The organism is Parabacteroides distasonis, assembly GCF_004793765.1.
Lineage (GTDB): Bacteria > Bacteroidota > Bacteroidia > Bacteroidales > Tannerellaceae > Parabacteroides > Parabacteroides distasonis_A.
Window position 1 is genome coordinate 1 of record NZ_SRYM01000032.1, and the last position, 44,746, is coordinate 44,746.

36 protein-coding genes and 1 pseudogene are annotated in these 44,746 nt (G+C 47.6%); 23 read left to right on the plus strand and 14 right to left on the minus strand.

Going from position 1 to position 44,746, the window contains the following annotated elements:
• Window positions 1–58: 58 nt before the first annotated feature.
• The 4 genes from E5342_RS11505 to E5342_RS11520 all read right to left on the minus strand — a co-directional run bounded on the left by E5342_RS11505 (window position 59) and on the right by E5342_RS11520 (window position 3,558).
• Complete coding sequence (locus tag E5342_RS11505) at window positions 59–520, minus strand: HU family DNA-binding protein (RefSeq protein WP_121735596.1); 462 nt, start codon at window positions 518–520, stop codon at window positions 59–61.
• A 259-nt stretch (window positions 521–779) separates the two neighbouring features.
• On the minus strand, window positions 780–986 hold the full coding sequence (locus E5342_RS11510; RefSeq protein ID WP_121735597.1) for a DUF4248 domain-containing protein: 207 nt from the start codon (window positions 984–986) through the stop codon (window positions 780–782).
• A gap of 69 nt (window positions 987–1,055) precedes the next feature.
• A complete protein-coding gene (locus E5342_RS11515; protein ID WP_135959409.1) occupies window positions 1,056–2,939 on the minus strand; it encodes a DUF3987 domain-containing protein in 1,884 nt (627 codons plus the stop codon).
• Between the two features lie 43 nt (window positions 2,940–2,982).
• On the minus strand, window positions 2,983–3,558 hold the full coding sequence (locus E5342_RS11520) for a BT4734/BF3469 family protein (protein WP_121735599.1): 576 nt from the start codon (window positions 3,556–3,558) through the stop codon (window positions 2,983–2,985).
• Window positions 3,559–3,752: 194 nt separating this feature from the next.
• On the opposite strand from E5342_RS11520, the gene E5342_RS11525 reads away from it, so the two are divergent.
• From E5342_RS11525 to E5342_RS11600, 16 genes and pseudogenes are all read left to right on the plus strand, one after another.
• Window positions 3,753–4,106, plus strand: coding sequence for a hypothetical protein (locus tag E5342_RS11525; RefSeq protein WP_121735600.1), 354 nt, complete (start codon window positions 3,753–3,755; stop codon window positions 4,104–4,106).
• 117 nt (window positions 4,107–4,223) lie between these two features.
• A complete protein-coding gene (locus E5342_RS11530) occupies window positions 4,224–5,723 on the plus strand; it encodes a hypothetical protein (RefSeq protein ID WP_121735601.1) in 1,500 nt (499 codons plus the stop codon).
• A complete protein-coding gene (locus E5342_RS11535; RefSeq protein ID WP_121735602.1) occupies window positions 5,710–6,582 on the plus strand; it encodes an N-acetylneuraminate synthase family protein in 873 nt (290 codons plus the stop codon). The genes E5342_RS11530 and E5342_RS11535 overlap by 14 nt, the downstream gene beginning before the upstream one ends.
• 7 nt (window positions 6,583–6,589) lie before the next feature.
• On the plus strand, window positions 6,590–7,753 hold the full coding sequence (locus E5342_RS11540) for an acylneuraminate cytidylyltransferase (RefSeq protein ID WP_135959410.1): 1,164 nt from the start codon (window positions 6,590–6,592) through the stop codon (window positions 7,751–7,753).
• Window positions 7,750–9,213 carry an O-antigen polysaccharide polymerase Wzy gene (gene wzy / locus E5342_RS11545; RefSeq protein ID WP_121735604.1) on the plus strand — a complete coding sequence of 488 codons (1,464 nt, stop codon included), beginning with the start codon at window positions 7,750–7,752 and terminating at the stop codon, window positions 9,211–9,213. Before E5342_RS11540 ends, wzy begins: the two co-directional genes overlap by 4 nt.
• On the plus strand, window positions 9,206–10,189 hold the full coding sequence (locus E5342_RS11550; RefSeq protein ID WP_135959411.1) for a glycosyltransferase family 2 protein: 984 nt from the start codon (window positions 9,206–9,208) through the stop codon (window positions 10,187–10,189). The genes wzy and E5342_RS11550 overlap by 8 nt, the downstream gene beginning before the upstream one ends.
• A complete protein-coding gene (locus tag E5342_RS11555) occupies window positions 10,186–11,154 on the plus strand; it encodes a glycosyltransferase family 52 (RefSeq protein ID WP_121735606.1) in 969 nt (322 codons plus the stop codon). Before E5342_RS11550 ends, E5342_RS11555 begins: the two co-directional genes overlap by 4 nt.
• A gap of 96 nt (window positions 11,155–11,250) precedes the next feature.
• The gene (locus E5342_RS11560) at window positions 11,251–12,360 is read left to right on the plus strand and encodes a glycosyltransferase (protein ID WP_121735607.1); all 1,110 of its coding nucleotides are present in this window, start codon (window positions 11,251–11,253) and stop codon (window positions 12,358–12,360) included.
• Entirely contained in the window at window positions 12,353–13,504 is a 1,152-nt protein-coding gene (locus tag E5342_RS11565; RefSeq protein WP_246867102.1) for a glycosyltransferase family 4 protein, read from the plus strand. The genes E5342_RS11560 and E5342_RS11565 overlap by 8 nt, the downstream gene beginning before the upstream one ends.
• A gap of 189 nt (window positions 13,505–13,693) precedes the next feature.
• A complete protein-coding gene (locus E5342_RS11570; RefSeq protein ID WP_121735608.1) occupies window positions 13,694–14,746 on the plus strand; it encodes an NAD-dependent epimerase in 1,053 nt (350 codons plus the stop codon).
• 15 nt (window positions 14,747–14,761) lie between these two features.
• Window positions 14,762–16,084, plus strand: a complete 1,323-nt coding sequence (locus tag E5342_RS11575; protein ID WP_135959412.1) for a UDP-glucose dehydrogenase family protein — start codon at window positions 14,762–14,764, stop codon at window positions 16,082–16,084.
• Window positions 16,066–16,179: pseudogene (locus E5342_RS20350) on the plus strand (mannose-1-phosphate guanylyltransferase); the annotation flags it as partial. The gene E5342_RS11575 and the pseudogene E5342_RS20350, both read left to right, overlap by 19 nt.
• Window positions 16,180–16,604: 425 nt before the next feature.
• On the plus strand, window positions 16,605–18,491 hold the full coding sequence (locus E5342_RS11585) for an amidophosphoribosyltransferase (protein ID WP_135959413.1): 1,887 nt from the start codon (window positions 16,605–16,607) through the stop codon (window positions 18,489–18,491).
• A 93-nt stretch (window positions 18,492–18,584) separates the two neighbouring features.
• Window positions 18,585–19,736: a glutamine-hydrolyzing carbamoyl-phosphate synthase small subunit gene (carA, locus tag E5342_RS11590; protein ID WP_135959414.1), complete on the plus strand. Its 1,152-nt coding sequence runs from the start codon at window positions 18,585–18,587 to the stop codon at window positions 19,734–19,736.
• A gap of 119 nt (window positions 19,737–19,855) precedes the next feature.
• Window positions 19,856–23,083: a carbamoyl-phosphate synthase (glutamine-hydrolyzing) large subunit gene (gene carB, locus E5342_RS11595; RefSeq protein ID WP_121735612.1), complete on the plus strand. Its 3,228-nt coding sequence runs from the start codon at window positions 19,856–19,858 to the stop codon at window positions 23,081–23,083.
• Window positions 23,084–23,155: 72 nt separating this feature from the next.
• Window positions 23,156–23,737: a Crp/Fnr family transcriptional regulator gene (locus E5342_RS11600; RefSeq protein WP_121735676.1), complete on the plus strand. Its 582-nt coding sequence runs from the start codon at window positions 23,156–23,158 to the stop codon at window positions 23,735–23,737.
• Window positions 23,738–23,919: 182 nt separating this feature from the next.
• Here the strand turns inward: E5342_RS11600 and trpA are convergent, their stop codons facing one another.
• The 7 genes from trpA to trpB all read right to left on the minus strand — a co-directional run bounded on the left by trpA (window position 23,920) and on the right by trpB (window position 30,552).
• The gene (gene trpA, locus E5342_RS11605; RefSeq protein WP_135959415.1) at window positions 23,920–24,693 is read right to left on the minus strand and encodes a tryptophan synthase subunit alpha; all 774 of its coding nucleotides are present in this window, start codon (window positions 24,691–24,693) and stop codon (window positions 23,920–23,922) included.
• Window positions 24,694–24,723: 30 nt separating this feature from the next.
• Complete coding sequence (locus E5342_RS11610) at window positions 24,724–25,392, minus strand: phosphoribosylanthranilate isomerase (protein WP_135959416.1); 669 nt, start codon at window positions 25,390–25,392, stop codon at window positions 24,724–24,726.
• A complete protein-coding gene (trpC, locus tag E5342_RS11615) occupies window positions 25,389–26,183 on the minus strand; it encodes an indole-3-glycerol phosphate synthase TrpC (protein ID WP_121735615.1) in 795 nt (264 codons plus the stop codon). Before trpC ends, E5342_RS11610 begins: the two co-directional genes overlap by 4 nt.
• Before the next feature lie 16 nt (window positions 26,184–26,199).
• Entirely contained in the window at window positions 26,200–27,195 is a 996-nt protein-coding gene (gene trpD, locus E5342_RS11620) for an anthranilate phosphoribosyltransferase (RefSeq protein WP_135959417.1), read from the minus strand.
• 125 nt (window positions 27,196–27,320) lie between these two features.
• Window positions 27,321–27,887 carry an anthranilate synthase component II gene (locus E5342_RS11625; RefSeq protein WP_135959418.1) on the minus strand — a complete coding sequence of 189 codons (567 nt, stop codon included), beginning with the start codon at window positions 27,885–27,887 and terminating at the stop codon, window positions 27,321–27,323.
• 56 nt (window positions 27,888–27,943) lie between these two features.
• Window positions 27,944–29,347: an anthranilate synthase component I family protein gene (locus E5342_RS11630; protein WP_135959419.1), complete on the minus strand. Its 1,404-nt coding sequence runs from the start codon at window positions 29,345–29,347 to the stop codon at window positions 27,944–27,946.
• 11 nt (window positions 29,348–29,358) lie between these two features.
• Window positions 29,359–30,552 carry a tryptophan synthase subunit beta gene (trpB, locus tag E5342_RS11635; RefSeq protein WP_121735619.1) on the minus strand — a complete coding sequence of 398 codons (1,194 nt, stop codon included), beginning with the start codon at window positions 30,550–30,552 and terminating at the stop codon, window positions 29,359–29,361.
• A gap of 451 nt (window positions 30,553–31,003) precedes the next feature.
• Between trpB and E5342_RS11645 the strand changes: the two genes are divergently transcribed.
• The 7 genes from E5342_RS11645 (at window position 31,004) to E5342_RS11675 (ending at window position 38,316) form a co-directional block, all read left to right on the plus strand.
• Window positions 31,004–32,437 carry an aspartate ammonia-lyase gene (locus E5342_RS11645; protein ID WP_135959420.1) on the plus strand — a complete coding sequence of 478 codons (1,434 nt, stop codon included), beginning with the start codon at window positions 31,004–31,006 and terminating at the stop codon, window positions 32,435–32,437.
• A 120-nt stretch (window positions 32,438–32,557) separates the two neighbouring features.
• Window positions 32,558–33,493 carry a sugar phosphate isomerase/epimerase family protein gene (locus E5342_RS11650; protein WP_121735621.1) on the plus strand — a complete coding sequence of 312 codons (936 nt, stop codon included), beginning with the start codon at window positions 32,558–32,560 and terminating at the stop codon, window positions 33,491–33,493.
• Window positions 33,494–33,692: 199 nt separating this feature from the next.
• A complete protein-coding gene (nikR, locus tag E5342_RS11655) occupies window positions 33,693–34,094 on the plus strand; it encodes a nickel-responsive transcriptional regulator NikR (protein ID WP_005857797.1) in 402 nt (133 codons plus the stop codon).
• 94 nt (window positions 34,095–34,188) lie between these two features.
• Entirely contained in the window at window positions 34,189–36,060 is a 1,872-nt protein-coding gene (locus E5342_RS11660; RefSeq protein WP_135959421.1) for a TonB-dependent receptor plug domain-containing protein, read from the plus strand.
• Window positions 36,061–36,191: 131 nt separating this feature from the next.
• On the plus strand, window positions 36,192–36,587 hold the full coding sequence (locus tag E5342_RS11665) for a response regulator (RefSeq protein WP_121735623.1): 396 nt from the start codon (window positions 36,192–36,194) through the stop codon (window positions 36,585–36,587).
• 211 nt (window positions 36,588–36,798) lie between these two features.
• Complete coding sequence (locus E5342_RS11670; protein ID WP_135959422.1) at window positions 36,799–37,341, plus strand: ferredoxin domain-containing protein; 543 nt, start codon at window positions 36,799–36,801, stop codon at window positions 37,339–37,341.
• A 6-nt stretch (window positions 37,342–37,347) separates the two neighbouring features.
• Window positions 37,348–38,316 (plus strand): hypothetical protein, encoded by a 969-nt coding sequence (locus E5342_RS11675; RefSeq protein WP_135959423.1) that lies wholly within the window; start codon window positions 37,348–37,350, stop codon window positions 38,314–38,316.
• A 150-nt stretch (window positions 38,317–38,466) separates the two neighbouring features.
• Here the strand turns inward: E5342_RS11675 and E5342_RS11680 are convergent, their stop codons facing one another.
• From E5342_RS11680 to E5342_RS11690, 3 genes are all read right to left on the minus strand, one after another.
• The gene (locus tag E5342_RS11680) at window positions 38,467–39,762 is read right to left on the minus strand and encodes a Na+/H+ antiporter NhaC family protein (RefSeq protein ID WP_121735626.1); all 1,296 of its coding nucleotides are present in this window, start codon (window positions 39,760–39,762) and stop codon (window positions 38,467–38,469) included.
• Between the two features lie 35 nt (window positions 39,763–39,797).
• On the minus strand, window positions 39,798–42,386 hold the full coding sequence (locus tag E5342_RS11685) for a DUF5686 and carboxypeptidase-like regulatory domain-containing protein (protein WP_135959424.1): 2,589 nt from the start codon (window positions 42,384–42,386) through the stop codon (window positions 39,798–39,800).
• 193 nt (window positions 42,387–42,579) lie between these two features.
• On the minus strand, window positions 42,580–44,481 hold the full coding sequence (locus E5342_RS11690) for an AMP-dependent synthetase/ligase (RefSeq protein ID WP_121735628.1): 1,902 nt from the start codon (window positions 44,479–44,481) through the stop codon (window positions 42,580–42,582).
• Between the last annotated feature and the right edge of the window lie 265 nt (window positions 44,482–44,746).

A 44,746-nucleotide genomic window follows, 5' to 3' on the forward strand; every position in this document is an offset into this window, starting at 1 on the left:
TACTTTTGGGTCAAGCCAAAAGTGACATACCGATTTGGGTCAAGCCAAAAGTAACGCGTCAGATCTCATCAGGCGACTCCGAATCCCCCCCTTCCTCCACCGGTGTCCCGAGTATCGTGACCTTCAGGAGCGAAGTCTTCTCGCCCAGCAGCGAGTAACGTCGTGCCCCGTTCAAGATGGTATAAGAGGGTGAGAATCCCGGTACGATGCTCCGGATCTGCGTGGCCTTGACCTCCTCGGCGGTCGCCACCCCCTTCTCGGTGACGAATCGGTTATAGACGGTCCCGAACCCCAGCAGCTCCACTTTGTAGCCTTTTTGCAGATTCTTGATGACATACCGCTGATAACGGTCGAGCACATTCAATACATCCCCCTTGGTGAGCGAGGACTCCTCGGCGATCTGGTCCGAGGCATCCCGTGTGGTGAGGGTTCCGAAATAATAAGGCACCGGTTTGTACACCTCCTGTTTGGGATCTGTCTTCGGTACGAAAAACTTTCTGGCTTGAAATGCTTGTGGCATGGTTTGATAATTAAAAATTGGTAATTGAAAATTAATTATATTGCTGATCAACGTTGCAAAGATAGGTTCCGCCGTAGGGGGCGGTGATGCCGAGTGACGCCCGGGGAGATGAATAATGAATAATTAACAATGAATAATGGGTGTGATCGGTGTCAGACCATGATGCCCATCGTAAGCTCCCTTGAATGGGCATCGTAAGTAGTTTACGATGGGTATTGTAAGAAGCTTATGATGGGCATTCGAAGAATTGCCAACTCGTTTACGGTTCTCCGAGGTAGCGGGCGATCAGCGCCACCTGCCGTGGCGTGAGGATCCGTTGCTCGGGGCGGTATCCCGTCTCCCGCAGCCTGTCGTGCAGCTCGGTGCATCGGATGATCCAGCGGCGCAGGCGGTTACAAGCTTGGTGTGAGGCAAGCTCTGGGAAGTAGAGTGCCGCCAGTTCGGACTTTTTTAATGGTAAGGACATTTTTATTTATGATTTATGATTAATGAATTTGGGATGACATGATCGTGAAACTTTCATTCTTTCAAACTTTCAACGATCCTTTTCTCTCACACACGTGCGCACGCGTGAAGCGAAGGAATATTCGCCCCGTCCGTTCTTGACGAGGATCCCTTTCTCCACCATCCTTCTGAGGTGGGTATCGAGGGTATTCTGCGGTATCCCGTTCTTCTCCGCCTCTTGTGCGGCTTGTTTCCGGCAGAACTTCAGGGGGAGGGCCTTGAGCAGGGAATCTAAGGGCGCGGCCTGTTGCGGGGCAAGCTCCACGGATGGAAGGTAGCCTAGGATATGGCAGGAATGGCGGTAAAGAGGCTCGACGAGCGACATCACGGACTCGAAGTCCTCATCGGTGACCTGCAGGTCGAGTTTCGGGACGATGCCGTCTCGGACGTTCTCCTCCGGGATTTCGTCCGAGGGGGAGAGACCGGGGGAATTGAAAATGGGAAATTGAGAATGGAGAGCGGCTTGTCGGGGAGGAAGGAGTTTCTCCACCGCCCGCATCAGGGCCACTACGCTCAGGATCCGGCAGGTGTTGATCGCTATGCGTGCCACGGTGCTCCGCATGGATCCTCCGCCTAAGCATCCGGCGTGGCTGAATATCTGGGCGAAATGCCGGTCGAAACGTTGTTCCTGCTCCTTCGAGAGTCTCAGCTGGATGAGGTTCACCTCTTTCGCGATCCGGTCCGCGACCTGTTTCCACTGGCGACCCCATTCGATGAAACGTTGGTCGTAATCCACCCCGTCCGCATGGAACTGGCTCGTCCATTCATTGATGGAAGGCATGAAATAGAATAACTGGCGTGAGAACAAGCCGTTCTCGGCCGATGGGATGAGGGGTTTGACTTGCGCGGGCGTTCCGCTCAGCAATACGCTCAGGTAGGAAGCGGCGCATTCCCGGTACTCCTTGTTCGTGCGTCGGTTGAAAGACAGACGCTCATGATCATGACATTTGCGCAAGGTATCGCTCCAATGGCCGTGGTCGGTGTCGATCGCCGCGCTCACGGTATCGGCCTCGGTCTCGCAGATCAACCCGATCCCCTCGGCCTCGATCAGGTTCTCCAGGATACCTGTGCCGGAGTTGTTTCCTGCGATGAGGAACATCCTCAAGGGCGGCTGTTTCGGTTCCGGCACCTCGGAGCGTCGCTTGCCCAGCGCGTCCCATTGGGTCTTTTCCGTGCGGAAGCGATCGTATCTCTCCCGGTAATCGGCCATCAGCTCATCGTGGAAGGGCTCGGCCAGCCGGCGTACCCAGGTGAGCGCTCCCTTTCCAGAGGCGGGGGGCGCCACGATGAAGGTTTGCAGGCAGGGATACTGGAACTTCCTTCCGTAAAGGATCCTCAGTCGCTTGTTGAGTGTCGCTCCCAGCACGGTGATCGCCCCCAGCAACAAGATGTCTCGTTGTGCGGGCGAGTTTCCGCAATCCAGCAGTCGCTCCAGGAAGGCGGGCCAGGGCCTGTCGGGGAAACAAGGGGGAAGCGTTTCCGGGTTCTTTATAACGTACGCTTCGTGCGCACGCTCGTGTGTGAAGGAATTATCGCCTGAAAGATTTGAAAGATTTGAAAGATTCCCGGCCTTTTTGTCGTTTTTGCGATCGTATCCGGCGGTATAGCCCCGTACGATATCAGTGAGCTGCTTGTCCGGTCTTACGCCGGCGATCTTGGCCCAGTGGAATACGGATCCCAGCCCGTTCCGTCCATTGCCCCCCTTGAGGGCGTGGTCGAAGAGCTTGTCCGCCTCGTCGGGCACGTACTTTTCCGACATGCGGCAGATGCGGTGGAAGAGCGACCGTCCCGCTTCCCCGCAATCATTGGCGATGGCGAAGGCGATCGGCATATACTCTTGATAGGTGGGGGCGATGTTCGCCCCTTGTCTCTCGATGGCGGCCACGAGCCGCTCTAAGTCTGATAAAGGATTCATGATGAATAATGAATGGTGAATAATGATTTATAACTGTCACTTGTCAACTATTAAGTCCGCTATTACGCAGTAACGCCGAGGGATCGTGGCAGAGGAAGCAGGCGCGGGCAAGGTCTGCGTTTGAGGCGTCGGCTTCCAGGCCGTATTTCCACTTGAGGTATTCCCAGGCGGATTTCCGTGCCTCGTCGAAAGCCCACTCGATCGTGGCGGTAACGGACAGGCGGTAGGGCACGATGAGTTTTACGCCCGTGGCGCTGGGGCTGATGAAGGCGAGGTCTGGGCGTAGCCGCTCGTCCTCGAACAGCGTATCTCGCCAACGGGTAGCCTCCTCGGGTGAGGGGAGGTGGTCGATGTCGATGACGAACTCGCCCGAGGGCACGAGCAGGTGGTCTTCCTTGCGGTAGGAGAAGACCCCGGCGGGGGTGACGTAGGGCAGCAGGCCGCGTTTCAGGGAGGCGAACCGCTTGGGGTCGTTTCCAGCGGCACGTACCCGGTCGGTACGCTCTCGCAGCCACTCGTTGGTGGTGATATAGGCGTGCATTTGGCTGATGCAAACAACCCCGTTCGGCACCTGGTTGGTGATGGGGGCGTTGAAGAAGGAAAAGATAGACTCTTTCATCGAATTGTTTTTGAGTTTGAATTTAAATATCGTTGATCGGAAACACCCGCTCCGGATCGGCGGTAAAGATAGAATCCCCGCATTTGGGAGTGGCTCACCCATGTATGAGCCAATTTCAGATTGTTATAACTTAATTTAGTATTTCTTCAAGGTTTTGACGTTTCACCATGGGGAGATTTCCCCGATGAGACGTTATGATCGAATCACGAGGCTCCGGTTCCAACCCTTGGATCCGTGTGGCCGCCATGGAAGTACATTTAATCCTGTATCACTGGGGGCTTTCCTCCATGCGCGAAGCCTCCGATCTCTTGGGTGTCAGCCGGAACACGTTGTCGAAGCTAGACCCGAGACATCCGGACGGCAGCCTCCGCTTGGAATCGCTGGACCGTATCTACGCCACGTTCTTTCGTCTGGTACCTTACCAGTTCCCGGAGCGGGAGTGGGAGATTGAGCGAGATGAATTGAGGCGTTCCAGGTGCCGGATATTGGAGCAAAGCTATCTGCTGCCGAGGAAGGTGCGGGAGAGGGTGGAGAGGGAGATACGCTAAATCGAGTGCTTATTGTTTTTAGTTCTAATCTACCATTAAATAGAGTATTAGCGTATGGTTTCGTCTCATTTAGGTAATAATCGGATAATAAAGAATACTATATTGCTTTATTTCCGTATGATATTGCTGATATTGGTGCAACTTTATATTGTACCTGTTATTTTAAGAAATCTTGGTGTAGCAGATTATGGTTTGTATAACGTTATAGCTGGGGTTGTTACGATGTTTTCTTTTCTTGGTGGATCCTTGTCGTCAGGAATACAGCGTTTTATGTCTTTTGCGATAGGAAAAAATGATAAAGAGCTTTTGAATACGACTTTTGGAGTGACTGCCTCTATATTCATTGTCTTTTCTTTTGTGACTTTTCTACTGTTGGAAAGTTTTGGATCGTGGTTCGTGAATTGTGGGATGAATATTCCTGCGGAACGAATTGTCGCGGCCAATTGGGTATTTCAATTCTCGGTACTGTCTTTTATTGTCAATCTAGTGACAATACCTTATAATTCTGCTATAATCGCTCATGAACGAATGAGTATCTATGCCTATGCCAGTATTTTTGATGGTGTGTTAAAATTTTTATTGGCCATATCCTTGTCCTTTTTTTCGTTTGATAAATTGATTTATTATGCAGGTTTTATAGTTGTTATCTCTGTCTCTATTTGTTTGTTTTATATTTATTATTGCAAAAGGAATTTTGAGGAATGCCGGGATATTAAACTGACCTGGAATCCGGAAATAGGGAGAAAACTCTTGTTTTACTCCGGTTGGAATGTCGTGGGTGTTTTGGCAAATATAGGCAGGGGGCAAGGTTTGAACATTGTTATGAACCTTTTCTTCGGTACATTGCTTAATGCGGCTCACGCTATTGCCTTGCAGATAAATGGAGTAGTTTCGCAATTCATAAGTAACATATATATGGCGACTCGTCCTCCGATTACGAAGTTATACGCTCAAGGTGATATCGGCGGTATGTGGAATTTGATTTTTAGGAGTGCGAAGATTACTTTTTATCTGCTGATGATTTTGAGTATTCCCGCTATTATAGAAATTGAGACAGTCCTCTCGTTATGGCTTCGCGATGTGCCGGAATATACGAGTAATATAGTTGTGTTAATGTTGATGATGACATTGATAGAGACATTGGTGAATCAGTTGATCTCAGCATTCCAAGCGGCTAATAGAATCAAACGATACCAGCAATATTCTAGCACTATAATTCTTTTATGCGTGCCTCTATCCTTTGTCGTATTAAAGTTTTGGAAAATGAATCCGATGATCCCATATGTTATATCCATAGCTCTTTCGTTTTTTTATGTATTATCTATAGTTGTGGTAGCTAAAATGGAATTGAATATGTCTATGAAAAAGTTCCTGCATTCTGTATTAATACGAAATGTTATTGTTTTTGTAATCGTATTTGTATTAGTACGAGTTCTAAGCGATTTATTGGATGCTTCTTTCGGTAGAGTTGTTGTCACGTTTTTGTTGACTTTATTGTCATCTGCTATCATGATTTGGATCGTAGGATTGGATGGCGTAGAGAAGGCGTATGTGTCAAATCAAATAAGTAAAGTAATAACGAATATAAAAAATAATCGTATTCATGAGAAATCCTAAAATTATAGCAGAGATTGGTTGTAATCACAAAGGTGATATGAGTATCGCAAAAGAGTTGATAATGACGGCAGCTACTTATTGTAAGGTGGATGTGATAAAATTTCAGAAGCGTTGTAATAAGGAATTATTGACTCTCGAGGAGTATAATGCGCCTCATCCTCATCCGGAAAATGCTTATGGCTCTACTTATGGGGCTCATCGCGAGTTTCTTGAGTTTACATTGGAGCAACATAATCAATTACAAAAATGGTGTGAGGAATTTGGGATAGAATATTCCACCTCGGTTTGGGATGTCACTTCTGCGAAGGAGATAACTTCTCTTCATCCGAAATTAATCAAGGTACCTTCTGCTTGTAATCTCAATAAACCCTTGTTGCAATATTTGTGTAGTAATTTTGAAGGGGAGATTCATTTGTCGTTCGGAATGACTACCAAGCAAGAGGAGGAAGAGATTGTTTGCTTTTTTGAGCGAAATGGACGGGCCAAGGACCTGGTTCTTTATGATTGCACGTCTGGTTACCCTGTACCCTTTGAGGATATTTGTTTACTAGAGCTTACTCGTATGCGTAAGGAGTATGCGGGTAGGGTGAAGGCTATAGGTTTTTCAGGGCATCATTTGGGTATTGCGGTGGATAGTGCGGCTGTAGCTTTAGGTGCGGAGTGGATAGAGCGTCATTATACGTTAGATAGGACGTGGAAAGGAACAGATCATGCGGCTAGCCTAGAGCCTGATGGCGTAAGGAAGTTGGTTCGCGATTGCCGTGCGGTAGCCCAGGCTCTTACCTATAAACAAAAGGACGTGCTTGATATTGAGATGGTACAACGTGATAAATTGAAAAAGAATCAGGTAAAATGGTAATTTAATAATGAAAACAATCGCATTTATACCGGTAAGGGGTGGAAGTAAATCAATTCCTCTTAAAAATATCAAACTTTTTTGTGGAAAGCCTTTGGTTTGTTGGAATATTGAGGCTTTGGTAAATTGTCCGGAAGTGGATGAGATAGTAGTGGCTACTGATTCTGACGAGATTTGGAATACGGTCTCTGCTTGTTGTTACCCCAGGACTATCTTGTATCGTCGTTTGGCGGAAAACGCGTGCGATACAGCCAGTACGGAAAGTGTTATGTTGGAATATATTGATAAGGCCCAGCTTGCGGAGGATAGTATTTTTATGTTAGTTCAGGCAACTTCGCCTCTGACGGAGACTCGCCATTTTTCGGAAGCTCTTCGCATGTATTTTAAAGGTGAATATGACAGTATATTGACTTGTGTGCGTAATTATCGCTTTTTATGGAATGAGAATGGTACGTCGATGAACTATGACTATATGAAGCGTCCTCGTCGGCAAAACTTCAAAGGGCTATTGATGGAGAATGGCGCTTTCTATATCAATACGGTAAGGAATATACAGGGTTGTGGAAATAGGCTTAGTGGTAAGATTGGCATTTATGAGATGCCGGAGTATACCGCCACGGAGATTGATGAGCCGGATGATTGGATTGTATTGGAGAATTTAATGCGTAAATACGTGTTGCCACAAAACGTTATGAGGAAAGAGATAAAACTTTTCTTGTGTGACGTGGATGGGACTCTAACGGATGGAGGTATGTATTATACGGAAAGTGGTGATGAGTTGAAAAAATTCAATGCTCGTGATGGTATGGGGTTCCAATTACTCCGAGAGGCTGGGATAAAAACAGGGATCATAACTTCTGAGAATACAAAAATTGTAGAGAATCGTGCCAAGAAATTGAAAGTGGACTTTTTATATCAGGGAAAGCGAGATGGAGGGAAACTTGCTGTAGCTAAAGAGATTTGTGATATGTTGAAAATCGATTTTGGGGAAGTGGCATATATTGGGGATGATGTTAATTGTGTGGATTTACTATCTGCGGTTGGATTTGCCGCATGTCCTGCTGATGCGGTAATAGAAGTAAAAAAGATCCCTCATATAAAGTTATTGGAGAAAAGGGGCGGCGAAGGTTGCGTGAGGGAGTTTATTTCTTTATTCTTAAATAAGAATCGATGATTTATAGAGATAAGAAGTTCTTTGTGAAAGCAACCATGTCGCAATTATTAATATTATTATTTGCGCTGATTTGCTATTGTAGTATGGATCTCGAATCCTTTTATACGAAGACGGTATTTGAGATTTCTTATTTGCTTGTAATGATACAAGCTTTTTATGTACAGAGACGCTTACATGAAGATTGGAAAAATATCTCGAATTTATTCTTATTCTTTTTTTTCTTCTTTTTAGGTAATAGGTTCCTGTTTGATCTGGTATCAGATGAATATAATGTTTGTTATTTCGAATTTTTTCTAAATAGGATGGTCAATGTTGCAGTTGTCAATAGGGCTTTGTTTAATTTGATCATTGCGGTGTGTAGCTATACAATAGGAACAATATGGTGGATTAGTCGTAAACAGGGTAGGCGTAATGAAAAGATTCCATATTTGAGTGTTGCTGGCTTGATGTCACAAAAAACTGTGTATTTAATGCTTTTCATAGGCTTTGTGTTCAAAGGTTATTATTCATATCAAACATACCAGGCGTTACTTACTCAGGGGTATTTGCAATATTTCATAGGAGGGTTTGATATAAATAGGAACTTGTTGATGATGTTCTTGGAAGCTTTCTATGAAATTGCGATATTTATTCTTATCAGTCAAAAAGAAAGACTGAATAAAATAGATATTTTGTTAATTATAGTATATGTAATCATGTCGTTGGCTACGGGACAGAGAGGTTTTGCTATGCTTTCCTTCGTGTTCATTCTGTTTTATATGTATAAATTGGGTAGGATAAAATTGGGATTCACGGCGATAGTGGTACTCGGAATCGTGCTCTTTGTGGTTGCTAGTTCTATGAGTTATATTCGTGGAGGAAAAGAGTTTTCTATGGAAGAGATCATGAATGCGTTTTTTGATTTCTTTTATGGACAATCTATTTCTATAACAGTTTTGGTTGCGACGATAGATTATGAGAATTATATAGATTTTTCTTTTTGGGATTTGTTTGGACATATTCGTTATCTTTTGACTTATTATTGGGATAAGTTGACATTTCAGTTTGAACGTCCTGTAGATGCGCTTACTCTTCAGGCTGAAGAATATAAGTGGTATGGGCAGTATATTTCTAGTATAACTAATCAAGATATGTTTTATCGTGGACTAGGATTAGGCTCTTCTTATATGGGACAGTTTTATGCCGTAGGTAAGGAGTATATGCAATTACTTGGAGGTGTTTTTGTTGGTTATCTTGTGGAATTTCTTTATGATAAAGTATGTTTGCCTCATTTCTTAAAACGTTTTTGGGCTTTCCACGCATTGACGATAATTGTATTTATTTCAAGAGCTAATTTGTTTGAATTTATTAATATGCAGTGGCATGTATATGTGGTGTCTGTTTTATTATATATTTATTTTATTCATCTAAATAGAATTCTTTATCGTAGAACTAATAATAAATGTAGCAAATATGTATAAACTATCAATTGTCGTTCCCATTTATATGGTGGAAAATTATATAGAACGATGTGCTATATCTTTGTTTCAACAAACACTGTCTGATGTGGAATTTATATTCATTGATGATAGATCTCCGGATAAAAGCGTAGACGTGTTGAAACAAGTTATTTCTAATTTTACTTCGCTTCAAGATTCTATCCGTATAGTAGAGCATCCAAATAATAGAGGATTAGCCGCGGCAAGAATAACCGGCATAAAACAAGCACGGGGAGAATATATAGCTTTTTGTGATTCTGATGATTGGGTAGATTCGAATTTGTATGAGCAGATGTATGAAGTGGCCAAAAGAAATGATGCGGATTTGGTTTATTGCAATTTTGAAATGGAGTATCTTTCGAAAACGAAAGTAGCGGACTTGCCGAAGAAACAGAATGTAGATGATTATATCCGATTTATGATGATGGGTGCTATCCCTTTTTATTCTTGGATTAGGTTGTATCGAAAAAATATATTACAAGAGCGTGTTGATGAATTGTATCAACTTGGAATCAATATGTGGGAGGACGTTTTAATGAATATGAGATTGTCTTTTTGTCTTAAACAGATAGCCTTTTGCCCTGTAGCCGGATATCATTATAACCAGTGTAACTTGAATTCATACACTTTTGTTCGGAGTGAACAATCGCAAAGAAACATACTAGAGGTGGTTCGTTTGGTTTCTTTGGTTGTTGAGAAGTGGCAGATTTTCATGTTCCCGCTAAGTTGTTTTAGGCTTAATGCATTGTATTCTATTAGTTCTCATTCCTCAATAGAGGATTTGAAAAAGATGAATTGGCCTTATTCTGTTGAAGATAATAGGTGTATTTGGAAACATCCTATCATGTCTGTTGATAATAAACTGTTCTTGACATTATTGAGTTTCCGATTGTATAAAACAGCTTATATCTATATGCGAATTAAAAGAAAAATCAAAAATATTATTTTGTTTAAATGAGTAATAAGGAGATAACACACGTATGTTTGGTGGAAACGGTATATACCTTGTTTCTTTATATGCTTCTTGTCGAAGAGGAGGACTATGAGCATACATTCTTTTTTTGCTCGTCATTGTTACCTGCTGAGATCAAGAAGAAACTACCTCAATCACATTGTTTCAAATTACCCCACAAACGATATCATAAATGGATTTTTCGTATTCTTTTGTATTATACATCTGCTTTACGATGGCCATTCATAAAGCGTTGTACTATTTATGGGAGTGATAATTATCTGTTTAGTTCTGGAATAATTCGTAATAATCGTTTGAATTTGTTGGAAGATGGAACTTCTAATTATTCATTAACTTATGTTGATCCAAAATTGTACACTTTGAGAAGTTGGCTGATGGGATCTATTGCGGCTTGCGGATGCGGAGGTAGAGCCCCTAACGTTGAAAAAATCTATTTGACAGGCTTGCTATCTATACCGGAAGAGATACGATCGAAAGTTGAACTTTTTTCTGTTCGTGATCACTGGGAAAAACTAACTGTTACTTATCAAAGAAAAATTCTAAGTTTGTTCGATATCTCTATCGATGTAATCCGAGATTTGCGTAGATATACTGATGTTTTATTTACGCAACCCATGTATGAAGATGGGCTTTTAATAAAAGAGGAGGAAATCGCTTTATACAAACAACTTTTGTCGAATAGCAATAAATGTAAATTGGTCATAAAAGTTCATCCTCGTGATAAGATGGATTATCGGGATTTGTTCCCTGATGCATATATATTAAAGACGAAAGTTCCCATGGAGCTACTTTCTATTTTAGGTGTTCAGTTTAAGGAAGTGTATACGGTGTTTTCCACAGCGGCTCTTTCGTTACCTTACAAGGCTAATATTCATTTTATGGGGACATCTGTACATCCTAATTTAGTAAAACATAGAGGAATTATTGAGTATGATGATTGTTTTTTTTGAAGAATTGTCTATGTTGTTACCTATGCTTAGGATCTGTTTTAGAATTTGTCTTTTGATGGATGTAAGTTTGTTGGTTTATAATAAATTATCAGTGAAATGAAAATACTTCATGTTATCGATCATTTAGGAATTGGTGGTGCTCAAAAACTTGTTTGTGATTTAGCCCAATTACAGTTAGCAAAAGGCCTCTCTGTATCAGTATTATCTCTGTGCAAAACCGATTCTTTTTTAGAAGTGGAATTGCATAAAAAAGGCATTAAAGTGGATTGTGTATATAAAAGTATCCGATCTATATATAACCCTTTGACGATATTAAAGATTCATAAGTACCTAAACGAAGCGGATATTGTTCATGTGCATCTTTTCCCCGCTAATTATTGGTGCGCATTTTACAAGTTTTTCTTAAATAAGAAACTAAAGTTGATAACAACAGAGCATAACACAAATAATAGGAGGCGAAATAAAAGCTATTTTAAGTATATTGATAGGTTTATATATGGAGTGTATGATGCTGTAGTTGCATGTTCACAAAAAGCCCAACAGACCCTAGAAGGTTATTTGAACAATAGTGATAAGAATAAAGTGCTATTTATTAGTAATGGTGTTCCTATAGCTTCTTTTCAGCAAGCGGTAGGATATGATAAGGCCGAACTGTATGGAGTGAAAGATGGTGTAAAGGTTGTGACAATGGTCGCTCGTGTCCAAGAACCGAAAGATCAAAGTACAGTTATCCGTTGCTTAAAATACTTGGATGAGGATATACATGCTTCGTTTGTTGGGGATGGGGTGTTGAGAGAGGATTGCGAATTTTTAGCAAAGAAATTAGGAGTTGCTGCTCGATGCCATTTTTTAGGCTTTAGAAAGGATGTATCCCGTATAGTGAAGACTTCGGATATAAATGTGTTGTCATCTAAATGGGAAGGGTTGTCGTTATCGTCTGTGGAATGTATGGCTACAGGAAAACCTTTTATCGGTACAAATGTACAAGGTATTAAAGAAATCGTAACAGGAGCAGGTTTGTTATTTGAATGTGGAGACGAAAAGGGGCTTGCCACGATTATTAAGCGCCTTTTAGAATCAAAGGAGTTATATCAATCTGTATCATATTCCTGTTATTCTCGAGCTAAAGAGTATGATATACTTTATACCCATAATGCTTATATGAATTTGTATTTTGAGATTTTAAATGAGACTATACATGAGTAAGCGTTCGTATCCATATATGACAAAATTATTTATCGTCCTCAACGAGGACTATTTCCTTCTTACGCACCGTAAGGAGCTGGCTGTTCGTGCGCAAGAATCTGGCTATGACGTGACGATCGTGGCCAAGAATACCGGACGTAGGAAGCAGGTGGAAGCATTAGGGCTGAAAATGGTGGAGCTTCCTATTAATCCGACGGGAAAAAATCCGATAGAGGAGCTAAAGGCTTTCTGGTTTCTTTATCGATTATATAAACGGGAGAAACCAGATATCGTGCATCATGTAGGCTTGAAAGTTATCCTTTGGGGTGGATTGGCCGCAAAACTGACCGATGTGAAGGGTGTAGTGAACGCTGTCAGTGGCTTGGGAGTGATGTTCTCATTGGAGAAAGAATCTCGGTTGACAAGTTTGATTTTGAGTGTTCTCCGTTTCTCAAATCACCGGAAAAACTTGATTAATATATTCCAGAACCATGAGGATGAACGGTTGTTTATCGAGAAAGGGGTGGTAACTCATGATCAAATCCGGTTCATTAAAGGATCGGGAGTGGATCTGAAGAGGTACGCCTATACTCTGGAGCCTGTCTCGGATAAGATTCGGATACTGTTCACGGCAAGGATGGTAGAGGAGAAAGGGGTTTGGGTATTGGTGAATGCCGCAGAGTCGCTCCGGAAGGAATATGAGGGGCGTGTATGCTTCCTGCTTTGTGGTGGTTTGTCCTCAAATCCCAAGGCGATCAAGGAGGAGGAATTGAACGATCGTTGTGATGGGAATTATATACAATGGCTGGGATATCGGTCGGATGTGCCGGATTTGTTGAGATCTTCTCATATCGTGGCTTTCCCTAGTTATTACCGAGAGGGAGTGCCGAAGTCGTTGATTGAGGCTACGGCTATTGGGCGACCAATCGTTACGACCGACTCCATCGGTTGCAAGGATACGGTAGAGGATGGGACGAATGGTTTTTTGGTTCCTATTAAAGATAACGAGGCATTAGCCGAGAAGTTGAGGATTTTGATTGATGACACAGATTTGAGGAAACGGATGGGACTCCATTCACGGCAGATCGCGGAGCGGGATTTTTCCTTGGATGATGTTATCGCAAAGCATTTGTTGATTTATAGGGAATTGTTGCATTGTCAATAGTCCCAATATGGATAGGATTCTTTCTTGAATGATCATATTAATGAGGAAATCTTGTCGACTGAAGAGCAAGCCTCTCACCCCAAAAGGCGGTTAAATTTGATGAAGGAACTGCTTTCTTGATAAATCAAAGCCTTATTTTCTGCCTGTAACAGGCTTCCTTACACAAATCTTTTTTCAACATACATATTTATGAAGGTTTTACTGACCGGCTCTGCCGGCTTTATCGCCTCGTTTGTCGCACGGCGTTTGCTGGAGCGGGGAGACGAGGTCGTAGGTTTGGATAATGTCAATGGGTATTATGATACGGCTTTGAAGTATGGTCGCTTGAAGGAGGCGGGTATATGGGAAGAGGAGGTGGATTGGTATAAATTGACTCCGAGCCATACGTATGAGAAATATCGTTTTATCCGGATGAATCTGGAAGATCGGCAAGCGATGCGGATGCTTTTTGCCAACGAGGGGTTCGATGCGGTGGTTAATTTGGCCGCCCAGGCGGGCGTACGTTATTCGATCACGAATCCGTATGCGTACGTGGAATCGAACTTGGATGGTTTTATCAATGTGCTGGAGGGATGTAGGCATCATAAGGTGAGTCATTTGGTGTATGCCAGCTCCAGCAGCGTGTATGGGCTGAACGCTGATGTGCCTTTTTCGGAGAAAACGAGTATCGCCCATCCCGTTAGCTTGTATGCCGCATCCAAGAAATCTAACGAGTTGATGGCACACGCATATAGCCAATTGTATGGGATTCCTACCACGGGTCTGCGCTTCTTTACGGTATATGGTCCATGGGGGAGACCGGATATGTCTCCTTTCCTGTTTGCTGACGCTATTCTGCATGATCGTTCGATCAAGGTGTTCAATAACGGGGATATGTTACGCGACTTCACGTATATCGATGATATTGTTGAGGGGGTGATACGGGTCTTGGACTGTCCGGCTACATCGAATCCGGATTGGGATCCGGAACATCCGGATCCCAGCTCCTCTTCCGCATCCTATCGTATTTATAATATCGGTAACTCTCAGCCGGTTAGATTGATGGATTTTATACAAGCTATTGAGATCGCTTGCGGGAAAGAGGCAGTGAAGGATTTCCTTCCGATGCAACCGGGGGACGTGTATCAGACGAACGCCGATACTACGTTGCTTCAACGGGCGGTGGGTTTTAAGCCTTCGACGGATATTCAAGAGGGTGTTGATCGGACTGTGGCATGGTTTAAATCATATTATAATCTATAAAATAAATTCTACGGTATGAAAATAGCGATTGTCGGGACAGGATATGTCGGTTTGGTAACGGGTACCTGTTTCTCGGAGATGGGGGTGGACGTTACGTGTGTGGATGTGGTGGCCGAGAAGATCGAGAACTTGAAGAAGGGTGTTATCCCTATTTATGAGCCGGGCTTGGAGGATATGGTCCATAAGAATTATAAGGCCGGACGTTTGAAGTTCACGACGGATCTCGCCTCCGTGCTGGATGACGTAGAGGTGGTGTTTAGTGCGGTAGGTACGCCTCCGGACGAGGATGGCAGCGCAGATCTGCGTTATGTTCTGGAGGTGGCTCGTACGGTAGGGCGACATATCAATAAATATACGTTAGTGGTGACTAAAAGTACGGTGCCGGTGGGTACGGCCCGGAAGGTGAAGGTCGCTATTCAAGGGGAATTGGATAAACGAGGGGTGTCTGTTGAGTTTGACGTGGCCAGTAATCCGGAGTTCCTGAAAGAGGGTAATGCGGTGGACGATTTCATGAAGCCGGATCGTGTGGTGGTCGGCGTGGAATCGGATCGGGCACGAAAGCTGATGGAGAAGTTGTACAAGCCGTTCATGATGAATAACTATCGCTTGATCTTTACGGATGTTCCTTCTGCCGAGATGATCAAATACGCCGCTAATTCCATGTTGGCTACCCGTATCAGTTTTATGAATGATATCGCTAATCTTTGTGAGTTGGTGGGTGCCGATGTGAACATGGTGCGTAAGGGGATAGGCTCGGACAGCCGTATCGGGAGTAAGTTCTTGTACCCGGGCTGTGGCTATGGCGGCTCTTGTTTCCCGAAAGACGTAAAGGCGTTGATCAAGACGGCGGAAAAGAATGGCTATACGATGAATGTCTTGAGAGCGGTCGAGGAGGTGAACGAGCGGCAAAAGAGCGTGTTGTTCCGTAAACTTCAAAAACATATCCCGGACTTATCCGGTAAGACGGTGGCCTTGTGGGGCTTGGCCTTTAAACCGGAGACGGATGATATGCGTGAGGCTACCTCTTTGGTCTTGGTCGATTTGCTGACGAAAGCGGGTGCTACGGTCAAGGTATATGATCCGATCGCCATGACGGAGTGCAGGCGTAGGCTGGGCGACAAGGTTGTCTATGCGAGTGATATGTATGACGCTACGGTGGATACGGATGCGTTGTTGCTGGTTACGGAATGGAAGGAGTTCCGTATCCCTAGCTGGGCTGTACTTAAAAAGCTTATGCGTAATTCCTTATTGATCGATGGCCGTAATATTTATGATGCCCAAGAGCTTTATGAGACTGGCTTTACCTATGAGTGTATAGGGATGAGCGCAAGGTCGTGATTGAAGGATTTAAGGATTATATTGTAGCTGAAAAGAATGGGCGACTATTGATTTGTCGTTTGCGGAATGAGCAAATGATAAAGGAGTGGGGAAGATCGGGATTTTCTTGTTTTCTGATAAACTTAAAAATAATCACCTTGGACATTCATTTCCTCTTTGAAGGGGGAGACGAATGGCTGGGGTGATTATTTTTTTAGGTTTAATATCGTAATGATTTGTCTGTAACCTTGTAAGGTTACATTATAAAAATGTATGGAGAGTCTACTTCATGCATATTGCAAACTTCCAGTTGGCTGAGAATGGAATGTGTCCCCGGAAACATTATACCTCCCTTCTTTGTTATGCCTCATTAAGGATTGAAAACAAACCCTCCCTTTTGCTTATAAAATGTAAGCTTTGTTAACCAAACGTCCGATAAAAACATTTTTTCCGTGAAAGTGTCAATTATTTTATGTCTGTTTAAACAATATGTTAGGAATTGTCTGTATCTTTGCGGCAAAATCAAAAAGTTGATTCGACAATGGAAGTATTGAAGCACGAGTGTGGTGTCGCCATGGTCCGGTTACTGAAACCTCTGGAATATTATCACGAGAAGTACGGTAGTTGGATGTATGGACTGAACAAGCTCTATTTGCTGATGGAGAAGCAGCATAACAGGGGGCAGGAAGGAGCGGGCTTAGCCTGCGTGAAGTTAGAGGCAAATGCCGGAGAGGAATATATGTTCCGTGAACGGGCCGTCGGGACCGGAGCTATTACCGAGATATTTGCCGCAGTTCACGAACACTACAAGGATTTAGCCCCCGGGCAACTCAACGATCCGTTATTCGCCAAAGCCAACCTACCTTTCGCCGGAGAGCTTTATATGGGCCACCTCCGTTACAGTACCACCGGAAAATCCGGAATCTCATATATCCATCCTTTTTTACGACGCAATAACTGGCGTGCAAAGAACCTTGCCGTTTGCGGAAATTTCAACTTGACAAATGTTCATGAGGTATTCGAGGAGATCACGGCGATCGGCCAGCATCCCCGGAAATATTCCGATACGTATATCATGCTGGAGCAGCTGGGACACCGGCTGGACCGGGAAGTGGAGCGTCTGTACCAAAAGTGTGAGGCGGAAGGATTGAGAGGGATGGATATCACGCATGCTATCGAGGATCAAATTGATTTGTCGAACGTGCTGAAACGCTGTACCCCGGGCTGGGATGGTGGTTTCGTGATTTGCGGTATCACCGGTAGTGGCGAGTCGTTCAGCGTGCGGGACCCGTGGGGAATCCGTCCGGCCTTCTATTATGCGGATGATGAGATTATCGTGTTGGCTTCCGAGCGTCCGGTTATACAAACCGTGATGAACGTGCAGGTAGAGAATATCCGGGAGTTGAATCGGGGAGAGGCGATACTCGTCAACAAGAAAGGCGAGTGGCATATCTCCCAGATCGTGGAGCCGAAGGAGAACAAGGCTTGTTCCTTCGAGCGTATCTACTTCTCACGGGGTAGCGACGTGGATATCTACAGGGAAAGGAAGCGTTTGGGAGATAATCTCGTGCATCCGATCTTGAAAGCGGTGGATTATGATTTGAATCATACCGTCTTCTCTTTTATCCCGAATACGGCCGAGGTCGCTTATTTCGGGATGCAGGAGGGGTTGAACAAGTATTTGAATAAGCTGAAAAAAGAATGGATCGCCGACCGTAGTCACCTGCTCAGGGAAGAGGAACTGGAGCAAATCCTTTCTATGCGAGTCCGCTCGGAGAAAGTAGCTATAAAAGATATAAAATTACGTACATTTATCGCTGAGGGCAATAGCCGCAATGATCTGGCGGCGCACGTGTATGATATTACTTACGGAAGTATTGAACCTTTTATAGATAATCTGGTTGTGATAGATGATAGCATCGTGCGGGGTACTACCTTACACCAGAGTATTATCGGTATCTTGGATCGCCTGCATCCGAAGAAAATCGTGATCGTAAGCTCTTCTCCACAGGTACGTTACCCGGATTATTACGGTATCGATATGTCCCGGATGAACGAGTTTATCGCTTTTAAGGCCGCGGTGGCCCTGTTACGTGACCGGGGGATGGAATACGTGATCTTGGACGCTTATCAAAAGGCGAGGCGACAACAAACAGCGGCGGATAGTCCGTTGGTGAATTACGTAAAGGAGATATACGCCCCGTTTACGGACGAGGAGATATCCGTTAAGATGGTGGAGTTGCTTACACCGGCCGGGACGCAGGCGAAAGTAGAGATTGTCTACCAGACTTTGGAGGGCTTGCATGCCTCTTGTCCGGAGCATCCGGGTGACTGGTATTTCTCCGGCGATTACCCGACACCGGGCGGGACTCGGTTAGTGAACGAGGCTTTTATTCACTATATGGAAGAAGAATATCTAATTAATTGAAAATTGAAAATGGAGAATTGAAAATTAGGATGGGCGATGGCTTGTTCAGCTTAATTTCCGATGCTCTTTTTATATTATAAAACACAGTTTTTTATGAGAACAGCAACTTTGATCTTAGACGACGGTACCGTCTTTCGTGGTTACTCTTTCGGCTATGAGAGACCGGTCGCCGGCGAGGTCGTGTTCAATACCGCTATGACCGGATATCCGGAGAGCTTGACGGACCCTTCGTACGCAGGCCAGTTGATGGTGTTGACTTATCCGCTCGTTGGTAACTACGGTGTCCCGCCTCGTACGTTCGGGACGAACGGGATCGCTACGTTTATGGAGAGCGAGAAGATCCACGCCGAGGCGATTATCGTTAGCGATTACAGCCATGAGTATAGCCACTGGAACGCCGAGTGCAGCTTGGGCGAGTGGTTGAAGGAGGAGAAGATCCCGGGCATATACGGTATCGATACGCGTGCGTTGACTAAGAAATTGCGTGAGCATGGCGTGATGATGGGACGCATCGTTATCGGCGATGCCGATAACGAGATTGGAAATGGAGAATTGAAAATCGAGAATTATGAGCATGTGAACTATGTGGATCGGGTATCGTGCAAAGAGATTATTTGTTACCTGCCCGATGGTACGAGCCAGACCTGTTCTTTATCGGAAGCCCCCAATTCTCGATTCTCGATTCTCGATTCTCAATTCCTAAAGCGCGTCGTGCTTTTGGACTGCGGCGTGAAACATAACATCATCCGTTGCCTGTTGAGGCGTAACGTGGCGGTGATCCGTGTGCCTTGGGACTACGATTTCAATCAGCTGGAATACGATGGCTTGTTTATCAGTAACGGTCCGGGCGATCCGGATACTTGCGATGCCGCCGTGCGGAATATCCGTAAGGCGCTTTCTGGGGATAAGCCGATTTGCGGTATTTGCATGGGTAACCAGTTGTTGGCGAAAGCCGGCGGTGCTTCTATCTATAAATTGAAGTACGGTCATCGTAGCCATAACCAGCCGGTACGCATGGTGGGTACGGAAAAATGCTTCATCACCTCGCAGAACCATGGTTACGCCGTGGATAACGATACGCTGGGTGAGGAGTGGGAACCGCTGTTCATCAATATGAATGACGGGACGAACGAGGGTATCAAGCATAAGACGAAGCCTTTCTTCTCCTCTCAGTTCCATCCCGAGGCTTGCAGCGGGCCGCTGGATACGGAGTTCATGTTTGATAAGTTTGCGGACTTACTGTAGCCCCGTTCGTTTCCGGGTGTCGGAATAACTCGTTTCCGGGTGTCGGAATAACCCGTTTCCGGGTATCGGAATAACCCGTTTCCGGGTGTCGTAAATACAAACATTAAAAAAATGAAGCAATGAAAGAAGATATAAAGAAAGTCCTGATACTCGGCAGCGGAGCCTTGAAGATTGGTGAGGCGGGCGAGTTCGATTATTCAGGCAGCCAAGCTCTGAAGGCGATTAAGGAAGAGGGGATTCAAACGGTATTGATCAATCCGAATATCGCTACGGTACAGACCTCGGAAGGAGTCGCGGATACGGTTTATTTCCTGCCCGTTACTCCTTTTTTTGTGGAAAAGGTGATCGAGAAGGAACGTCCGGAAGGCATCTTGCTCGCTTTCGGCGGGCAGACGGCGTTGAATTGTGGCGTGGCCCTTTACCAAAGCGGCGTGCTGGAGAAGTATGGCGTGAAGGTGTTGGGTACCCCGGTGCGGGCTATCATGGATACCGAGGATCGGGAGTTGTTCGTACGCAAGCTGGATGAGATCGACGTGAAGACGATCAAGAGCGAGGCCGTGGAGAACGCCGCTGACGCTCGTCGTGCGGCCGCTGAGCTGGGGTATCCGGTCATCGTCCGTGCCGCTTATGCGCTGGGGGGCTTGGGTTCTGGTTTCTGCGACAATGAGGAAGAATTGGACGTGTTGGTAGAGAAGGCTTTCTCTTTCTCTCCGCAAGTATTGGTGGAGAAAAGCTTGAAGGGCTGGAAAGAGGTGGAGTACGAGGTGGTGCGCGACCGCTTCGATAACTGCATCACGGTATGTAACATGGAGAATTTCGACCCGCTGGGAATCCATACGGGAGAGTCTATCGTGATTGCCCCCTCGCAGACCTTGAGCAATACGGATTATCATAAATTACGTGAGTTGGCGATCCGTATCATTCGCCATATCGGTATCGTGGGCGAGTGTAACGTGCAATACGCTTACGATCCGGAGAGTGAGGATTACCGGGTGATCGAGGTGAACGCCCGCTTGAGCCGTTCTTCGGCCTTGGCTTCTAAGGCGACCGGTTATCCGTTGGCTTTCGTGGCCGCTAAATTAGGCTTGGGCTACGGTTTGTTCGACTTGAAAAACTCCGTGACGAAAACGACTAGCGCTTTCTTTGAGCCGGCTCTCGATTACGTGGTATGTAAGATCCCTCGCTGGGACTTGGGTAAGTTCCACGGCGTGGCTCGTGAGTTGGGTTCCAGCATGAAGTCGGTTGGCGAGGTGATGGCGATCGGACGTACCTTCGAGGAGGTTATCCAGAAGGGCTTGCGTATGATCGGGCAGGGTATGCACGGTTTCGTGGAGAATAAGGAGTTGGTGATCGAGGATATCGATAAGGCGTTGCACGAGCCAACCGACCGCCGTATCTTCGTTATCTCGAAGGCATTCCGGGCCGGTTATACGGTAGACCAGATTCATGAGCTTACCAAGATAGACCGATGGTTCCTACAGAAACTATATGGAATCATGCAGACCTCCAAGGAGCTTCACGCTTTCGATATGAAGGGGATCCAACGTTGGCGCATCAATCCGGAGTTGATCCGCCGGGCGAAGATACAAGGGTTCTCTGATTTCCAGATCGCACGGGCGATCGGTCTCGACGGGGATGTGGAGAAGGGTATGATGTTGGTTCGCCAGTTCCGTAAGGAGCATGGCATTCTTCCGGCGGTGAAACAGATCGATACCTTGGCCGCCGAGTATCCGGCGCGGACGAATTACCTGTACCTGACGTATAGCGGTACGGAAAACGACGTGACGTACTTGGGCGATCATCGCTCGATTGTCGTGCTGGGTTCCGGCGCTTACCGCATCGGTAGCTCGGTGGAGTTCGACTGGTGTGGCGTGCAGGCCTTGAATACGATCCGTAAGGAGGGTTACCGCTCCGTGATGATCAACTACAATCCCGAGACGGTGTCTACCGACTATGATATGTGCGACCGCCTTTATTTCGACGAGCTTACCTTCGAGCGTGTGATGGATATCCTCGAGCTGGAGAACCCGCACGGCGTGATCGTCTCCACCGGTGGCCAGATCCCGAATAACCTGGCGATGCGTTTGGACGAACAGCATGTGAATATCTTGGGTACGTCAGCCAAGAGCATCGATAATGCCGAGGACCGTGAGAAGTTCTCCGCCATGTTGGATCGTATTGGCGTGGATCAACCCCGCTGGAAAGAGCTTTCTTCCATGGAGGATATCAATGGTTTCGTGGCAGAGGTAGGCTTCCCCGTGTTGGTTCGCCCGAGTTACGTGCTGAGTGGCGCCGCCATGAATGTCTGCTCGAATCAAGAGGAGTTGGAGCGTTTCTTGAAATTGGCCGCCAACGTCAGCCAAAAGCATCCGGTGGTGGTAAGTCAGTTCATCGAGCATGCGAAAGAGGTGGAGATGGATGCCGTGGCCGATCATGGCGAGATCGTGATGTATGCCATTAGCGAGCATATCGAGTTTGCCGGGGTTCATTCCGGCGACGCTACGATTCAGTTCCCGGCCCAGAAATTATATGTAGAGACGGTTCGTCGTATCAAGCGTATCAGTAAGCAGATCGCTAAGGAGCTGAATATCTCCGGCCCGTTCAATATCCAATATCTGGCGAAGGGCAATGAGATCAAGGTGATCGAGTGTAACCTTCGTGCCAGCCGTTCTTTCCCGTTCGTGAGCAAGGTGCTGAAGATAAACTTCATCGAGTTGGCTACCCGTGTCATGCTGGGCTTGCCGGTAGAGAAACCGAATAAGAATGAGTTCGATTTGGATTACGTGGGTATCAAGGCCTCTCAATTCTCGTTCAACCGCTTGCAGAAAGCCGATCCGGTATTAGGGGTCGATATGGCTTCCACGGGCGAGGTGGGTTGTCTGGGTGATGATGTATCCGAGGCGGTGTTGACGAGTATGCTCGCTGTCGGGCAACGGGTTCCGGAGAAAAATGTCCTTTTGTCTACCGGTACGCCGAAGCAGAAGGTAGCCATGCTGGATGCCGCTAAGATGCTGGCGGCGAAAGGCTACAATCTATTCGCTACGGGAGGTACGCACCGTTTCTTGGAGGAGAATGGCATTCCGAGTACTAAGGTGTACTGGCCGAGCGAGAAGGGAGAACCGCAGGCGCTTAAGATGCTTCATGAGAAGCAGATCGATATGGTCGTGAATATCCCTCGTGACCTTTCTGCCGGAGAGCTTGACAACGGCTATAAGATCCGCCGTGCCGCCATCGACCTGAATATCCCGTTGATTACGAATGCCCGTTTGGCAAGCGCTTTCATTCAAGCCTTCTGTACCTTGAGCGTAGATGATATCTGCATCAAGAGTTGGCAAGAATATAAATAAAAGGGGGCTTGACGTAAATCAAGTGGTATTTATTTCGTAAGTTTGCACATTCAAACAAAAACAACCATGAATATGGATACAGCGATATTTATTGCTCGCAGGATCGCGGCGCAATCGATTCTACTCAGTGAGGAAGCCGCCCAGAAACTGGCCTCTATCTTAATTCGGACAGAATTGAAAAAAGGTGCCTTGTTTTTGGGCGAGGGAGAGATTTGTACGCAACTCGGTTATGTTTATAAGGGAATGGTCCGCCAGTTTTATTTTAAGAATAAGAAAGAGCTGACCGAGCATTTCGCCAGCGAGGACCACATCTTCATTTGCATCGAGAGTTTCTTGCGCCAGCGTCCCGCTAATCTGTTGGTGGAGGCCTTGGAGAATACGGTATTGTATGGCATTCCTCATGATCCTTTATTGGCATTGTGCGCCGAGGATTACGAGATCGAGGTCATGTATCGCCGCCTGTTGGAGAATTCGCTGATCCTGTCTCAACGGAAGGCAGACTTCCTTCGTTTCGAGACCGCTAATGAACGTTATGCCCGCTTATTGAAAGAACACCCTGAGATCGTGCAGCGTGCTCCCTTGTCCCATATCGCCTCTTATTTGCTGATGACTCCCGAGACATTAAGCAGGGTAAGGGCTAATATGCAGTTATGACGGCAAGTACAAGGAACTTATAGGACAAAGCTTGAGCTTTGTCCTTTTTTATTGATTTTTACGAGATCGTTTTGCGGATCTTGCCCTCTTTTTGTTTGCGAAGGGTACGCAAGGTTCCCGGGAAGACGATCGCTAGGGTCGTTCCATGTGTCAATCTTTATATGTAAACATGAATAGGGTTCCTATTGTTTTAGGGCTTCCAGTAACTTATCGACCGCCTCGGCGGGAGTAACTTCGCTCTTTAGTAACTGGACGAACTTGCTACCGATGATGGCACCGGAAGAATGGGCTGCCGCCGCCTCGAAAGTGGCTTTATTGCTGATGCCGAAACCTACTAAGCGGGGATTCTGTAGGTTCATGGCGTTGATACGACGGAAATAGGCTTGTTTCTGCTCGTTGAAGTCTTGTTGGGCTCCGGTCGTGGCGGCGCTGGATACCATATAGATAAATCCGTTGGTATGGGCATCGATCAGCCGGATTCGTTCCTCGGAAGTCTCGGGGGTGATTAGCATGATCATTTTCAGGTCATGGCGATCGGCGATCTCCTTGTAGTCGGAGATGTAATCGGCATAAGGCAAGTCGGGGATGATCATTCCGTCTACGCCGGCCTCTACGCAACTGGAGCAGAATTTCTCGAAACCGTATTGCATGATGGGATTCAAGTAGCCCATCAGGATGATCGGGATCTGTACTTCGCTCCGGATCTCTTTCAATTGCCCGAATAGGAGGCGGAGTGACATCCCGTTACGCAACGCTTGCGTGGCGGCCTCTTGGATGACGGGGCCGTCTGCCATCGGGTCGGAGAAGGGGATTCCTACTTCTACCATGTGGATACCTTTAGCCTGTAAGGCTTTTAAGATGCTTGCCGTATCGTTTAAGTTCGGATAACCGGCGGTGAAATAGACGGATAAGATCCCGTCTTTCTGGGTCTGGAATAAGTTTGTGATGCGATTCATTTTGAATTCTATTTTGAAATAAAAATACTATCAGACGGTGGGAGACGGGGCACGCCCCATCTCTACAGCTGGATGTGAAATTTGTTGGATGAAATCCTTTAGTTTGTCGACGTCTTTCAATCCCGGCTCGATCTCGAAGCCACTGTTGAGGTCGATACCCGCGAAACGGGGATGCCAGAAGTGCCGGATCGCCTCCGCGTTTTCCGGACGGATGCCTCCGCTGAGCAAGAAGGGAGTCTCTCCTTTATACTCGGTTAGGATGGACCAATCGAAACGTTTGCCTGAGCCTCCATAGCCCTCGCATCTCGTATCGAAAAGGAAATAATCCACCCGGCCCTCATATTCCCTTGTTTTTTCGAAGTCCTCTTTCGTAGCGATGGGGAAAGCCTTGATCAAGGAATAGCCCCTTTTTTGCAAGGTGTGGCAATCTTCCGGCGATTCGTTACCGTGAAGTTGGAGATAGTCTAGCTTGTAGGCGGAGGCTTTCTCCATCATGGACTCGATGGTAGCGTTGACGAAAACGCCCACTTTCTTAGGGGACAATTGTTCACTATCCGTTATTACCTGCTGCTCCGTCGGGCATTGCCCGACAAAGCGCTTGGAACGCTCGTAGAAGATAAAGCCGATCCAGTTGATGGCTAGGGCGGCTACTTCCCGGATATTCTGAGGCTCCCGCATTCCGCAAACTTTGATGATCATGCCAGTCCTCCTATAAAATCGGCTAGGGTATCGCCCGGCCTCTCGGTTTTCATGAAAGTCTCTCCGATCAGGAATCCACGGAAACCGGCCTCACGCAATCGGCGTACGGTATCGGTCTCGGATATTCCGCTCTCGGACACTAAAAGAGGGGAGAAGCCTCGCGTCTTATCGACCAACTTGAATGAGTTGTTTACGTCCGTATGGAAGGTGCCGAGGTTACGGTTGTTCACGCCGAGCATATCGATATCCGCGTTCAGGTATTTGAGCTCGTCCTCGCTATGGACTTCCAGCAAGACTTCCAATTGCAGGCTATGGGCGGTCTCGGCGAGTATCCGGCATTCTTCTTCCGTAAGGGCGGCGGCGATCAACAAGACAGCGTCGGCACCCATCACCCGGGCTTGGAAGAGTTGGTAGGTATCGATGATGAAGTCCTTGCGAAGTAACGGGAGATCCACTAGCTTGCGGGCCTTTTGCAAGTCGCCCAAGGAACCTCCGAAGAAATCCCCGTCCGTAAGGATCGAGCAGGCGGAGGCTCCTCCGGCCTCGTAAGCGGGCACCACGTCGGCGATATTCGCACCCGGATGCAGCCAGCCCTTGGAGGGGCTTTTACGCTTGAACTCGGCGATAATACCGGAGGGGGATGATTCCAAAGCCGCACGCATGGAACGTGTGTCACGCTCCATACGGTCGCTACCTAGAGCCAATAAGGTCTGTAAGCTCACGGCCTGTTTCTGCCGGGCTACCTCGATGCGCTTATTGGCGATAATATCTTGTAAGATGTCCTTTTTCATAGGATATGTTTCTTTATCAATGGTTCAAAGATATAAATTTACGGAATGTAGCCAATGCTTTTTCGCTTTCCAGTGATTCACGTGCCTCGGCGATACACGTCTCGATTTTCTTCTCGGGACAGATCACTTGGATGGCGAAGGCGGAGTTGGCGATCACGCAGCTCTTTTGGGCCTCGGTAGCCCTGTTCCCTAATACGGCGTCGAAGATACGGGCCGCTTCCTCCGGGGTCTCTCCGCCGTCGAGGTCCGCTTCCGTGCAACGTTTGAATCCGAGCATCTCCGGGGTATAAAGCTTCTCTTTCTCCGGCATGGCTACCTTGAAATCGGCTGTGAGGGAGATCTCGTCGTAACCGTCCAAGCTATGTACCACGGCGAAACGGGTACCGCTCTCTTGATACGTATAATTATATAGGCGGAGTAGCGGGAGGTTATATACGCCTAACAATTGGTACGTAGGCATGACCGGGTTGACCAGCGGGCCGAGCATATTGAAGAAGCTGCGCACGCCGAGGCTCTTCCGTACTGGAGCTACCGCTTTCAGCGCCGGGCTGAACAAGGGGGCGTGGAGGTAGGCGATATGGCAGGTATCCATGGAGGTACGTAGCTTATCGATATCGTTCGTGAATTTTACGCCGTGTTGCTCCAGCACGTTGCTGGCGCCGCTCACCGAGGTAGCCCCGTAGTTACCGTGCTTTACGACATGGTAACCGGCACCGGCCACTACGAAACAAGAGCAAGTGCTGATGTTGAACGTGTTTTTCCCGTCGCCTCCGGTACCTACGATATCGATCGGCTTGTATTCGCTTAGATCTACCGGTACACGCATCTCCAGCAAAGCTTCCCGGAATCCGGTCAATTCCTCTACGGAGATACTGCGCATCAGGAATACGGTGATCAGGCTGGCGATCTGGGAATCGTTGTAGCGTCCCTCCGCTATATTCTGGAGGATATTCCGGGCTTCTTCCCGGCCTAGATATTGGTGCTCGAATAATCTGTATAATATTTGCTTCATGTCTGTAATGTGTTGAATGATAAAATATTGCAGTTTTGCGATATTTCTTTATCGAAAAACTTTTGTTTCTCTAGGGGAAAACTCTTATTTCGTTAGGAAGAAACTATACGTGCCTTAGGAGGTAATTAGCGTTTCAGCCAGTTCTCTATAATTGTCTTCCCTTTGGGTGTCAACACGGATTCCGGATGGAATTGGATACCTCGTACATCGTACTCACGATGGCGCAAGCCCATGATCTGTCCTTCTTCCGTATCGACCGCCGTGATTTCCAGACAATCCGGGAAGTTTTCCTTGGAGACCGCCCAAGAATGATAACGCCCAACACGTATACCCGGTTCTAGTTCCTCGAAGATAGGATCTTTAGCGACAATCCGTATATCGGAGCAAACGCCGTGATGCACATCGGTAAGGTTTATCAATGTGGCGCCGAATGCCTCGCCGATGGCCTGCTCGCCTAGGCAGACACCTAGGATGCTCTTTGTCGGAGCGTACCGGCAGATCAAGGGGAGGAGGATGCCGGCTTCCTCGGGGATGCCCGGTCCCGGGGATAATAAGATCTTATCGAAACGCTCTATCTCTTCCAAGGAGATCTTGTCGTTGCGGTGTACCTCTACGTCCGTACCCAGTTCCTTCAATATATGTAGCAAATTGTAGGTGAAGGAATCGTAATTATCAAATAATAATATCTTCATTTTATATATATTGTTGTCGTAGAGACGGGGCACGCCCCGTCTCTACAACCGGATAATCAATTGATTAATTTCTCCGCTAGGTCTATCGCCTTCTTCAAGGCTCCCAGCTTATTGTTTACCTCTTGCAATTCACGCTCATCGTTGCTTTTAGCCACGATCCCGGCTCCCGCCTGATAGTAAAGTACGTTGCCACGACTGACAAAGGTACGGATCGTGATCGCTTGGTTCAAATCACCGTCCAGACCGATAAAGCCGATACAGCCGCCGTAAGCGCCCCGGTTGTGATGCTCGATGTCGGTGATCAGTTGCATGGCCCGTACTTTGGGGGCACCGCTCAACGTGCCGGCGGGGAAGGTATCGACGTAGGTTTTTACCGGGTCGCTATCGGTGTTGATCTCGCCGCTCACACGGGATACGAGGTGGATGACGTGGCTGTAGTATTGTACCTCCTTATAGAAATCCACTTGCACGTCGTGGGTGTTCCGGCTGAGGTCGTTGCGGGCGAGGTCTACCAGCATCACGTGCTCGGCGTTCTCCTTGGGGTCGGCTAGCAGGGCCTCGGTACGTTGTTTGTCTACCTCGATATTACCGGTACGGAAAGCGGTCCCGGCGATCGGGTCGATGCTGGCGTGTCCGCCCGTTACCTTGCAATGCGTCTCGGGGGAAGAGCCGAAGATACGGAAACCTCCGAAATCGAAATAGAACAAATAAGGAGAGGGGTTGATACTGCGAAGAGCCCGGTACACCTTGAAGTCGTCTCCCTTGAACGGTTGCTCGAAGCGACGGCTCAATACAATCTGGAAGACATCCCCCCTGAGGCAGTGCTTGATGCCTTGGCGGACCATCGCCTTGTATTCCTCGCCGGTGATCGGGGAGGTCTCGGGACCCGCTGTCTGGAAGTTGTAGGAGGCGAAGTTACGGTTCTCGATCAGCGTAAGGATCTCTTCCAACCCGCTATCCTCGCCGTCTTGAACCATCTTCACCAGAGTAAGCTCATTTTTGAAATGGTTGAATACGAGAACGTACTTATATAATATGTATAGCATATCGGGGGCGTCGTTCTCCTCGTGATGAACTTCCATGACCGGGATGTTCTCGAAATAACGGACGGCATCGAAAGCCGTGTAGCCGAATAATCCGCAGACCTTCTTGTCCGCTCCCTCCACCTTGAAGCGACCGAGGAAAGCGTTCATCGCCTCGGGTACGTTATAGTCTTCGGTGATTGGGGTAACCTCACGGGTCTCGTCTGGGAAGGTAGCCGTGCATTCCCCGTTGTTGATACTGATGCTCGCCAAGGGGCGGAGCGCTATAAAGGAAAGGCTATTCTCGTTTCCGTGGAAATCCGAGCTTTCCAACAGGGCCGATTCCGGGTAGATATCCCGCACCTTCAGATAGATGTTTACGGGAGTGTGAAGGTCGCCCATCACCTTCTTGCTTATTGTCCTAAAGGTATAATCCATACATATAATTTTCAATTCTCAGTTCTCAATTTATAATTAATGTAAGTGTCCATATCTTTATCGCCACGGCCCGAGACAGTCAGTACCACTACCTCTTCCGGCTTGAAGTTTACCTTGGCCAAGGCTCCCAAGGCATGGGCGCTTTCCAAGGCCGGGATGATTCCTTCCAGACGGGTCAACTCGAAAGCGGCCTCCAACGCCTCGTCATCATCAACCGCTAGGATTTGCGCACGGTGCTTTACGGAGAGGTTCGCGTGGATCGGGCCGATGCCCGGGTAATCCAAGCCGGCGGAAACAGAATAAGGTTCCTCGATCTGTCCGTCCTCGTTCTGCATGACCAAGGTACGTGCCCCGTGGATGATGCCCTCTTTACCCAATTGGATCGTGGCGGCGCTCATGCCGGAGTGGATGCCCTTGCCGCCGGCCTCGGCCAATACGATTTTCACCCGCTCGTCGTCCACGAAATGATAGATCGTACCGGCGGCGTTACTCCCCCCGCCTACGCAGGCGATCAGGTAATCCGGGTGATCCCTTCCTTCCTTCTCCAGCAGTTGCTTCTTGATCTCCTCGCTGATAACGGATTGCAGCCGGGCTACCATATCCGGATAAGGATGGGGCCCTACCGTAGAACCGATAATATAATACGTATCCGAAGGATGACAGCACCAGTCACGGATCGCCTCGTTCGTGGCGTCTTTCAAGGTCATGTTTCCCGAGGTCACGGGCACGACGGTAGCTCCCAGCATCTCCATCTTCTGTACGTTGGCATGTTGGCGTTCCACGTCTGTCTTCCCCATATAAACGATACATTCCATATTCATCAAGGCACATACCGTAGCCGTGGCCACTCCATGCTGTCCGGCACCCGTCTCGGCGATGATACGGGTCTTCCCCATGCGGCGGGCTAGGAGGATCTGGCCGATCGTATTGTTGATCTTATGTGCTCCGGTATGGTTCAAGTCTTCCCGTTTCAAATAGATCTTGCATCCGTACTTCTCGCTCAACCGTTTGGCCAAGTAAAGAGGGGAGGGGCGGCCTACATAATCACGCAATAACTGATCGAACTCTTCCTTGAAGCTATCGCTCTCCAACACTTGCAGATAGGTATTCTGTAAATCTTCCACGCATTGATGAAGGATCTCGGGAACATAGGCCCCGCCGAACTCACCATAGTACCCATTCTTGTCAACTTGATACGTTTTCATCTTTTATCTATTTTAGTTATTTTCCTTTTGAATTTGCCATAAAAAGAAAAGAGGCCTGCCGCAAGTGCGACAGACCTCTTTATATCTTTATGTAGTGCTTTATATATACATACGAGTCTTCGTTCCTTACGACCTTTTGAGTTGTACGGAGCGCCACCACCAATATGTATTTACTACGAATGTTCTCATGACTCTGTTTTGTTATTACGGCAGCAAATATAGAGGATTTTTGACAAACAGCAAATAAAATCGTACTTTTTTATGAATGAGATAAAAAAGATCAGAAGGTCTATTAAAACTGCTCTATTTACAATTTGTAATTCATTGAGCCTTGCGTGGACGTGTATTGGTGTTTTTGGTATTTGTTTTTATTATTTCGAGGAATAATTTGCTTTCAAAATAATAGTTTCTACCTTTGCGGAAACAATAAAAAACGATTAATATTTCTAATATGGATACTAAATTAACTGGAAAAACTCGCATAGAGAGCGATTTGATCGGCGCTCGTGAAATCCCCGCCGAAGCATTATACGGAGTTCAAACCTTGAGAGGAATCGAGAATTTCTCGATCAGTAAATTCCGTTTGAGCGAATATCCTTTATTCATTAAAGGATTAGCTATAACAAAAATGGCGGCTGCCATGGCTAACTTTGAGCTAGGCTTGCTTACCGTAGAGCAAAAGGACGCTATCATCGCCGCTTGCGGGGAGATTATCGATGGCAAGCATCACGACCAGTTCCCGGTGGATATGATCCAAGGCGGAGCGGGTACCACTACGAATATGAACGCGAATGAGGTGATCGCCAACCGTGCCTTGGAGCTGATGGGACATGAGCGGGGTGAATACCAATACTGCTCACCGAACGACCATGTGAACTGCTCGCAATCCACGAACGACGCATATCCGACCGCTATCCATATCGGTATGTATTTTAAGCATCTTCAATTGCTTCCCCATCTGGAGGGATTGATCGCCTCTTTCCGTAAGAAAGGAGAGGAGTTCTCGCGGATTATCAAGATGGGACGTACGCAGTTGGAGGATGCCGTACCTATGACGTTGGGGCAGACCTTTAATGGCTTCGCCAGCATCTTGCAGGATGAGATCGCTCACTTGAATGAGGCCGCCGCCGATTTCTTAGTGGTTAATATGGGAGCTACCGCTATCGGTACGGGTATTTGTGCCGAGCCGGGATACGCGGAGAAATGTATCGCGGCTTTACGTGAGATAACCGGATGGGATATCCGTCTCTCCCCCGATTTGGTAGGAGCTACCTCGGATACTTCTTGCTTGGTAGGCTATGCTTCCGCCATGAAGCGGGTTTGCGTGAAGATGAATAAGATATGTAATGACCTTCGCCTGTTGGCAAGCGGCCCTCGTTGCGGTTTGGGTGAGTTTAACTTGCCTGCTATGCAGCCGGGTTCTTCTATCATGCCGGGTAAGGTGAATCCGGTGATCCCGGAGGTGATGAACCAGATCGCTTATAAGGTAATGGGTAATGAGCTATGCGTGACCATGGCTGGGGAAGCCGCCCAAATGGAGCTGAACGCCATGGAGCCGGTGATGGCACAATGCTGCTTCGAGTCCGTGGATTTGCTGATCAATGGTTTCGATACCTTGCGTACCCGTTGCGTGGACGGTATTATCGCTAACGAGGATCGTTGCCGTGAGGAGGTACATCATAGCATCGGCGTGGTGACGGCCTTGAATCCGGTAATCGGTTATAAGAATTCGACCAAGATCGCGAAGGAGGCGTTGGAGACCGGCGTTAGCGTTTATCAATTGGTTCTGGATCATGGTATCTTGACCAAGGAGGAATTGGATACGATCTTAAGCCCGGAGAATATGATCAAGCCGGTGAAGTTGGATATCAAGCCTCGCCGTTAATTGAGTTCTTATTATATATAATGTATACCATTTGTAGACCGTATAGGTGGATTTTTCCATCCTATGCGGTCTTTTTAAAATTATAATCTCTATCTTTGAACTGACTTAATTCTAATAATCATGATAAATAGACGAGATTTTTTTAAGAACGCATCCCTTTTTACCTTGGGTGGCCTGATGGCCGGAAAGATCGGGAGCGCACATGCGGCTAAACCTGTCACTTCTGAAACGATGGCCGCTAAGACAGTTGGTTTACAAATCTATTCTTTAGGCAAGGAACTTTATGCGGATGTACCCGGTGGATTGAAAAAGATCAAGCAAATGGGGTACACGAATCTAGAATTGGCCGGTTACAGGGAAGGCAAGATCGGTGGTGTAGACATGATGGAATTCAAGAAGATGGCGGATGATGCCGGATTGAAGATCACCAGTTCCCACGTGAATCCTCCGGTACGTGAGTACACGAAGGCCAATCGCTCCCAGATCTCCGAGTATTGGAAGAAGACGGCTGATGACCATGCCAAACTAGGCGTGAAGTACCTGATCCAGCCCGGGCAACCGAGTACCCGTAGCACCGAAGAAACCGCTTTCGTCTGCGAGATTTTTAACGAGGCGGGTAAGATCGTGAAAGCGGCCGGTATTCCTTTCGGCTATCACAACCATGAGATGGAGTTCGCCAAGGTAAATCCGGGCAGTACGGAGGCCAAGCTGGGAAGGCGTGTGAAAGGAGATTGCATCTATGAGTTGTTCTTGAAGAATACTGATCCTTCGCTTGTATTTTTCGAGATGGATGTTTATTGGGCCGTGATGGGACAACAAGATCCGATGGAATGGTTGAGGAAATATCCGAACCGTATCAAGGTATTGCACATCAAGGACCGTGCTATTCTAGGCGAGTCCGGGATGATGAATTTCGAGAATATATTCCGGCAAGCTTACGCGAATGGAATCAAGGATTATTTCGTGGAGTTGGAGGGTATGCCTGACGGACGTTCCCAGTTTGAGGGTGTGAAAGGGTGTGTGGATTATTTATTGAAAGCATCGTTCGTGAAATAAGTCTTTTGATTCATTAAAAACACGCTCATGGCGGTAGGATGCCTCCTCCGTTATGAGCGTGTTTGTTCGTAAAGCGATGGCGGGATACCGGCAATGAATTTTCGTGATTAACGACTAATTTTTCTTCTTCCTGCTAATAGAATACCAAGATTCTTGAAAAAATACTACCTTTGACATCGAAAATTATAAAAAAGGGTTTATGTCTTTAAAACGTTTTGGTGTCTCATTGGAAGACAATCTGTTGGAATCATTGGATCAATATGTGAATGAGAATGGCTTCGCCAATCGTTCGCAGGCGATTCGTTTTCTGATAGAGAAGAATGTAGCCGAACGTAAATGGCAATGCAACCATATTGTAGCCGGGACGATCGTGATCATGTATGACCAAGTCAAGAAAGAGATCTCATTGAAAATCACGGGTATCCAACAAAATTATAAGGATGTGATCTTGTCGTCTTCCCAGTATTATATCAATCAGAATTTTTGCTTGCATATAGTGACGGTGATGGGAACAGCTCACCGCTTGACGGAATTGTCGGATAAGTTGACAACAATCAAAGGCATTAAGCATGGTAAGTTGGTGATGAGCCGGGCGGATTAATGTTTTTTTTGCAGGTTTGGTAACACGTTTTTTAATATACGTGTTACCGTTGGGCGTTTAAAATAATAAATAGTATAGATATAACAAGTAGTGTATGAGAAAAGAACTTTTACTAGTTTCCGGACTATTGATAGGCTCCATGGCATTTGCGATAGATCCGGCAGAGATTGACAGTCTGATCAATTTAAAAGGGGTGGTGGTTTCCGCCAACAAGATCCATGTGAACCGGAACAGTGTGCCGTTATCTATCTCGGTCATCGAACGGGAGGAAATTGAGGCTAGTAGTGAGTCGGCGTTGCTTCCTGTATTATCGGAGCGAGTACCCGGGCTGTTTGTCACGGAAAAAGGGATTACAGGTTTCGGCGTTTCCGAGGGAGCGGCCGGGACAGTTAATATCCGGGGTGTTGGACAGAGTAATAAGGTCTTGATGTTGTTCGACGGACAGCCTCAATGGGCCGGTATATTTGGCCATTCGCTTCCGGATACCTATGTGGCTTCGGACGTGGAAAGGGTGGAGGTGATCCGTGGTCCTGGTTCCTTGTTATATGGCTCGAACGCTATGGGAGGTGTCGTGAATATCATTACCCGCCAGCATAATCAGCCGGGACGGCGTACACAAGCCCGTATCATGTACGGCTCGTATAACACCCAGAAGTATATGATTAATAATGGGTACAACATCGGTAACTTTAATAGTTATATCTCATTGAATCATGACCGCACGGATGGACATCGTCCGGATTCGAAGTTTCATATCACGAATGGTTTCGCTAAGTTAGGATATAAGATTGATGATCATTATAAGATCACGGGAGACGTAAGCTTGGCTAAGTTCAAGAACCAGAATCCGGGAGAGATAACGAATCCGCTTATCGATAATATAATGAATATCTTGCGAGGTACTACATCCTTCGCTTTGGAGAATAATTACGAGAAGACAAGTGGTGCCCTTCGTGCTTTCTACATCTGGGGCCATCATAAGATTGATGATGGGTATAATCCGGGCGGGACACCTAATCCTTATCTGTTTTATTCGGACGATCATAATGCGGGTTTTTTGCTTTATCAGTCTTTCCGCTTGGTGAAAGGGAATAGTTTTACGATCGGTATCGATTACAAGAACTGGGGTGGTAACGCATGGCAGGATAGTATCAATGGCAATCAGAATGAGTTGGTGAATAAGACCGTGAACGAGGTAGCCGGATATGTTATCATGCAGCAAGATCTATTTGATAAGGTAAGCTTGAACGCCGGGGTTCGTTATGAGCATAACAGCACCTTTGGTGGTGAGTGGATTCCGCAGGCCGGCTTCACGGTGCGTCCGTTCGAGGGGAACGTGATAAAGGCTTCTTTGTCGAAAGGCTTCCGGAGCCCGAATATACGGGAGATGTATATGTTTCCGCCTCAGAACCCTGATTTGAAACCGGAAAGCATGATGAACTACGAGGTATCCATCGGGCAGACATTCTTGGAGGGTAATTTGTTTACGGAGTTGACTGCCTTTTTTATCGACGGGCAGGATATGATCGAGACGACACGTATAGACGGACGTCCTAAGAATGTCAATACGGGTACTTTTACAAATAAAGGTATTGAGTTCGATTCCCGCTATCAGATTCTCAATAATTTGAGCCTCGATATGAACTATAGCTATTTGCATACGAGCAAGGCCCTGCTGGCGGCTCCGGCGCATAAATTTTTCGCTGGCGTGATGTATGCCCCGGGGCGTTTCACTTTCAACGTGAACGTACAATCCATTTTCGACCTTTATATCAATATGGCGGACAAGGTGAAAGAGGATTACACGGTTTTGAACGCAAAGGTAGCCTACCGTTTCGGTACACGTGATAAAGGCTTGAATCTATTTGTCAAAGGAGATAATTTAACGGCTACCCGTTATTCCGTCAACGAAGGATTCCCGATGCCGAAGGCGATATTTATGGGAGGTATAGACGTAACTTTCTAGTATGGGTGGAAAAAGAACTTCTTCGAATACTCATATCTCCTTGAATTTTGTGTCTACTTCCTAATATTTGTTTTATCTTTGCTTTATCAGAGTTTATTTTCTTTTGATTAAAAGAATAAAACGTTATATATATGGATGTGAAAAATGATTTGGGTGGAGGAAAGCCTACGTTGCTGATTGCGGAGGATGAGGAAAGTAATTATCTACTTCTGAAAACCATTTTACATAAATATTGTAATTTGATCCGTGCTAGGACAGGGTTGGAAGCTGTGGCTCTCTTTAAGGAAAACGAGGTGGACTTGGTCTTGATGGATATAAAGATGCCTGAGATGACGGGTATCGAGTCCTTGAAAGAAATCCGTAAGTTATCGAGAGATATCCCCGTAGTCATGCAGTCGGCTTATGTATTCGACTCTGATATGGAAGCCGCTAGAGAGGCTGGGGCTTCGGGTTTCATCACGAAGCCGATCAATTTGAAGATATTGAAAAATACGATATCGCAATATTGCCCGTCGGTTGTATGGTAAGGATAGCGACAAGTTTGATTTATTGGAACATTCGGTTGAGATCCCTTGAGTAGTAGAGACGGGGCACGCCCCGTCTCTACTACTGGATTTGGATATATGGAATGGGGGAAATGAATTTTATAATAACTTACGAATTATGAATTCTATCCTCATGTGTTTGCCTTGGTTTCGTATATTTTCGCTAATTTTGTTTCACTGAATTTAAAAGGATATGATACAGAACGAAAGAGAAATCAGGCATGAGCTTGTGTTACAGGCCGCACGCCGCATGATGACAGCCGCCCGCACGGCTCCTAAAGGCAAGGGTATTGATATCATAGAGATAGCGATGGTGACGGATGGGGATATCTTACGCCTGTCTGATGAGATGATCCGGATAGCGGCCGAGACCGGATTCAAGTTCCTGCTCCGTGACGCCGAGAATATAAAGAGTGCCGACGCCGTGTTGATTATCGGTACCTCCCAGAAAGTACAAGGCTTGAATTGCGCCCATTGCGGTTTCGATACCTGCGTGGAGAAGCCGGATTTGGTTCCGTGCGCTATTAATTCCGTCGATCTGGGTATCGCAATCGGCTCAGCTTGCGCTACGGCGGCTGACTTGCGTGTGGATACCCGTGTCATGTTCAGCGCCGGCTTGGCGGCCCAGCGATTGGGGCTGTTGGGAGACTGTAAATGCGTGATGGCGATACCGGTCAGCGCCTCGTCGAAGAACCCGTTTTTTGATCGTAAACCGAAAGAAGAACCGAAAAACTAGAAACAAATGAGTGACTCTATTCTAAAATTCGCGAATAAGCTGGAGATACGTTATTCCTTTAATAATAAATCCAATTATATGGATGCCATGACCAAGCACCGGTGTGAGAAGGAGATTCTTACGCTGATACGTTCCTTGGCGGATATGCTGGACGTGAAGCTGACGGTTTACAACGAGCCTTACGATAAGGAGGGTGGTTTCCGTGAGAAGCTGGGCGTGGCTGGGGAGAGTAGCCGCTCAATCTCTATCGTGTTGAACTTGGTGATGCGGATATTGACCCGTCCTTCCTTGTCGATAGGTGGACAACCGCTGATGGATCGTACGCCGGCGGACGAGGAGGAGATGCAGCGTGAACTGTCCAAGTTACGCCGTGAACTACGGCTGAAGACTCCGGGGGCTACGCCTTCACACCGCTTGATCGACTTGTTGAACGCCTCGCCCCGTTTCTGTAAGTGTAAGTCTAATTTCTACGAGGCTTTGAAAGGGTATCCGAAGGTGACGAAAATCTCGGTACGTGAGTTGAACGAGAAGGATCGCAACCGTTCCGGTTCGCTGGAGGTGAAACGGGACCAGTTCGATTATTTTATCTTGCGTAGCGACGATCTGCCTACGGTCAAGGATAATAAGGCCACGATAGAGATCATCTCGCCGGTACTGAAAGATAGTAAGTATCGGTGGAAAGGTATCTACAACAAGGGAGGCGAGACGATCGATTTCTATATGCAAGATGAGGATTTCAAGAAACAGATGTTCGAGGACAAGATCTCGTTCACGAGCGGCATGTGCATCGATTGCGTCTTGGAGATCGCCCGCCGTCTGTCGGAGCTAGGAGAGGTGGTCAACGTGAGCTATACCGTGACTACGGTGATACGTACCCGTTTCGATAAGATGGAGATCGTCACCCCTCAAGGCAAGCGGCATCTTCGTAAACTGGAAGCCGCGAAGAAGCAGCTTACGCTGGATTTGTTCGGCTAATCCGACAGCGGTATTCCCATCGCTCTCAAACACTACCGTGTTCCCACCTGAACACAGTAGTATTCATCAGCGAACACAATAGTATTCAATCCCGGACACAATAGTCTTTTTGCTTTGAATACTATTGTGTTTTTTCGTAAGGACGGCAGTCTATACGAGTGTATATTTCCTCGGATAATTGAATAAGATCGCCAATAAGGCGCCTGCTCCCAGTAGATACGGGTAGTAAAGATATTGCATGATCTCGATAGGGGAGACATGCCCGAGTCCGGCGGCCATCAACATCTGGGCGCCGTAGGGGATGATTCCCTGTACGAAGCAAGAGAAGATATCCAATAGGCTGGCGCTGCGGCGGGGATCTATCTTGAACCGGTCCGCTATATCCTTGGCGATCGGGCCGGCCATGATGAGGGCGATCGTATTGTTGGCCGTGCAAAGATTGGCGAAGCTCACCAAGGCCGCTATGCTCATCTCGGCCCCCTTGGAGGAATGGATGCGGGAGGTAAGCTTGCGGATGATCCAGTCGATACCCCCGTTATAACGGATCATTTCCAACATGCCTCCTGCCAGAAGCGTCACGATAATCAGCTCGCCCATATTGGTGATACCTAGTCCCATGGAGGCGTTCCAGCCCCAAATATCAAAGCTACCGGTCCACAGACCTACTATACCGGACAGGGCGATCCCCATGAATAGCACCAACATGACATTGATCCCGCAAACGGCGGTTACCAACACCACCAGATAAGGGATCACCTTGACCCATTCGATCGGGGCCGGGGCGTAAGCGTTCTCCACGCCGCTTCCCACCAGCACGTATATCAATCCGGTCAGGATCGCTATCGGGAGGGCGATACGGATATTCACCTTGAACTTATCGGACATCTGGCAACCCTGCGTGCGGGTAGCTACGATAGTTGTATCGGATATGAACGACAGGTTATCGCCGAACATGGCGCCGCTCACCACGACACCCAGCATAAGGGCGTCCGGCATCCCCGTCTTGTCTGCGATACCGACGGCTACCGGGGCCAAGGCCACGATCGTGCCCACCGATGTACCTACCGAGATGGATATGAAGCAAGCGGCTAGGAAGATTCCGGCCGCCAACAGGTTACCGGGCAGGATGGACATCGCCAGATTCACGGTAGCGTCTACGGCGCCCATCGCCTTGGCGGTCTGCGCGAAGGCCCCGGCGAGGATGAAGATCAATACCATCAGCATGATATTGCTGTTGGCCGCCCCCCGGCAGAACTGCTCGATACGGTTGCTTAATTTACCTCCCTTGGAGATCGCTATCGCTACGATCGAGGAGATGACGAAGGCTACCGTTATCGGCATCTTATAGAAATCTCCCGCCATGATAGATACCACCAAATAAGTCAATAAGAATACCACCAGCGGCGTCAATGCCCATGCGCTCGGTCTACGTCCTAACTCCCCCATTTAATTTACAATTTTCAATTCTCAATTTTTAATTCTCAAAAGGAGAACCGCAGCGCTATACGCACGCCCCCCTTCTTGATATTCGGTTGGTCCAGATACGTCAACCGGCGGTAATAATCGATCCGTAATATCTTGAAGATGTTCTCCAGGCCTACGCTGGCCTCCAGGTAAGGCGTACGGCCCATCGGCGAGGTTCCCTCGGGGAAACGGTATAGTCCCGTCGGGTCCAAGGCCGGATTATTCTTATCGGTCAGTCCTCCGTAGAAACCGCTGAACGATATCACCTCACGCAAACGTAGCCACTTCACGCCGGGAATACGGTTTAAGATCCATCCCTTCATATAATACGTGAAGTAGAACGAGACATACTGGTCGCTTACGAACTCCAGCGCACGCATCATGTTGAAGGCTTGCGGCTGGATCGTGATGGACTGGTTGGTATTCGGCATGATGAGCAAAGGGAAAGGAACCTTGTCCCATACCTTGCCCGCCGTTACCAAGGCGTCGATATGTCCGAAGGAAGAGAGCCAGATCCGTTTCTCGGCGCTGATCTCCGTATGGTTGTAGTTGAAGTCGCCCCCCAACACGTTCTTCAATCCCATCTGATGGGATAGCTTGAATACGGGAGCGTCTTTCGAGAGGTTGAAAAGAGAGTTCTTACCCTCTCGTCCGTTATAGGCACGCTCGCCCGGGGCGAAGCGGATTTGGGCTCCTAGCTCGGTGTTGGTGAAACTCTTTAAGTTCGTCAATGTCCCGTCGGCGTTGTAACGGTCGTAGCGGAGCGTTCCGGCCGCCTCGTTGTTCTCGTTTCGCGCCCAAGTGGTAAGGGTCAGGCCATTCAGCCATTCCTTTTGGTACTGGAGCATGGTCTTGCGGATGTATTGCATCATGGTGACGGGCTCGCCTACCTTCCATGCCACGAACATATTATCCTTGCTGGTGAAGAGGAAGTCCTGACCGGGCGTATATACGTCGTACTCTTGGATTGCGGAGATATTGTTCACCAGGCTTTCCCCCTCGTGATATTTCTTCTTGTTCACGCTATACGTCAGCTTGGCGTTATACTTTAGCTTACGGTCGTTTACGCCATAGGCCAGATAACCGCTGCCGAACCAGTGTGGGTTGAGGTTTGCCGTCGTCATACCTCCCACACGCATGCGGAAGCCCTCCAGATGGTTGGCGCTGAAAGTGGTATTCATCGGGCCGAAATCGAACTTGCTCTTATCCTTGTCCGCCGTGGTCGGGATGTAACCGGTGATCAATATCTCGGCGGTCTTGATGATCACGTTGAAAGCCGGTACCTTGCGGAGTTGCGCCAACAGATCATCCAAGGCGCTCTCTTTCTCTTTCAAGGGGACGTGGCGGTTGTGTATCCAGAAGGTGTCGGTCTGGGCGGTGGCTTCGGGCAACTCATGGGTCGGGCCGAGAAGGCCGAAGATCGAGTCGGCGTTCTGCACGTCGAACTGATACTTATCGAAATTCCTTAGCTGGTGGGCATAGAGCTGTTGCGCCCCTTTTACGATATAGAAATTAACGTAGGTATTCTCGTTGGCGAGCACCCAAGTACTATCCGGCATCCGCTTGAACTCTTGTTCGATCCGGAGCTTGTCCACCCAGTTGAGGTTGATGTTCGCCGGGGTGTTCAAGAGGAATTTCTTGACGGCGTAATTACCGTCCAGCGTGATGTACAAGCGGCCCGTGAAGCCGTAGCTCTGGCTGTTTACGGGCACGAAGGTGAGATCCACACATTTATCTCCGGCAACGTCCACCGTATCCATGATATAATATTTGTAATAGGAGACGGCCAGCGTGGAAGATAACGGGCTCACGAAACGGTTCAACAAGATATTGATATTGTTGTCGAAGATATTGACGCCCTTGAATATCTCCTCGAGGTTGGAAGTGATAGCGCCTCCATCGTCCAATGTCTTGTCGATACCCTGCTGGCGCTTGGCCTTGGTGATCGTCTTCTCCGCCTTGGGATGTTTACGGTAGTATTGGTCGGAGATCGTCTCACGGACGGAGATCGTCAGGATCGGTTTCCCGTTGAACTCCGAGGTATCCAGGTAGTTCTTGATGAACTTGAATTTCTTCAAGAACTTATTCTTCTCGAGATTGGGGTTGAAGTCGTCCAGCGACATGCTGAGCTTCTCGTACACCTCGCTTTGGTACTCGTCCTTCGCCTCGATACGGTTATCGTTCTTATGCTCTATGACTTTCTTGATCAGTTCCACGGCAGGGTTGTCCTTGCGGGAATATTTCTCGCGCTTAGGCTTGACGACTACCTCGGCAATCTCGAACGAGGTAGGCCGGAGGAGCACGTTGAGGGCGTTGTTCTTCTGCCCCGCCTTTAGGTTTACGACCTTATTGTCATATCCAAGCGAGGATACGACCAGCCGGGTAAGCCCTTTGTCATTCTGGAGGCTGAAAGCCCCGTCATCGTCGGTCATCGCCCCGATCGTCGAGTTCTCGAACATGACGGATACGTAGGATAGGGGTTCCCCGCTTACGGAGTCTCTCACGATTCCGGACGCGGAAGTTATGCTCTGGGCGTATAGGACGGAAATGCCGGTCACGAATTGTAACAGGACTAGCAAAGTGATATAGCGAATAGATCTTATCATGTAAATGTCTCGTTATTCCTTCACGGATAATACAGTTGACAAAGGTATGCTTTTTTCGTGGGAGGGAGGGGGGAGAGGCTATTAATAATCATTAATCACCAGTTGTAGAGACGCAGCACGCCGCGTCTCATCCTCTCTAAACGGTAACTTAAAAATACGATCAGACAGTATTGAGATGCGGCGTGCCGCATCTCTACAACGCCTCCTTGTTCCACTTGTTCTGCGGGTTCTTCCCCTCGGGGGTATAGAGCTGGGCGATACGGGCGGCGTAGGCTTTCTCTACCTTGCCCCGGACGATCTTCATGGTGCTGTTTACCATGCCGTTTTGCTCGGTAAAAGGCTCGGGGAGGATGGCGAAGGTGGTCGGCAACCAACGATCCGGGAACATACTAGACAGGTCGCTTCCCTTGCGGAAGCGGTCGATCTGGCGCTGGATGACACGGATGGCCTCTTCCCGGCCTTGATCGCTCGTGAGGTCCAGATTCTGGTGGGCCAGATGCTTCCTCAACCGTTCTTTGTTAGGGACCAACAGGGCGGTCGTGTACGGACTCTGGTTATTGTACAGGATCAGCTGGTCGATGCAAGAGGAATGCTCTACCAAGGCTTCCTCTATACCCTCCGGACTGTATTTCTCCCCGTCGCTTCCGATCAGCAGGCTCTTGAAACGCCCCAACACATAAAGAAGCCCGTCACGCATATATCCCATATCCCCGGTGTACAGCCAACCCTCCTTTACGGTATCGGCCGTCGATGCCGGGTTCTTCCAGTAGCCGGCCATCACGTTCTCTCCCCGGATGACGATCTCGCCTTTCTCCCCCGGAGGAAGTACGTTGCCGTCCATGTCGCAGATCTTTAGGTCGAGGGGCCGTACCAATACGCCGCTACTGCCGAAGGTATGGCGGCGGGGGCCGTTGGTCGAGATGATCGGTGTCGCCTCGCTCAGCCCGTATCCTTGGTACATCGGGATTCCCAAGGCGTAATAGAACTTCTGCAAGTCCTTATCCAGCAAGGCGCCCCCTCCGATAAAGAACTTTAGCTCGCCCCCGAAGTTCTCACGGACTTTCGTGAACAATAGCTTGTCGAACAAACGGACCAGTGGCTTCAAGAGGACGCGGAAACCTTTTCCTTCCTCCTCGTCGCTATCCCCGTTATAGATATAACCGATCCGTAAGGCTAGGTTGAAAAGGCGGGCGGCGTTCTTGCCTCGCGCTCGGATACCTTGCTCGATATTCTTCTTGAAGTTCTTCGCCAAGGCGGGGACGCTCAGTATCAGGTACGGCTTGAACTCCTTTATATTGATAGGGATATTCTTCAAGGTCTCCATACCGGTGCGCCCTACCTGCACGGTAGCTACCGAGGCTCCCTTCGACATGAAGATGTAGAATCCTACCACGTGGGCGAAGCAATGGTCCAGCGGGAGTATCACCAACGTACGCCACGTATCGTCTATATCCACGCAAGTGAGCGCTTGCTCCACGTTCGCCGTATAGTTGCGGTGGGTGAGGATCACGCCTTTCGGATCGGCGGTCGTGCCGGAGGTATAGGTGATGGTGGCGTAATCATCGTTGCCCAGCGATTGCCCGATCGCCAAGAACTCCTCTAGCGGATGAATACCCAGATAGACCTTCCCCATCCGGCGTATCTCGGACAGCGGCATCTCACGGTCTTGGTATTCTGCCTGCTCGTCGAGTACGATGATCTTCCGTACGGCGGGGAGCTTGTCCTTGATCGCCCGGATTTTCTTGAGTTGCTGGCCCGATACCATGATATATTTCACGTCGGCGTGGACGAGGCGGAATAAGAGGTCATTCGCCTCCTCCAGCTTGATGGATAGGGGGACATTGGTAGCCCCGGCGTAAAACATGGCCAGCTCTCCGATGATCCATGCGTTGCGGCCCTCGCTTAGCAAAGCCATGTTATCCCCTTTCCGCACGCCCAGCGATACGAGGCCTGCGCCTTCCTCATAGACGAGGTTGCGAACCTCGGAGTAAGTGGTTGGCTCGAATCGCTTGCCCGTCTTCTCCCATAAAAAAGGATTACTCGGGAATCGCTTGGCTGAACTCTCAAAAAGGTCTATAATTGTTTTCTTTTCCATTGTATATTATTTAATCGTTATATTTTTGCATAAAGTTTCAACATCAGAGTGTGGAATAAGACCGATGTTTCCATGGTCATAAAGACCGTGAGATATGTTTAGCCCCCACACTTTATACATCAGAAACCGGATAGTTCAATGGGCTTTTAGACCCCGCATTCACAATGATGGCTCACGATGTACAGATGTTGTTTTAATAAATCATTCAGACCATGGTATATTATTTAATCGTTATATTTTTGCATAAAGTTTCAACATCAGAGTG

Excerpts from the sequence above, each read along its gene's own strand:
- E5342_RS11505 (WP_121735596.1), bottom strand. The coding sequence starts at position 520 with ATGCCACAAGCATTTCAAGCCAGAAAGTTTTTCGTACCGAAGACAGAT.
- E5342_RS11510 (WP_121735597.1), bottom strand. The coding sequence starts at position 986 with ATGTCCTTACCATTAAAAAAGTCCGAACTGGCGGCACTCTACTTCCCA.
- E5342_RS11515 (WP_135959409.1), bottom strand. The coding sequence starts at position 2,939 with ATGAATCCTTTATCAGACTTAGAGCGGCTCGTGGCCGCCATCGAGAGA.
- E5342_RS11520 (WP_121735599.1), bottom strand. The coding sequence starts at position 3,558 with ATGAAAGAGTCTATCTTTTCCTTCTTCAACGCCCCCATCACCAACCAG.
- E5342_RS11525 (WP_121735600.1), top strand. The coding sequence starts at position 3,753 with ATGATCGAATCACGAGGCTCCGGTTCCAACCCTTGGATCCGTGTGGCC.
- E5342_RS11530 (WP_121735601.1), top strand. The coding sequence starts at position 4,224 with ATGATATTGCTGATATTGGTGCAACTTTATATTGTACCTGTTATTTTA.
- E5342_RS11535 (WP_121735602.1), top strand. The coding sequence starts at position 5,710 with ATGAGAAATCCTAAAATTATAGCAGAGATTGGTTGTAATCACAAAGGT.
- E5342_RS11540 (WP_135959410.1), top strand. The coding sequence starts at position 6,590 with ATGAAAACAATCGCATTTATACCGGTAAGGGGTGGAAGTAAATCAATT.
- wzy (WP_121735604.1), top strand. The coding sequence starts at position 7,750 with ATGATTTATAGAGATAAGAAGTTCTTTGTGAAAGCAACCATGTCGCAA.
- E5342_RS11550 (WP_135959411.1), top strand. The coding sequence starts at position 9,206 with ATGTATAAACTATCAATTGTCGTTCCCATTTATATGGTGGAAAATTAT.
- E5342_RS11555 (WP_121735606.1), top strand. The coding sequence starts at position 10,186 with ATGAGTAATAAGGAGATAACACACGTATGTTTGGTGGAAACGGTATAT.
- E5342_RS11560 (WP_121735607.1), top strand. The coding sequence starts at position 11,251 with ATGAAAATACTTCATGTTATCGATCATTTAGGAATTGGTGGTGCTCAA.
- E5342_RS11565 (WP_246867102.1), top strand. The coding sequence starts at position 12,353 with ATGAGTAAGCGTTCGTATCCATATATGACAAAATTATTTATCGTCCTC.
- E5342_RS11570 (WP_121735608.1), top strand. The coding sequence starts at position 13,694 with ATGAAGGTTTTACTGACCGGCTCTGCCGGCTTTATCGCCTCGTTTGTC.
- E5342_RS11575 (WP_135959412.1), top strand. The coding sequence starts at position 14,762 with ATGAAAATAGCGATTGTCGGGACAGGATATGTCGGTTTGGTAACGGGT.
- E5342_RS11585 (WP_135959413.1), top strand. The coding sequence starts at position 16,605 with ATGGAAGTATTGAAGCACGAGTGTGGTGTCGCCATGGTCCGGTTACTG.
- carA (WP_135959414.1), top strand. The coding sequence starts at position 18,585 with ATGAGAACAGCAACTTTGATCTTAGACGACGGTACCGTCTTTCGTGGT.
- carB (WP_121735612.1), top strand. The coding sequence starts at position 19,856 with ATGAAAGAAGATATAAAGAAAGTCCTGATACTCGGCAGCGGAGCCTTG.
- E5342_RS11600 (WP_121735676.1), top strand. The coding sequence starts at position 23,156 with ATGGATACAGCGATATTTATTGCTCGCAGGATCGCGGCGCAATCGATT.
- trpA (WP_135959415.1), bottom strand. The coding sequence starts at position 24,693 with ATGAATCGCATCACAAACTTATTCCAGACCCAGAAAGACGGGATCTTA.
- E5342_RS11610 (WP_135959416.1), bottom strand. The coding sequence starts at position 25,392 with ATGATCATCAAAGTTTGCGGAATGCGGGAGCCTCAGAATATCCGGGAA.
- trpC (WP_121735615.1), bottom strand. The coding sequence starts at position 26,183 with ATGAAAAAGGACATCTTACAAGATATTATCGCCAATAAGCGCATCGAG.
- trpD (WP_135959417.1), bottom strand. The coding sequence starts at position 27,195 with ATGAAGCAAATATTATACAGATTATTCGAGCACCAATATCTAGGCCGG.
- E5342_RS11625 (WP_135959418.1), bottom strand. The coding sequence starts at position 27,887 with ATGAAGATATTATTATTTGATAATTACGATTCCTTCACCTACAATTTG.
- E5342_RS11630 (WP_135959419.1), bottom strand. The coding sequence starts at position 29,347 with ATGGATTATACCTTTAGGACAATAAGCAAGAAGGTGATGGGCGACCTT.
- trpB (WP_121735619.1), bottom strand. The coding sequence starts at position 30,552 with ATGAAAACGTATCAAGTTGACAAGAATGGGTACTATGGTGAGTTCGGC.
- E5342_RS11645 (WP_135959420.1), top strand. The coding sequence starts at position 31,004 with ATGGATACTAAATTAACTGGAAAAACTCGCATAGAGAGCGATTTGATC.
- E5342_RS11650 (WP_121735621.1), top strand. The coding sequence starts at position 32,558 with ATGATAAATAGACGAGATTTTTTTAAGAACGCATCCCTTTTTACCTTG.
- nikR (WP_005857797.1), top strand. The coding sequence starts at position 33,693 with ATGTCTTTAAAACGTTTTGGTGTCTCATTGGAAGACAATCTGTTGGAA.
- E5342_RS11660 (WP_135959421.1), top strand. The coding sequence starts at position 34,189 with ATGAGAAAAGAACTTTTACTAGTTTCCGGACTATTGATAGGCTCCATG.
- E5342_RS11665 (WP_121735623.1), top strand. The coding sequence starts at position 36,192 with ATGGATGTGAAAAATGATTTGGGTGGAGGAAAGCCTACGTTGCTGATT.
- E5342_RS11670 (WP_135959422.1), top strand. The coding sequence starts at position 36,799 with ATGATACAGAACGAAAGAGAAATCAGGCATGAGCTTGTGTTACAGGCC.
- E5342_RS11675 (WP_135959423.1), top strand. The coding sequence starts at position 37,348 with ATGAGTGACTCTATTCTAAAATTCGCGAATAAGCTGGAGATACGTTAT.
- E5342_RS11680 (WP_121735626.1), bottom strand. The coding sequence starts at position 39,762 with ATGGGGGAGTTAGGACGTAGACCGAGCGCATGGGCATTGACGCCGCTG.
- E5342_RS11685 (WP_135959424.1), bottom strand. The coding sequence starts at position 42,386 with ATGATAAGATCTATTCGCTATATCACTTTGCTAGTCCTGTTACAATTC.
- E5342_RS11690 (WP_121735628.1), bottom strand. The coding sequence starts at position 44,481 with ATGGAAAAGAAAACAATTATAGACCTTTTTGAGAGTTCAGCCAAGCGA.